Source organism: Paraburkholderia sp. J41, from assembly GCF_905220235.1.
Lineage (GTDB): Bacteria > Pseudomonadota > Gammaproteobacteria > Burkholderiales > Burkholderiaceae > Paraburkholderia.
In genome coordinates, this window is the sequence record NZ_CAJMZE010000001.1 from 113,583 (window position 1) to 169,550 (window position 55,968).

General features: G+C 66.5%; 52 protein-coding genes and 1 tRNA gene (2 of these 53 running past the window's edge). 18 read left to right on the forward strand and 35 right to left on the reverse strand.

Features of this window, described 5'->3' with window-relative positions; all coding sequences use genetic code 11:
• On the forward strand, positions 1–93 hold the end of the coding sequence (locus U5805_RS00510) for a hypothetical protein (RefSeq protein ID WP_322101467.1). Its footprint begins 393 nt before the window's first position; 93 of the gene's 486 nt are visible here — the last part of the coding sequence; its start codon lies off the left edge, out of view; its stop codon occupies positions 91–93.
• A gap of 92 nt (positions 94–185) precedes the next feature.
• Here U5805_RS00510 and U5805_RS00515 read toward each other — a convergent pair whose 3' ends face one another.
• Entirely contained in the window at positions 186–1,142 is a 957-nt protein-coding gene (locus tag U5805_RS00515) for an AEC family transporter (protein WP_322101468.1), read from the reverse strand.
• A 142-nt stretch (positions 1,143–1,284) separates the two neighbouring features.
• Between U5805_RS00515 and U5805_RS00520 the strand changes: the two genes are divergently transcribed.
• Positions 1,285–2,160: a LysR family transcriptional regulator gene (locus U5805_RS00520; protein WP_322101469.1), complete on the forward strand. Its 876-nt coding sequence runs from the start codon at positions 1,285–1,287 to the stop codon at positions 2,158–2,160.
• A 33-nt stretch (positions 2,161–2,193) separates the two neighbouring features.
• Here the strand turns inward: U5805_RS00520 and U5805_RS00525 are convergent, their stop codons facing one another.
• On the reverse strand, positions 2,194–3,057 hold the full coding sequence (locus tag U5805_RS00525; RefSeq protein WP_322101470.1) for a LysR family transcriptional regulator: 864 nt from the start codon (positions 3,055–3,057) through the stop codon (positions 2,194–2,196).
• A gap of 193 nt (positions 3,058–3,250) precedes the next feature.
• On the opposite strand from U5805_RS00525, the gene U5805_RS00530 reads away from it, so the two are divergent.
• The 5 genes from U5805_RS00530 to dinB all read left to right on the forward strand — a co-directional run bounded on the left by U5805_RS00530 (position 3,251) and on the right by dinB (position 7,030).
• On the forward strand, positions 3,251–3,532 hold the full coding sequence (locus tag U5805_RS00530) for a type II toxin-antitoxin system RelE/ParE family toxin (protein ID WP_322101471.1): 282 nt from the start codon (positions 3,251–3,253) through the stop codon (positions 3,530–3,532).
• A 17-nt stretch (positions 3,533–3,549) separates the two neighbouring features.
• A complete protein-coding gene (locus tag U5805_RS00535; RefSeq protein ID WP_322101472.1) occupies positions 3,550–3,846 on the forward strand; it encodes a HigA family addiction module antitoxin in 297 nt (98 codons plus the stop codon).
• Positions 3,847–4,180: 334 nt separating this feature from the next.
• A complete protein-coding gene (locus U5805_RS00540; RefSeq protein WP_322101473.1) occupies positions 4,181–5,563 on the forward strand; it encodes a DHA2 family efflux MFS transporter permease subunit in 1,383 nt (460 codons plus the stop codon).
• Positions 5,564–5,658: 95 nt separating this feature from the next.
• Complete coding sequence (locus U5805_RS00545) at positions 5,659–5,811, forward strand: hypothetical protein (RefSeq protein ID WP_322101474.1); 153 nt, start codon at positions 5,659–5,661, stop codon at positions 5,809–5,811.
• A gap of 55 nt (positions 5,812–5,866) precedes the next feature.
• The gene (gene dinB / locus U5805_RS00550; protein ID WP_322101475.1) at positions 5,867–7,030 is read left to right on the forward strand and encodes a DNA polymerase IV; all 1,164 of its coding nucleotides are present in this window, start codon (positions 5,867–5,869) and stop codon (positions 7,028–7,030) included.
• Positions 7,031–7,250: 220 nt separating this feature from the next.
• Here the strand turns inward: dinB and U5805_RS00555 are convergent, their stop codons facing one another.
• From U5805_RS00555 to U5805_RS00570, 4 genes are all read right to left on the reverse strand, one after another.
• Positions 7,251–7,562, reverse strand: a complete 312-nt coding sequence (locus tag U5805_RS00555; RefSeq protein ID WP_322101728.1) for a DUF3325 domain-containing protein — start codon at positions 7,560–7,562, stop codon at positions 7,251–7,253.
• Positions 7,562–9,190, reverse strand: coding sequence for a PepSY-associated TM helix domain-containing protein (locus U5805_RS00560; protein WP_322101476.1), 1,629 nt, complete (start codon positions 9,188–9,190; stop codon positions 7,562–7,564). The genes U5805_RS00555 and U5805_RS00560 overlap by 1 nt, the downstream gene beginning before the upstream one ends.
• Entirely contained in the window at positions 9,187–9,543 is a 357-nt protein-coding gene (locus U5805_RS00565; RefSeq protein WP_322101477.1) for a DUF3649 domain-containing protein, read from the reverse strand. The genes U5805_RS00560 and U5805_RS00565 overlap by 4 nt, the downstream gene beginning before the upstream one ends.
• A 511-nt stretch (positions 9,544–10,054) precedes the next feature.
• Complete coding sequence (locus tag U5805_RS00570) at positions 10,055–10,906, reverse strand: alpha/beta hydrolase (protein WP_322101478.1); 852 nt, start codon at positions 10,904–10,906, stop codon at positions 10,055–10,057.
• Positions 10,907–11,105: 199 nt separating this feature from the next.
• Here U5805_RS00570 and U5805_RS00575 point away from each other — a divergent pair, with 199 nt between their 5' ends.
• Both U5805_RS00575 and U5805_RS00580 read left to right on the forward strand, forming a co-directional pair.
• Positions 11,106–11,738, forward strand: coding sequence for a CGNR zinc finger domain-containing protein (locus U5805_RS00575; RefSeq protein WP_322101479.1), 633 nt, complete (start codon positions 11,106–11,108; stop codon positions 11,736–11,738).
• 67 nt (positions 11,739–11,805) lie between these two features.
• Positions 11,806–12,021, forward strand: a complete 216-nt coding sequence (locus U5805_RS00580; RefSeq protein ID WP_322101480.1) for a hypothetical protein — start codon at positions 11,806–11,808, stop codon at positions 12,019–12,021.
• Positions 12,022–12,087: 66 nt separating this feature from the next.
• Here the strand turns inward: U5805_RS00580 and U5805_RS00585 are convergent, their stop codons facing one another.
• The 3 genes from U5805_RS00585 to U5805_RS00595 all read right to left on the reverse strand — a co-directional run bounded on the left by U5805_RS00585 (position 12,088) and on the right by U5805_RS00595 (position 14,181).
• Positions 12,088–12,756 carry a glutathione S-transferase family protein gene (locus tag U5805_RS00585; RefSeq protein ID WP_322101481.1) on the reverse strand — a complete coding sequence of 223 codons (669 nt, stop codon included), beginning with the start codon at positions 12,754–12,756 and terminating at the stop codon, positions 12,088–12,090.
• A gap of 200 nt (positions 12,757–12,956) precedes the next feature.
• Positions 12,957–13,041 (reverse strand) — tRNA-Leu (locus tag U5805_RS00590).
• A gap of 159 nt (positions 13,042–13,200) precedes the next feature.
• On the reverse strand, positions 13,201–14,181 hold the full coding sequence (locus U5805_RS00595; RefSeq protein WP_322101482.1) for a LysR family transcriptional regulator: 981 nt from the start codon (positions 14,179–14,181) through the stop codon (positions 13,201–13,203).
• Positions 14,182–14,282: 101 nt separating this feature from the next.
• Between U5805_RS00595 and U5805_RS00600 the strand changes: the two genes are divergently transcribed.
• Positions 14,283–15,704 (forward strand): aldehyde dehydrogenase family protein, encoded by a 1,422-nt coding sequence (locus tag U5805_RS00600; protein ID WP_322101483.1) that lies wholly within the window; start codon positions 14,283–14,285, stop codon positions 15,702–15,704.
• Positions 15,705–15,838: 134 nt separating this feature from the next.
• On the opposite strand, the gene U5805_RS00605 is transcribed toward U5805_RS00600, so the two are convergent.
• Together U5805_RS00605 and bla are read right to left on the reverse strand one after the other, a co-directional pair.
• The gene (locus U5805_RS00605) at positions 15,839–17,566 is read right to left on the reverse strand and encodes a methyl-accepting chemotaxis protein (RefSeq protein ID WP_322101484.1); all 1,728 of its coding nucleotides are present in this window, start codon (positions 17,564–17,566) and stop codon (positions 15,839–15,841) included.
• A gap of 291 nt (positions 17,567–17,857) precedes the next feature.
• Positions 17,858–18,709, reverse strand: coding sequence for a class A beta-lactamase (gene bla / locus U5805_RS00610; RefSeq protein ID WP_415914518.1), 852 nt, complete (start codon positions 18,707–18,709; stop codon positions 17,858–17,860).
• A 127-nt stretch (positions 18,710–18,836) separates the two neighbouring features.
• Here bla and U5805_RS00615 point away from each other — a divergent pair, with 127 nt between their 5' ends.
• Entirely contained in the window at positions 18,837–19,718 is an 882-nt protein-coding gene (locus tag U5805_RS00615) for a LysR family transcriptional regulator (protein ID WP_322101486.1), read from the forward strand.
• 263 nt (positions 19,719–19,981) lie between these two features.
• On the opposite strand, the gene ptsP is transcribed toward U5805_RS00615, so the two are convergent.
• The 10 genes from ptsP to U5805_RS00665 form a co-directional block, all read right to left on the reverse strand.
• Positions 19,982–22,090 (reverse strand): phosphoenolpyruvate--protein phosphotransferase, encoded by a 2,109-nt coding sequence (gene ptsP / locus U5805_RS00620; RefSeq protein WP_322101487.1) that lies wholly within the window; start codon positions 22,088–22,090, stop codon positions 19,982–19,984.
• A 68-nt stretch (positions 22,091–22,158) separates the two neighbouring features.
• Positions 22,159–22,536: a PTS glucitol/sorbitol transporter subunit IIA gene (locus tag U5805_RS00625; RefSeq protein ID WP_322101488.1), complete on the reverse strand. Its 378-nt coding sequence runs from the start codon at positions 22,534–22,536 to the stop codon at positions 22,159–22,161.
• 56 nt (positions 22,537–22,592) lie between these two features.
• A complete protein-coding gene (locus U5805_RS00630) occupies positions 22,593–23,693 on the reverse strand; it encodes a PTS glucitol/sorbitol transporter subunit IIB (RefSeq protein ID WP_322101489.1) in 1,101 nt (366 codons plus the stop codon).
• 141 nt (positions 23,694–23,834) lie between these two features.
• Positions 23,835–24,380, reverse strand: a complete 546-nt coding sequence (locus tag U5805_RS00635; RefSeq protein ID WP_322101490.1) for a PTS glucitol/sorbitol transporter subunit IIC — start codon at positions 24,378–24,380, stop codon at positions 23,835–23,837.
• A gap of 151 nt (positions 24,381–24,531) precedes the next feature.
• The gene (locus tag U5805_RS00640; RefSeq protein ID WP_322101491.1) at positions 24,532–24,960 is read right to left on the reverse strand and encodes a transcriptional regulator GutM; all 429 of its coding nucleotides are present in this window, start codon (positions 24,958–24,960) and stop codon (positions 24,532–24,534) included.
• 195 nt (positions 24,961–25,155) lie between these two features.
• Positions 25,156–26,610 carry an acetoin dehydrogenase dihydrolipoyllysine-residue acetyltransferase subunit gene (locus tag U5805_RS00645; RefSeq protein WP_322101492.1) on the reverse strand — a complete coding sequence of 485 codons (1,455 nt, stop codon included), beginning with the start codon at positions 26,608–26,610 and terminating at the stop codon, positions 25,156–25,158.
• 1 nt (position 26,611) lies between these two features.
• A complete protein-coding gene (locus tag U5805_RS00650) occupies positions 26,612–27,619 on the reverse strand; it encodes an alpha-ketoacid dehydrogenase subunit beta (RefSeq protein WP_322101493.1) in 1,008 nt (335 codons plus the stop codon).
• Positions 27,612–28,649, reverse strand: a complete 1,038-nt coding sequence (locus U5805_RS00655; protein WP_322101494.1) for a thiamine pyrophosphate-dependent dehydrogenase E1 component subunit alpha — start codon at positions 28,647–28,649, stop codon at positions 27,612–27,614. Before U5805_RS00655 ends, U5805_RS00650 begins: the two co-directional genes overlap by 8 nt.
• Before the next feature lie 22 nt (positions 28,650–28,671).
• Complete coding sequence (locus U5805_RS00660; protein ID WP_322101495.1) at positions 28,672–30,003, reverse strand: homoserine dehydrogenase; 1,332 nt, start codon at positions 30,001–30,003, stop codon at positions 28,672–28,674.
• Positions 30,004–30,293: 290 nt separating this feature from the next.
• The gene (locus U5805_RS00665; RefSeq protein WP_322101496.1) at positions 30,294–31,277 is read right to left on the reverse strand and encodes a sugar-binding transcriptional regulator; all 984 of its coding nucleotides are present in this window, start codon (positions 31,275–31,277) and stop codon (positions 30,294–30,296) included.
• 84 nt (positions 31,278–31,361) lie between these two features.
• Between U5805_RS00665 and U5805_RS00670 the strand changes: the two genes are divergently transcribed.
• Positions 31,362–32,207: a hypothetical protein gene (locus tag U5805_RS00670; protein WP_322101497.1), complete on the forward strand. Its 846-nt coding sequence runs from the start codon at positions 31,362–31,364 to the stop codon at positions 32,205–32,207.
• 25 nt (positions 32,208–32,232) lie between these two features.
• Positions 32,233–32,832 (forward strand): hypothetical protein, encoded by a 600-nt coding sequence (locus U5805_RS00675; RefSeq protein WP_322101498.1) that lies wholly within the window; start codon positions 32,233–32,235, stop codon positions 32,830–32,832.
• Between the two features lie 270 nt (positions 32,833–33,102).
• On the opposite strand, the gene U5805_RS00680 is transcribed toward U5805_RS00675, so the two are convergent.
• The 5 genes from U5805_RS00680 to U5805_RS00700 all read right to left on the reverse strand — a co-directional run bounded on the left by U5805_RS00680 (position 33,103) and on the right by U5805_RS00700 (position 36,664).
• Complete coding sequence (locus tag U5805_RS00680) at positions 33,103–33,390, reverse strand: putative quinol monooxygenase (RefSeq protein WP_322101499.1); 288 nt, start codon at positions 33,388–33,390, stop codon at positions 33,103–33,105.
• Between the two features lie 358 nt (positions 33,391–33,748).
• On the reverse strand, positions 33,749–34,648 hold the full coding sequence (locus U5805_RS00685; RefSeq protein WP_322101500.1) for a LysR family transcriptional regulator: 900 nt from the start codon (positions 34,646–34,648) through the stop codon (positions 33,749–33,751).
• An 89-nt stretch (positions 34,649–34,737) separates the two neighbouring features.
• Entirely contained in the window at positions 34,738–35,511 is a 774-nt protein-coding gene (locus U5805_RS00690; protein WP_322101501.1) for a M48 family metalloprotease, read from the reverse strand.
• 257 nt (positions 35,512–35,768) lie between these two features.
• Positions 35,769–36,203, reverse strand: coding sequence for a PRC-barrel domain-containing protein (locus U5805_RS00695; RefSeq protein ID WP_322101502.1), 435 nt, complete (start codon positions 36,201–36,203; stop codon positions 35,769–35,771).
• Positions 36,204–36,250: 47 nt separating this feature from the next.
• Positions 36,251–36,664: a hypothetical protein gene (locus U5805_RS00700; RefSeq protein WP_322101503.1), complete on the reverse strand. Its 414-nt coding sequence runs from the start codon at positions 36,662–36,664 to the stop codon at positions 36,251–36,253.
• 5 nt (positions 36,665–36,669) lie between these two features.
• Here U5805_RS00700 and U5805_RS00705 point away from each other — a divergent pair, with 5 nt between their 5' ends.
• Complete coding sequence (locus tag U5805_RS00705) at positions 36,670–37,890, forward strand: polysaccharide pyruvyl transferase family protein (RefSeq protein ID WP_322101504.1); 1,221 nt, start codon at positions 36,670–36,672, stop codon at positions 37,888–37,890.
• A 24-nt stretch (positions 37,891–37,914) separates the two neighbouring features.
• On the opposite strand, the gene U5805_RS00710 is transcribed toward U5805_RS00705, so the two are convergent.
• The 5 genes from U5805_RS00710 to mdlC all read right to left on the reverse strand — a co-directional run bounded on the left by U5805_RS00710 (position 37,915) and on the right by mdlC (position 44,750).
• Positions 37,915–39,051, reverse strand: coding sequence for a porin (locus U5805_RS00710; RefSeq protein WP_322101505.1), 1,137 nt, complete (start codon positions 39,049–39,051; stop codon positions 37,915–37,917).
• Positions 39,052–39,194: 143 nt separating this feature from the next.
• Positions 39,195–40,586, reverse strand: a complete 1,392-nt coding sequence (locus U5805_RS00715) for an MFS transporter (protein ID WP_322101506.1) — start codon at positions 40,584–40,586, stop codon at positions 39,195–39,197.
• Between the two features lie 89 nt (positions 40,587–40,675).
• Entirely contained in the window at positions 40,676–41,599 is a 924-nt protein-coding gene (locus U5805_RS00720) for a 2-dehydropantoate 2-reductase (RefSeq protein WP_322101507.1), read from the reverse strand.
• A 9-nt stretch (positions 41,600–41,608) separates the two neighbouring features.
• Positions 41,609–43,060, reverse strand: a complete 1,452-nt coding sequence (locus tag U5805_RS00725) for an aldehyde dehydrogenase (protein WP_322101508.1) — start codon at positions 43,058–43,060, stop codon at positions 41,609–41,611.
• 31 nt (positions 43,061–43,091) lie between these two features.
• Positions 43,092–44,750, reverse strand: a complete 1,659-nt coding sequence (mdlC, locus tag U5805_RS00730) for a benzoylformate decarboxylase (protein ID WP_322101509.1) — start codon at positions 44,748–44,750, stop codon at positions 43,092–43,094.
• 106 nt (positions 44,751–44,856) lie between these two features.
• Between mdlC and U5805_RS00735 the strand changes: the two genes are divergently transcribed.
• Complete coding sequence (locus tag U5805_RS00735) at positions 44,857–45,765, forward strand: LysR family transcriptional regulator (RefSeq protein ID WP_322101510.1); 909 nt, start codon at positions 44,857–44,859, stop codon at positions 45,763–45,765.
• Positions 45,766–45,893: 128 nt separating this feature from the next.
• On the opposite strand, the gene U5805_RS00740 is transcribed toward U5805_RS00735, so the two are convergent.
• The 3 genes from U5805_RS00740 to U5805_RS00750 all read right to left on the reverse strand — a co-directional run bounded on the left by U5805_RS00740 (position 45,894) and on the right by U5805_RS00750 (position 51,259).
• A complete protein-coding gene (locus U5805_RS00740; protein WP_322101511.1) occupies positions 45,894–46,373 on the reverse strand; it encodes an H-NS histone family protein in 480 nt (159 codons plus the stop codon).
• A 158-nt stretch (positions 46,374–46,531) separates the two neighbouring features.
• The gene (locus U5805_RS00745) at positions 46,532–49,999 is read right to left on the reverse strand and encodes an ATP-binding protein (protein ID WP_322101512.1); all 3,468 of its coding nucleotides are present in this window, start codon (positions 49,997–49,999) and stop codon (positions 46,532–46,534) included.
• Between the two features lie 3 nt (positions 50,000–50,002).
• Entirely contained in the window at positions 50,003–51,259 is a 1,257-nt protein-coding gene (locus tag U5805_RS00750; protein ID WP_322101513.1) for a DNA repair exonuclease, read from the reverse strand.
• A gap of 254 nt (positions 51,260–51,513) precedes the next feature.
• Between U5805_RS00750 and U5805_RS00755 the strand changes: the two genes are divergently transcribed.
• The 3 genes from U5805_RS00755 to U5805_RS31740 all read left to right on the forward strand — a co-directional run bounded on the left by U5805_RS00755 (position 51,514) and on the right by U5805_RS31740 (position 54,377).
• A complete protein-coding gene (locus U5805_RS00755) occupies positions 51,514–52,479 on the forward strand; it encodes a LysR family transcriptional regulator (RefSeq protein WP_322101514.1) in 966 nt (321 codons plus the stop codon).
• Positions 52,476–53,153, forward strand: a complete 678-nt coding sequence (locus U5805_RS00760) for a helix-turn-helix domain-containing protein (RefSeq protein WP_322101515.1) — start codon at positions 52,476–52,478, stop codon at positions 53,151–53,153. The genes U5805_RS00755 and U5805_RS00760 overlap by 4 nt, the downstream gene beginning before the upstream one ends.
• A 1,077-nt stretch (positions 53,154–54,230) precedes the next feature.
• Positions 54,231–54,377: a hypothetical protein gene (locus tag U5805_RS31740; RefSeq protein WP_415914519.1), complete on the forward strand. Its 147-nt coding sequence runs from the start codon at positions 54,231–54,233 to the stop codon at positions 54,375–54,377.
• Positions 54,378–55,149: 772 nt separating this feature from the next.
• Here U5805_RS31740 and U5805_RS00765 read toward each other — a convergent pair.
• Positions 55,150–55,968, reverse strand: the 3' portion of a protein-coding gene (locus U5805_RS00765) for a ParB/RepB/Spo0J family partition protein (RefSeq protein ID WP_322101516.1). 177 nt of this gene lie beyond the right edge of the window; 819 of the gene's 996 nt are visible here — the last part of the coding sequence; its start codon lies beyond the right edge, outside the window; its stop codon occupies positions 55,150–55,152.

The window sequence follows — 55,968 nt, forward strand, 5'->3', positions numbered from 1 at the left end:
GACGAAGTGGTGATGCAAGGCTCGCAGGGCTGGTTCCGGTTGAGAAACGGCACGCTGACGAAGCTGCAATCGTCGAAGCTGATCTATCACTGACGGCGCCAGCGGCGAGCCTTGCCGACGAATGCCCGCGCCGACGCGGGTTCCGCACCTTCCGCCGAGCCGCGCGGAAAAAACGCAGGGAGCGCTCAGCCCGTTCCGGGCAACAAGGTCATCACGACCGAAAGCGAGAGAATCGCGCCCAGCGTCGAAAAGAGAATCACGCGCGAGGTAATGCTCGCTTCGCGCCGGTAATACTCGGCCAGCATGAACGGGCCGGTGCCGGTGGGCAGCGCCGCCAGCAGGACCGCCACGTCGACGAGCGCGCCCGGCAGCGCGAACACGCGCGTCGCGAGCCACCAGGCGATCAGCGGCTGCGCGATCAGCTTGACGAGCGTGAGCAGCACCGCGTCGCGCAGCACGGCGGCGCCCGCCTGTTCGCCTTCGGGCTTCTTCTTCGCGAGAAAAAGGCCGAGGCTCACGAGCGCGCACGGGCTGGCCGCCCCGCCCAGCAGCTTGAGGAAAGTTTCGATGCTTTGCGGCACCGTGACGTGCGCCGCCGAAGCGAGCGCGCCCGCGAGCGGCGAAACGATCAGCGGATTGCGCGCGAGCGCGAGCAACACTTTCGCGGCGAGCTTGTGCGGCGCGCGTTCGACCTGCAAGCCGACTTCGATCAGCACGATGGCGACCGCGAACAGCACGCACGCCACGAGAATGGTGGCGATGGTCGTGGGCGTGAGCGACGACTGGCCGAACAGCAGCAGGCAAAGCGGAAAACCGATGTAGCCCGTGTTGGGATACGAAGCGGCGATGGCGTCGATGCTCGCGTCGGCGAGCTTGCGGCGCGCGATCAGGCGGCCCGCGAGCGTCACGAGAAACGGCACGGCGCCCGCAAGCGAGAACACGGCGATAAAGCCCGGCTGGTCGAGCTGCTGCCAGGTGGAGTGCGCCATGATGTTGAACAGCAGCGCGGGCAAGCCCAGCCAAACGACGAATTTATTGAGTTCCGACGCCGCCGTGGGCCCCAGCACGCCGCGCTTCGCGCAGACGAAGCCCGCGAGGATGAGCCCGAAGATCGGCAGAAGGATCGAGAAAGTGGAAAGCATGGAAAGGCGGCAAACGGCGCGTAACGAGCCAGACGCAAACCGCGCACTATAGCGAAGCCGATCAATACACTCCAATGCTATTATCGGCGAGCAACCATACCTTTTTTGCATTGATTAGCGCCACGCGGCGCTTGCTTCGTTCATGCTCGACATCAAGCCCCTGCGCTACTTCGTCGTGCTTGCGCAAACGCGCCATTTCGGCCGGGCGGCGCAAGCGCTGCATCTCTCGCAGCCGCCGCTGAGCCGCCAGATCGCGGCGCTGGAGGAATCGCTGGGCGTGCGTCTGTTCGAGCGCAATTCGCGCCACGTCGAACTCACGGCCGCGGGCCGCCAGTTTTACGCCGACGCGCGCGCGCTGCTCGCCTCCGCCAGCGCCGCCGCGCACAACGCCGTGGCGGCGGAATACGGCAGCCTCGGCAAGCTCACGATCGGCTTCACGATGTGCGCGGCCTACGGCGTCGTGCCGCGCTTCGCGACCGCGTTCGGCGGCGCGTTTCCCGAAGTCGCGCTCACGCTGCGCGAAGTGGTTTCCGAAGACCTTGCGCCCAGAGTGCGCGCGGGCGAGATCGACGCGGCCATTCTCATTCCGGGGCCGGCGGAGCTTGGGCTGGAGCGCCGCACGGTCACGTCCGAACCGCTGTGCGTGGCGCTGCATCGCGGCCACGCTCTCGCCCGCGCGCGCCGTATCGACGTGAAGCGGCTCGCCGACGAACCCTTCGTGGTGGCGATTCCCGAGGTGGCGCCCGCGCTGCGCAACGCCATCGTCGATCATTGCCTCGCGGCGGGCTTCTTTCCCGCGATCCGCTTCGAGGTGCAGCTTCAGCAGACCATCCTGAGCCTCGTGAACGAAGGCGCGGGCGTCGCGCTCGTGCCGCGTTCGATGACGCGGGCGGCGTTCGATCAGGTCGTCTACCGCCCGCTCAAGGACGCGCCGCATATCGACCAGGTGCTGGTCTGGCGCGCGGGCAATCCCAATCCCTGCCTGCGGCAATTTCTGGATCTGACGCTGAACGTCTGACACTGAACGCGGCGTGACGGGAGTCGGCAACGCTCACTCGCCGATCCACGAGCCGCGCAGATCGCTGTCGTGCAGCAGTTGCAAGAGCGTTTGCGCGGGCCGCGAAAGCCGCTTGGCCGCGAGCGCGATAAATTCCACATCGGGCAGCACAGGCAGGCTCGACACGTTCAGCGGCGGCGCGAGCCCGCGCGCGGCGAGATACTGCGGCCGCACGGTAATGCCGAGCCCGCCGCGCGCCGCCGCCACGCAGCCCACATGGCTGCTGCTCGTACACACGAGTTGCCAGCGGAAATCGGTTTGCGCGAGCGCGTCCAGCACCACGGCGCGCGTCACGCTTGGCTCGGCGACGAGCAGCAGCGGCAGCGGCTGTTCGAGGTCGACCATCGTGCCGGTGCGCGCGAGCCATTCGAGGCGGCCCGTGAACAAGGGCGTGCCGCGTTTGTCGCCGAGCCGCCGCTTGCCCACCATGAGGTCGATGGCGCCCGCGTCGAGGAGTTCGTAGAGCCGCCCGGTCATGCCGATGGTGATTTCCAGCTCCACGTCGGGGTGCGCGTTGCGAAACGCCGCCAGCACGGCGGGCAGCGGCCCGAGCGCGATGTCGTCGGAGGAACCGAGACGCACGCGCCCGCGCAGGCGCGGCCCGCGAAACTGCGATTCCGCGCGGTGGATCGCCTGGAGAATCGCGCCCGCGTGCGCGAGCATCGCCTCGCCGTCGGGCGTGATGGCGAGCGAATGCGTATCGCGCACGAACAGGCGGCGGCCAACGGCTTCTTCGAGACGGCGCACGTGATCGCTGACGCTCGACTGCGTGAGGCCGAGCTGGCGCGACGCCTCCGTGAAACTGTGGCAAGCCGCGACCGTCGTGAACGTTTTGAGCCAGATGGGGTTGATTGCCATGTTATGCGTTTTTCATTTATTTTCAGGATGTTAAACGCATTCTCATAGCGTCTGCCGAGGCACTGTTTCGCCTTTCGTTCGAAGCAGAAAAAACAATGAGTTACAGCGTTCTGCAAATAAGAGGCCACCTCGTGAACAGCCGCTGGGGTGCTATTGCTTGACAATACTACTGTTGCGCAATACTATCTAGACCATGATCTCGAACTTCAAATGCCCAGACACCGCAGCAATGTTTGCAGGCAAGCGCGTAGCGCGGTTCGCCAACATCGAAAAGGTCGCGATGCGCAAGCTTGCGATGCTCCACCGCGCTGCGAACCTGGATGATTTGCGCATCCCGCCGAACAACCGCCTGGAGGCACTCAAGCGCGACCGGGCCGGACAGTACAGCATCCGTATCAACGACCAGTGGCGCGTATGTTTCCGGTTCGAAAGCGGCAATGCATTTGATGTGGAGATCGTCGACTACCACTCCTAACGAAACGGAGGGCCATCATGGCACGCGAAGTACTTTATCCGACGCCCGGCGAGATCCTTCAGGAGGAGTTTCTTGCCCCGATGGGCATAACCGCTTACCGGCTGGCCAAGGATATCGGGGTCCAGCAAAGCCGCATCGGCGAGATCATCGCCGGCACGCGCGCTGTCACGGTCGCGACGGGTTTGCGTCTGTCGCGCTACTTCGGCACCAGCGACGAGTTCTGGACCGGATTGCAACTCGACTATGACACCGCAATGGCCAAGGACCAACTGGCCGAGGAGCTGGACAAGATCCCGCACGCCGAAGTTGCCTGAGAAGCCAGGCGCACCCACTGAAGCCGCCCCCGCGAAAGCTAGGCGGCTTTTTCTTTTGGGCGTTTCCGGTCCGGGTCGGGGTGCTCGCCGCCACCTGCGCCAACTGCGCCAACTCTGGTTATTGGCCCGTTGCGACCGGAAAAGCAGCCAGACTCAGGCCATGCCGCCAAGGCTGCGCGGCAACGACGGTTATCGGCAACGGCGATGACAGTGAGTGCCCTTAGTGGGGTTCCCGATGGACAGCCGCGACAATATCATGACGCTATTCGAACTATTGCGCCGCCGGCCCGACCTCACGTCATCGCTCATCACGCGGCGCGCCTAGACGTTGCAGATGACCAGAGATTCGAGCCAGACGGCGTTGCTGTGGATCGTCGCCACAGGTTTTTTCATGCAGGCGCTGGACACGACGATCGTCAACACCGCCCTGCCCTCCATCGCCCACAGCCTTGGCGTAAAACCGCTCGTGATGCAGCCCGTGATCGTCGCGTACACGCTTACGATGGCCATGCTCACGCCCGCCTCGGGGTGGCTCGCCGACCGTTTCGGCACGCGCCGCGTCTACTTCGCCGCCATTCTCGTGTTCGTGCTCGGCTCGCTGTGCTGCGCAAGCTCGCACACGCTCGCGCAACTCGTGGTCGCGCGCGTGCTGCAAGGCGTGGGCGGCTCGATGCTGCTGCCGATCGGCCGCCTCGCCGTGCTGCGCTCGATCCAGGGCGAGGAATACGTCTCCGCGCTCGCGCTGATATCGGTCGCGGGCCAGGTCGGACCGATCGTCGGCCCGACGCTCGGCGGCTGGTTCGTCGAAGCGATCTCGTGGCACTGGATCTTCCTCATCAACGTGCCGATCGGCGCGGCGGGTCTGATCGCCGTGCAGCGCTATCTGCCGCGCGCCACGGGCACCGCGGCGCCGCCGTTCGACGTGGCCGGCTGCGCGCTGCTTTCGCTGTGCATGATCGCGCTCTCGCTCGCCTTCGACGCGCCCGTTCAGACGCACCGCGGCGCGTGGTCGGCGGGATTGTTCGCGCTCGGCACCGCGGCGGCGCTCGCCTACGTGCCGTATGCGCGGCGGCGGCGCGATCCGCTGTTCCGTCTCGCGCTGTTCGGCGAGCCCAACTTCAGCGTCGGCCTGATCGGCAATCTCGTGTGCCGCGTGGGTTCGAGCGCCGTGCCGTTTCTCGTGCCGCTCCTGATGCAGCTCGAACTCGGCTATTCGCCGCTGCGCTCGGGCCTCATGATGCTGCCCGCCGCCCTCGCGGGCGCCGTCGCCAAGCGCTGGATCGCGCCGCTGATCCGCCGCTACGGCTACGAACTGTTCCTGCTCGTCAATACGCTGATCGTGGGCGCTTCCATCGTCGCGTTCGCGCTGATTTCGCGCGGCACGCCCGTCGCGGTCGAGGTCGTCGTGCTCGCCGTGTTCGGCGCGGCCAACTCGATGCAGTTCGCGGCGATGAACAGCGTCACGCTCAAGGGCCTGTCGCACGAGGACGCGGGCAGCGGCAACAGCCTCTTTTCGATGGTGCAGATGCTCGCGATGGGCCTGGGCGTGACCATCGGCGGAGCGCTCGTGAGTCTCGTCGCGGCGCAGTGGGGGTCGGTCGCGCTCGGTTTTCGCGTGAGCTTCGCCGCCGTGGGCGCGATCACGCTGGTCTCCGCGCTGGTGTTCCGGCGTCTCGAAACGTCGCGGCCCGTGGCGGCCGCGCCCGCGCACACCTGAAGCGGCGGCGCGCTCGCCGCCCGCCGCCGGCGCTCTCGCGCGTTCCGGGGCGATCCCGTAGTGATTCGTCGATCGGGGCATCGTCGCGAATCTTCGTGGCGGTCATCGCTGCGGTCGTCGTTGCGGTCGTCGCTGCGGTCATCGTCGCGGTCATCGTTGCTGTCATCGTTTTCAGGCAGGCGAAACCGATGCGAAATGCCCACGCCGCGCGCTTTCCGCTGCCGCCGGCGCAGCGGGAGATGCCATAATCCACTGTATGGAAATACAGTATGCGCCGCCTCGCCGGGCGGCCGCCCCCGCACCGTGACCGGCGAACGCCCGCGCCGCATCGCGCATCTCGACATGGACGCCTTTTACGCGTCCGTCGAACTGTTGCGCTATCCGGAATTGCGCGGCCGGCCCGTCGTGATCGGCGGCGGGCGCAACGCCGCGCCCGAAATGCTCGCGGACGGCACGCGCCGCTTCGCGCGCCTGCGCGACTACGTGGGGCGCGGCGTGGTCACCACGTCGACTTACGAGGCGCGCGCGTTCGGCGTGTTTTCGGCGATGGGGATGATGAAAGCGGCGCAGCTCGCGCCCGACGCCGTGCTGCTGCCCACGGACTTCGACTCGTACCGGCGCTACTCGCGGCTTTTCAAGGACGCCGTGCTTGCCTTCACGGACCAGATCGAGGACCGCGGCATCGACGAAATCTACATCGACCTGACCGATGTCGAAGGCGAATCCCGTGAACTCGGCGAGCGCATCAAGCTCGCCGTCAATCAGGCGACGGGACTCACCTGCTCGATCGCCATCGCGCCCAACAAGCTGCTCGCAAAGATCGGCTCGGAACTCGACAAGCCGAACGGCCTCACCATTCTCACGAGCGCCGACGTGCAAGCGCGCATCTGGCCGCTGGCCGCGAAGAAAGTGAACGGCATCGGGCCGCGCGCGAGCGAGCGGCTCGCGGGTCTCGGCATCGACACCATCGGCGACGTGGCGGCGGCGGACCTCGGGCTGTTGCAGGAGCATTTCGGCCAGAAGTACGCCGCGTGGCTCGCGCGCATCTCGCACGGTCACGACGAGCGCGCGGTGGTGGTGTCGTCCGAGCCGAAGTCGATGAGCCGCGAAACCACCTTCGAGCGCGACATGCACGTGCGCCGCGACCGCGAAACGCTCACGCCCGCGCTCTCGCGGCTATGCGAGCGCGTGGCGCAGGATCTCGAACGCAAGGGGTATTGCGCGCGCACGGTCGGCATCAAGATCAAGTTCGCGGACTTCAAGATCGTCACGCGCGATCTCTCGCTGCCGCATGCGGTGACGAGCGCGCAGGAAATCCGGCGCGCGGCGGGAGAATGTTTGAAGCGGATCGACCTCGACCGGCGCATCCGGCTGATCGGCGTGCGCGCGAGTTCGCTGGCGCGGCCCCAGGAAGGCGAGTTCGCGCGGCTGCATGCGCAGGCGGAATTGCCGTTCGATGAGGCATGAGTGCGCGCCTCTCGTCGCGGCCGCGGCGGGAAATGCCCAAGCCGCCGGCCGCGCGGCAACCGTTGGAGGATGTGCGGCGCGATGTGCGGCGCGCCCGGCAAGCGCGTGCCTATCGCTCGAAGCGAGCATGAAACGGCATGGAGCGGCATAAAGCAATGTGAAGCGGCTCGTATCCGGCAACGCGGCGCAGACGTTCAGCGGTGACGTTCAGCGCAAACGTTCAGCGGTGACGTTCACCCTCCACGCGCCGCCGCGCGCCGCTCGCACGCCGCTCGTACGCAATCAGCAAACCGTAGATCACGCCGGCCGCGAGACTCGTGCTGCCGCTGTACCACACGAGCCCGAGCGCCCAGCCGCGCGCGGCCATGGCAAGCCACAGCGCGACGAGCAAGCCGGTCCAGCCCGCACCGCGCAGCACGCGCGCACGCGTTCGCTCAAGCGGCGCGCCGAACAGCATCGGCTGATGGCGCTCCACCGCCATCGCCAGACACGCGAAGGCCAACACGCAAAGCACGAACGCAAGCATCGACATCACGCGTCCTCCTGCTGACGCAGCGCGCCGGCGCGCGGCTTTCGCGCCGTCTTGCCGTCGAGCTTCGCACGCGGACGATGCCGCGCCGTGCGCACCGCGAGCGCCGCATGCAGCGCGGCAAACGCCCACATCATCAGATCGAAGCCCGCGTACACCCAGTCGCCCACGGCCACGCTGTGCCAGAACGGCCGCTGCGTCGTGAGCGCGTTGAGCACGGGCAGCAACGCGAGCAGCGCCGCCGCGCACCCGAGCAGTTCGATCCACGCGCGCTTCGCGGGCCGCGCGAGCGCATAGCAGAACGTCGCGGCCCAGACGGCGAAGAACACGTTGATCTCGGCATCGGCGCGATCGCCAAGCGTGACGGGCAACAGCCGGTTCGCCCAGAGATACGCGGTCATGGCAATCGACAAGCCGGCAATGCTCGCGATATTGAGCCGCTCGACGAGCCGGAAGCCGAAGTACGGCCGCGCCGGATCGGGCAGCTTCTGGCGGCGCTTGACGGTCCACATCACGAGGCCGGTGCCGACCATCGCCGTACCAGCGAGACTCACGAGGAAATAGAGCCAGCGCAGTTGCAGGTCGCTGAAACGCCCGAGATGCAGCGCGTAGAGCACGCCGCGCGTTTCGGCCGCGCCGCCCACGTGGTCGTTCACGTCGAGCAGCTTGCCGCTCACGCCGTCGAACAGCAGATACTGCGGGCTCATCGAAACGCGCGCCGCCTCGCCGCGCGACACGGCCACGCGTGCGCTGGCGTCGCCGGGATTGGTGATCGTCACGCGCAGCACGTTGGCGCGGCCCCAACGCGCCTGCGCCTCGCGCACCATCGGCGCCACGCTCGCAAGCGGCGCCTTCACGCCCGCGGGCTTGCCCGGCTGAATGAACGCGCTCAGTTGCGTCGTCAGTTGCTGGCGCAGCGCGGGCGTGTCGAGCGCGGTTTGCGCGCCCCACGGCATGTACATCGTCATCAGCGTGACAAGACCCGTGTACGTGATCATCAGGTGAAACGGCAGGCCGAACACCGAAAGCGCGTTATGCGCGTCGAGCCACGAACGCTGCCCCTTGCCCCAGCGGAACGTAAAGAAGTCGACGAAAATTTTCTTGTGCGTGATCACGCCGCTCACGATCGCCACGAGCATGAACATCGCGCAAAACCCCGCGGCCCAGCGGCCCCACATCGCGGGCACATACCAGAACTGAAAGTGGAAGCGATAGAAAAAATCGCCGCCGAGCGTGTCGCGCGCGCTCACTTTCTTGCCGGTGGCGGGGTCGAAGGTCGCTTCGTCGAAAAAGCGCTTGTCGGCCGAGCCAGGCGGAATGCGCCAGAATGCGCCCGCGACGTTGGCGCGATCGGTCGGCAACTGAATGCCCCATTGCGGGCTGCCCGCGGCGAGCGTGCCGAGCGTGTCGGTCACGCGCTGCGCCACGGCGGCCGGGTCCGGAGCGACCTGCTGATGCGCGAGTTCGGGCCGCATCCACTGCGAAATCTCTTCCTTGAAATAGCTGACCGTGCCGGTGAGGAACATCGCATAAAGCATCCAGCCGACGAGCAAGCCCGCCCACGTGTGCAGATCGGACATGCTCTGGCGTACGCCGCGCGCTTTCGGTTCGGTGTTGGCGTTGCGCGTCATCGGGCTTTGCCTTGGTGCGGCTGGGTTTGCGTTGCCGACGCGGGCGCCGATGCCGCGTTCCCCGCCGATGCGCAAGACGCCCACCACGCCGCCAGCGCGAGCGGCAGCGCGGCCACGGCGAGTCCGAGCCACGCGCGCGTGGCGCTGCGGGCGATAAACACCCAGATCACGGCGGCCGTGTAGATCACGAAGCTCGCCAGCATGCCGGCGATCACGCCTTGCGGCGCGCTCATCGGCAAGGCGAGCGATGCCACGCTGGCGAGCGCGCCCAGTGCGTAGCCGCCCGCGATGGCCGCGACGATGCGCGACGCGAGCGGCCCGTGCCGGCGGGTGCGTGCGAAAACCGTGCTCATGCCGCGCGGCCCCTGCAAACCGGCAAGCGCGGCGACGGCGGCGATGGCGGCGGGCGCGTCGGCGAATTGAGTTCCATGACAGTGATTCCTGCGTTCGTTCGGTCGAGTCGAAACACCAGCACGCGCGGCTGGGACGTGACGATCGCGGGGAGGTGTCGTGCGCGGGCCCGGCGCCGTATGCGGGCGGCGGGTGCGCCGACATTTCGCGGCGTGCCCGATGCGTTGCCGGGCCGCCGTCGTTATGAGCCTTGCATTGTAATGCGTCCGGCGCGGCCCGCGCGACGAGACGCGCAGCCGTCGCGGCGCGCGCCGCCGTTTGCCGGGCTTTGCCGCGCCGCTTATCCGTGCGCGAACCGATACGCGAACCGATGCGCGAACGGCCACGCGCCGCGACGGATCATGCCGTCACGGCGCAACGCCGGAGCCGCTGCGGCGTCATGAAATCTCATGCGAGCGATAAGGACGACCGTTATCGAGCCGGCGTCTCAAACGCTCGGCTCCTATCATTCCACTACGCAAGAAATTCGCCGATCGCCTGCGCGATCTCGCCCGCGTGCGTTTCCAGCGCGAAGTGTCCGGTGTCGAAAAAGCGCACGTCGGCTTCGGGCAGATCACGCTTGAACGCCTCGGCGCCCGCGGGCAGGAAGAACGGATCGTTCTTGCCCCACACCGCAAGAAAGCGCGGCCGGTGCGCGCGGAAATACGCCTGAAACGCGGGATACAGCGCGACGTTGCTGCGATAGTCGCGAAACAGATCGAGCTGGATATCGTGCGCGCCGGGGCGGCCCATGTAGTAGTCGTCGAGCGCCCAGCCGTCGGGCGAAACCGCCGCTGCGTCGGGCACGCCGTGCGTGTATTGCCAGATCGTCGCCTCGCGCGCGAGCATGGCGCGCAGCGCGTCGCGGTTGGCCGGCGTCGCGTCCTGCCAGTACGCGCGAATGGGGTTCCAGCCGTCGCTCAAGCCTTCTTCGTAAGCGTTGCCGTTCTGCGAAATAATCGCCGCGACGCGCTCGGGGTGATTCAGCGCGAGCCGCAAGCCCGTGGGCGCGCCGTAGTCGAACACGTACATCGCAAAGCGATCGAAGCCGATCACCTCGGTAAAGCGGCCCATCACCTTCGCCATGTTCTCGAACGTATACGCAAATTCGCTGCGATCCGGCAGATCCGACTGGCCGAAGCCCGGCAGATCGGGCGCGACGATATGGAAACGGTCGGCGAGCCGCGGAATCAGATCGCGAAACATATGACCCGAACTGGGAAAGCCGTGCAGCAGCAACAGCTTTGGCGCGCCGGCGCGGCCGGCTTCGCGATAGAACACGTTGAACCCGTCGACGTCGGCGCGACGGTAGGTGATGGCGGTCATGGTGGCGGCTCCCTGGACGATAGCAAATGAGCGATGACGTTCCATCCGGCGGATGGATCGAGCGCATCGAATCGAGCGGTTTGATCGGCATGTGTAACCATCAAATCGACGAATGAAGGTTACAAGCGGCGCATGTAACTTGTCAACAACGTTTTTGACGGTTACGATTTAACCATCGACGCCACTTCCCCGCTTTCTCATGGAATTTCGCCCGCAACCCGCGATGTTCGTCGCCGACTCGGCCGGACTCGACTTCCTGAACTCGATCGCCACGCCCGCCGACGAGCCTTTCGACTGGATCGCCAATGGCGAAGGCTTGCTCGACTGGCTGGGCCAGGCGGGCATGGCGTCCGGCGAGACGCTTGCGGCGTTGCGCGCGCGGTTCCCGGCCGCCGAATTCGACGCCGTTGCCGCGCAAGCGCGCGAATTGCGCGAGTGGTTTCGCGAATTCGTGCGCCGACGCAAGGGCCGGCCGCTCGCCGCGAGCGACATGCGCGAACTCGTGCCGCTCAACGCGCTGCTGGCGCGCGACGAGCGCTACGGGGAAATCGTGAAGCGCGTGGAAAGCGCCGGCGAAGGCGCGGCGTTGACTTACCGCGTGGCGCGGCGCTGGCGCGCGCCCGAGGCGCTGTTGATGCCGATTGCCGAGGCGCTGGCCAAACTCGTCTGCGAAGAGGACTTCACGCACGTGAAGGCGTGCGAAGGACACCGCTGCACGATGCTGTTCGCCGATCACACACGCGGCCACGCGCGCCGCTGGTGCAGCATGGCGGTTTGCGGCAACCGCGCGAAAGTGGCCGCGCATCGTCAGCGCCTGAAGGAGCGCGGCTAAGCGGCGCGCGCTCGTTCAGGCGCGGCGCTTGCGCTCGAAGGAAGCTTTCCGCAACGGGAGACGAACGATGAGCCAGAACGAGCAAAAGCACGACGACGCGCAAAACGAGCAGCAAAACGAAAAGCCCGCCGAGCTGCCGGAGGAGCTCAAACACCCGCAGCCGCCGAAGCACAGCGACGACTCGCGCAGCGCCATGCCCGAGCGCGAGGACAAGGACCGCAAGCAGGCGCCTTCCGATCGTCCGGGCAAGCAACCCGGCGAGGGCGAAACGCCGGTCGGTTGAGTGCGCCGATATTTCGATTGAGCGTGCCGAGCGCGCGTGCTGTTCGAGCGTGTCGCGCGTGCTCGATCAATCGCGCGCCGGCGCGCCCAGTGGAAACAGCGAGCGGTACGGGCGCGCCTCTTCCACGGCGCGCGCGAACGACGGCCGCGCGAGCAGACGCTCGCGATACGCGCGCAACGCCGCATGGTTTTCGCCGATGCGATGTACCCAATCGGCGTAGAACAACGCGGGCGCGGCGGCGCAATCGGCAAGCGTGAATGCCGCGCCGTGCGCCCAAGTTTTGTCGGCGAAATGGGCTTCGAGCCACGCGTAGGCAAGTTCGAGCTTTTCGGCGGCATAGGCGAGACCGTCCGCGCGTTTCGCGGCGTCGCCCGATAGCGCGCCGTCCACCGCGCGCTGCATCGGCGTCATCACGTGCAGGTCGAAGAAGCGGTCGAGAAAACGCACGTCGAGCGTGCCGAGCGGATTCGCGGGGTCGTCGGGCAAAAGCCGCACCGGCCCCGGATGCGCGAATTGCAGATATTCGATGATGATGCTGCTTTCGGCGAGCGAACGGTCGCCGTCCACGAGCACGGGAAACTTGCGCATCGGCCAGTGACGCAACATCTCCGCGAAGTGCTGCGGCGTTTCCGGCGCGAGGCCGCGAAACGCGAAAGGCGTGCCGTTCTCGTAAAGCGCGACGAGCACTTTCTGCGTGTACGAAGAAAACGGATGACCGTAGAGAATGAGGGACATGAGCGCGCTCCGGGCGGGCGTTGACCTTAACGTCGATCTGAACGTCGACGATCGGCGTCGCTACCATGCACCGTGCGTGCGGGAAAGGCAAGCGGTCTCACGAGCCGGTAAAACGCAGCCGCGCAAGCCAATAAAAAACCCGCGCAGCCTATACGGCTCTCGCGGGTTTTATCTTCGGCAATGCTTGCCGGAATCAGCTTTGGTGCCGACGGCGAGACTCGAACTCGCACAGCTTTCGCCACTACCCCCTCAAGATAGCGTGTCTACCAATTTCACCACGTCGGCACTGCAAGCAAGCGGGACGCACGTCGCCCCGCGTTGCGGATAACTGGATCAGCCAGGGCTCGGGTCGATACGGGTTTATCCGTTTCGCCACCCAGGCACGAAGGACCGGAATTCTATCGGGACTTTTCGTATTTTTGAAGCCCCTTGCGCGAAAAATTTTCAGCGCTGCTTTCGCGACAATGCACGCGCCGAGGTGCGCGTCGCTTTTTTCGCCACGGCGCCACGCTTGACCGGCGCGCCCTTGCGGCGCGAATCGGCGTATTCGCGAATCGTCTCGATCAGCGCGCGCAAACCCGCCGGCACATGGCGGCGGCCCGGGTAGTAAAGACACAGCCCGTCGAGCGGCGGCGTCCAGTCTTCGAGCACGCGTACGAGGGTGCCCGCTTGCAGGTCCGCGTTCACGTTCCATTCGGTGAGGTAGGTGAGGCCCAACCCCGCGCGCGCCGCTTCGAGCATGAGATTGGGTTCGTCGAGCGTGAGCGCGCCTTCGCCGTCGATGCGCACGGCTTGCCCGCGCCGCTCGAATTCCCATTGATAGATCGCGCCGCTCGGCATGCGGCTGCGGATGCAGCGGTGCGCTTTCAGATCGGCGGGCGTGCGCGGTTTGGGGTAGCGCGAAAAATAGTCCGGACTCCCAACGACCGCGAAACGCTGCCGGTCGCCGAACGGAACCGCGATCATGTCCTGCGGCACGATTTCCGCGAGTCGAATGCCCGCGTCGAACCCTTCCACGACGATGTCGATCAGACGCCCTTCGGTCACGAGATCGAGTTGCATCTGCGGATAACGCCGGAGAAACGCGATCAGCACCGGCATCACCTGGCGCGCCGCGCCCACCGAAGTGTTGATGCGCAGCGTGCCCGAAGGCGTTTCGGCCAAACTGCCGGCCTGCTCCAGCGCGTCGCGAATGGTCGCGAGCGCGGGCGCGACGTTGGCCACGAATTGCGCGCCCGCTTCCGTGAGCGAGACGCTGCGCGTGGTGCGATGAAAAAGCCGCACGCCGACGCGCGCTTCGAGCGCCGCCACCGAATGACTGAGCGCCGAAGTGGAAACGCTCAACTCGTCGGCGGCGGCGCGAAAGCTGCGCCGCCGCGCCACGGCCAGCACCGCTTCCAGCTCCAGCAGGCCCGAAGTTTTCATTGTTCGAAATCGTTCAACAGGACATCCCGCATTGTACGGCTAGTCAACGCAATCGCCGGCGTCTATCGTGCGGACACCGGTTCACGTTTTGCGGAGCAGCCATGCACATCATCGACACGGTCTATATCGACGGCGCCTTCGTCACGCCGCACGGCGACGAATGGTTCGATCTCTTCAATCCCGCCACGGAAGCCGTGATCGGCCGCGTGCGGCTTGCCGGCGCCGACGACGCGAACGCCGCCGTCGCCGCCGCCGCACGCGCTTTTCCGGCGTTTTCGCGCCTCGGCAAACGTGCGCGCATCGACATGCTCATGCGCCTTCACGACGCCGTGGCCGCGCGCGAGGACGCGCTTTTCGAAGCGATCGTCGAGGAATACGGCGCGCCGGTTTCCCGCGGTCGCTGGATGGCGCAGCACGCGGCCAGCGTGCTGCGCGACGCGGCGAACGTGCTCGAAGGCTACGCGTTCACGCGCCGCGCGGGCACGGCCGAAGTGACCATGCAGCCGCTGGGCGTGGCGGGCCTCATCACGCCGTGGAACAGCAACGCGGGCTTTATCTGCGGCAAGCTTGCGGCGGCGATCGCCGCCGGTTGCACGGCCGTCGTCAAGCCGAGCGAGATGAGCGCGCTGCAAACGCGCATCGTAACCGAGGCGCTGCACGAAGCCGGCTTGCCGCCGGGCGTGTTCAACATCGTCACGGGCCGCGGCGAAACCGTGGGCGCGCGCATCGCCGCGCATCCCGGCGTGGCGAAGCTCTCGTTCACCGGTTCCACCGCCGTCGGCAAGACGATCCTGCGCACGGCCGCGGAAACGCTCAAGCGCGTGACGCTCGAACTCGGCGGCAAGTCGCCCGTCGTGGTGCTCGACGACGCGAACTTCGACACCGCCGTGCCGCTCGCCTTGCAGGCGGGTTTCATGAACAGCGGCCAGGCATGCATCGCGGGCACGCGCCTGCTCGTGCCGCACGCGCGTCTGGCCGAATTCGAGGCGCGCGTGGTGGAAGCCGTCGCGCAGATCCACGCGGGCGATCCGCGCGACGCGCGCACCAGCGTCGGGCCGATGGTGAGTCGCAAGCAATGGGAACGCGTGCAAGGCTACATTCGCGCGGGCATCGACGAAGGCGCGCGCGTGCTCGCGGGCGGTTTGCATCGTCCCGAAGGCGTCGAAAAAGGCTGGTTCGTGCGCCCGACCGTGTTCAGCGACGTGACGAACGACATGACCATCGCGCGCGAGGAAATCTTCGGGCCGGTGCTGTCGATCATCGCGTATCGCGACACCGACCATGCCGTCGAGATCGCCAACGACACGCACTACGGTCTGCAAGCGTACGTGCTTTCCGCCAGCACCGACCGCGCACGCGAAGTGGCCGCGCGCATCGAAGCCGGGCGCGTGCTCGTCAACACGCTCGCGCATGAGCCGGCCGCGCCGTTCGGCGGCTTCAAGCAGTCGGGCATCGGGCGCGAATACGGCAGGTTCGGGCTCGAAGCGTTTCTCGAACCGAAGTCGACGCTCGGCGTGCTGTAGCCCGCGCTGCGCGGCATGTTGCGGCGCGTTTTGCGGGCGCGTGTTGCGGCGCGCGGAAACGGCAACGCCCCGGCGGGGCGAACCCGCGGGGGCGTTGCCGTTTCAGGCAATGCAACGGCGCAGCGCCGCCGCGCCTAGAACGTTTCCCAATCCTGATCCGACGTCGCGACAGCGGGCTCGCGGCGTTCGGGCTTCGGCGCCGCGACGGCGCCCGCGCGTTGGGGCGCGGGCCGCGCGGGCGCCGGCTTGCGCGCCGCCGTGGCGGCGGCCGGCGCGGCGAAGGCGGGCGCCGCCGTTTTCGCCGCCGCCGTGCCGATGTTGAACACCGAAACCAGTTCGCGCAACGCGGCCGCCTGCGACGACATGGACTGTGCCGCCGCCGAAGCCTGCTCGACGAGCGCCGCATTTTGCTGCGTGACTTCGTCCATCTGCGTGACGGCCGTGTTGACCTGCTCGATGCCGGTGCGCTGTTCGCCCGACGCCGCCGAAATCTCGTTCATCAAGTCGGCCACGCGTTTCACCGACTGCACGATCTCGCTCATCGTCCGGCCCGCATCGTCCACGAGTGCCGTGCCGTTGTTCACGCGCTCGACCGACACGGTGATGAGATCCTTGATCTCCTTGGCCGCGCTCGCGCTGCGCTGCGCGAGCGTGCGCACTTCGCCCGCCACCACCGCGAAGCCGCGGCCCTGCTCGCCCGCGCGCGCCGCTTCCACGGCCGCGTTGAGCGCCAGAATGTTGGTCTGGAACGCAATTCCTTCGATCACCGAAATGATCTGCGCCACCTGCTCCGAGCTGTGCGAGATGTCGCGCATCGTGTCCACCACGCGGCCCACCACGTCGCCGCCGCGCGTGGCCGTTTGCGACGCCTGGCCCGCGAGCGTGTTGCCTTGCGTGGCGTTGTCGGCGTTCTGCTTCACGGTGGCCGTGAGCTGCTCCATGCTCGCCGCCGTTTCCTCGAGCGAAGCGGCCTGCTCCTCGGTGCGCTGGCTCAGATCGGTGTTGCCCGCGGCAATTTCGGCGGCGGCCGTTGCAATGCCTTCGCTGCTCGTGCGCACGCGGCCCACGAGATCGACGAGACGCTCGTTCATGTGGCGCAGCGCCAGCAGCAACTGGCCCGCTTCGTCGCGGCCTTGCGCTTCGATGCGCGCCGTGAGGTCGCCGCGCGCGACGGTTTCGGCCACTTCCACGGCAAGCGCCATCGGACGCGTGATCGAGCGCGTGATGAAGAACGCGAGCGTCGCGCCGATGCCGATGGCGATCACCGTGAGCGACGCGATCCACGCGAACGCGGTGCCATATGCGGCCTTCGCGTCGGCGACCTGCGCCGCCGAGCCGCTGTGATTGAGCGCGATGTCCTGGTCGATCAGGTCGAGCGCGACTTCGAACGATTTCGCCGACGCCGTCGTGACGCCCACGCGCTGATCCGCGGAATTGACGTCGGGCGAATTGGCGAGCGCTTCCACCTTTCTGTCGTCGTCGAGATAGTGTTGCCACGCCACGCCGAGATCGTCGAAAAGCTTGCGCTCCTCGGGCGACGAAACGAGCTTCGAATAGCTGTCGAGCGCCGCGGCGAACTGCTTCGCGTCCTGTTCGTGCCGATCGTGCAGCGCGCCCTGGTCCGCGCCGTTGCCCACGATGATCATGCGCAGGGACGCGAGGCGCACGTCGTCGGCGAGATTGCGCATCTTGCCCAGCGCCTCCACGCTCGGCAGCCAGTTTTCGCCGATCTGCGTGGTGCCGCCGAAAATGCGCGACGCCTCGATGAGTCCGATGCCGCCAACGGCGCCCAGCAACAGCAGCACGATCGCGAACGCCGCGCCAAGACGCGGGCCAATTTTGAGTCGGGTAAGAAGGGACATGAACACGCCGCAGTAAAAGGTCGACTGTATTTCGACCATCGCGCGGAAAAATTGAGGCACCGCGGAAAGAATTACACGCTGTAAGCGGGTTGGCGGAAAAGCGGCGTGAATGAGCGCTGCCGAAGAAAAACGCCGGAAGCAACGAGTGCGAAGAACGAACGATCGGTTCGCAAGCGGTCCGGCAGCGTCGCGGCGCGGCGGCGGCTCGCTTTGCGCGCTCCGTTGGCGTCACGCGTCACGCGTCCTTCGTCGCGCAATCCCATCGTTCGTCTTGATGCGAAAAAACGCGGGTTACAGGCTCGCGACCAGCGCGCCCACCTGGGCGATGGCGGCGTCGCGTTCGGCGGGCGTTGCGCGCGTCGCGCGGGTGAGATACACGGTCACGAGCAACGGCGCGCGTTGCGGCGGCCAGAGGATGGCGATGTCGTTCGCGGTGCCGTTGTCGCCGGTGCCGGTCTTGTCGCCCACGCGCCAGTCCTTCGGCAAGCTCGCGCGCAAACGCGCGTCGCCGGTCTGGTTCGCGACGAGCCACGCGATCAACTGTTCGCGCGACGCCGTGGAAAGACGCTCGCCCAGCAGCAGCTCGCGCAGGTCCGCGACCATCGCGGCGGGCGTGGTCGTGTCGCGCGGGTCGCCTTCGCGCGCTTCGTTGAGCGTGGTTTCGTTGCGGTCGAGACGCGTATGCGGGTCGCCGAGCGAGCGCGCGAACGCAGTCACCGCGCCCGGCCCGCCGATGCTTTCGAGCAGCAGGTTCGCGGCGGTGTTGTCGCTGCGCGTGAGCGCGGCCTCGCACAACCCGGCCACGGTCATGCCCTCGCCGCCCGCGCGCGGACCGCTCAAGGGCGAGTACGGGACCACCTGCGCCTTCGCATAAACGATCCGGCGCGCGAGGCTCTCCTCGCCGCGATCCTTGCGCGCGAGCACCGCCGAAGCGAGCAGCACCTTGAACGTGCTGCACATCGGAAAGCGCGTATCGAGCCGCCAGCCCTGCACGCGCCCGTTTGCCGTGTCGAGGATCGCCACGCCAAGGCGGCCGCCCGTCCGCGCTTCGATCTGCGCGAGCTGCTTTTCCAGCGCCGCGCCTTGCGCGCTTTCCAGGGCGAATGCCTGAGCCGCAACGCCAGCTATCGCACCGCCCAGCATCGTCATGGTGAATCTACGCCGTGTGATCATGAAGTCTCCTTATGGAGCGCCTACTATCGCGCCGTCGTGTTATCCGCGCAAACGATGTTAAATTGCGCCATCCCCCAGAAAAACTTTCGGCTCGATCATGCGTCCGTATCTGCCCCTCAATGCGTTGCGCGCGTTCGAATCGTCGGCGCGGCATTTGAGCTTCACGCGCGCGGCCGTCGAACTCAACGTGACCCAGGCGGCCGTGAGCCAGCAGGTGCGCGCGCTGGAAGAACGGCTGGGCGCGACGCTGTTCAAGCGCCTGCCGCGCGGCCTCGCGATCACCGACGAAGGGCTCGCGCTGCGCCCCGTTCTGAGCGACGCGTTCGACCGCATCGAAGCCGTGCTGCGTCAATTCGAAGGCGGTCACTTTCACGAGGTGCTGAGCGTGGGCGCCGTGGGCACGTTTGCCGTGGGCTGGCTGATGCCGCGCCTGAAGTCGTTTCGCGAGGCGCATCCGTTCGTCGAGCTGCGCATCATGACGAACAACAATCTTGTCGATCTCGCGGCGGAAGGGCTCGATTTCGCAATCCGTTTCGGCGACGGCACCTGGCCCGGTTCGCGCGCCTCGAAGCTGTTCGACGCGCCGCTGTCGGCGCTGTGCGCGCCCGAGATCGCGCAGCGTCTGCATACGCCCGCCGATCTCGCGAACGAGGCGCTGCTGCGTTCCTATCGCGCCGACGACTGGGCGCTCTGGTTCGAAGCCGCGCAGTTGCCGCCGCGTCCCGTGCGCGGGCCGGTGTTCGATTCGTCGCGATTGATGGCCGAAGCCGCCATGCAAGGCGCGGGCGTGGCGCTCGCGCCCGCTTCGATGTTCGAGCGAGACCTGGCGGCGGCGCGGCTCGTGCGCCCGTTCGATATCGACGTGCAAGCGGGCAGCTACTGGCTGACGTGGCAAAAGGCAAAAGCCGCGACGCCCGCCATGCGCGCGTTCGGGCAGTGGCTCGTGAAGGAAGCGCAGGCCGCCGATCCGCAGTTTTGAACCGGGCGCGTGAATCGCGGGCGCTTGTGCCGCTTGCGGCTCTTGCGGCTCTTGCGGCTCTTGCGGCTCTTGCGGCTCTTGCGGCTCTTGCGGCTCTTGCGGTTCTTGCGGTTCTTGTGGCTTTACGCGGCTACGCGGCTTTACGCGGCTACGCGGCTTTACGGGGTCTTACGCGGCTTTACGGGGTCTTACGCGGCTTTACGGGGTCTTACGCGGCGTGAACCCCGGCCGCTTCGGCAAGCGCCGTTCGTTGCAATGCGCCGCTATTCGTCGCTGCACACGCGCTCGGGCAGCGCCGGCGCGGCGGGCGCCGGCTCGATTTCCGTCACGCACTTTTTGGCGCGCAGGATGGCCTGCGGACTCATGCTCAGTTCGTCGACGCCCAGATTCACCAGCGCCGGAATCAGCTCCGGCCGCGAAGCCGCCTCGCCGCACACGCCCACGCCGATCCCCGCGCGCCGCGCCGCGCCGCACACCATGCGGATCGCTTGCAGCACCGCCGGGTGATCGGTGCGATAAAGCGAAGCGAGATTCGGGTTCATGCGGTCCACGGCCATGATGTACTGCGTGAGATCGTTCGTGCCGATGGAAAAAAACGCCACCTCGCGCGCGAGCGCGTCCGCCGTGAGCACGGCGGCCGGCGTTTCGACCATGATGCCGAGTTGCGGCAGCGCGTGCGGAACGTTCGCCGCCGCGAGTTCGGTCGCGACGCGCGCCATGATCGCCTTCACGCGGCGCACTTCGTCCACGTCGTCGACCATCGGCAGCATCACGCGAAGATTGCCGTGTACCGCCGCGCGCAGCAGCGCACGCAACTGCGGCTCGAAAATCGCGGGGCTGTCGAGGCACATGCGAATGCCGCGCCAGCCGAGAAACGGATTCTCTTCTTTCGGAAAACGCACGCCGGGCAGCGGCTTGTCCGCGCCCGCGTCGAGCGTGCGAATGATGACGGGCCAAGGCGCGAACGCGCTCGCGAGTTCGGCGTACACGGCATATTGCTCGTCCTCGCCGGGCACGCACTGGCGGTCCATGAACAGCAGTTCCGTGCGAAAGAGGCCCACGCCCATCGCGCCCGCGCAGCGCGCCGGTTCGATTTCGCCCACGCTGCCTAGGTTCGCGGCCACCAGAATCGGGCGGCCGTCGCGCGTGCGCGGCTCGACGTCGCGATACGCGAGCAGCGCGGCGTCCGCTTCGCGTTGCGCTTCGCTGCGCCTTCTCATCGCCGCTTCGAGTTCGGGCGCGGGGTCGAGCCAGACTTCGCCGCTGCCGCCGTCGATGGCCGCGCGCGTGGCGGCGCGCAATGCGTCGTGATGCGCGTCGTGATGCGCGTCGAGGCCGAGCACGGCCGGAATGCCGTGCGAGCGCGCGATGATCGCGACGTGCGAGGTCGCGCTGCCCGAGGTGCAAACGATGCCCGCCACGTGGCGCAAGTCGGCGCGCGCCAGATCGGGCGCGCTCAGTTCCTCCGCGATCACGATGCTCGGGCCGGGCAAGCCGGAAAGCGACGGCACGGGTTTGCCGAGCAGCGCGGCGGCCACGGCGCGCGTGAGGCCGCGAATGTCGTCGGCGCGGCTCTTGAGATATTCGTCGGGCAACGTGGCGAACGCCACCGCGAGATCGAGCCCGCACTTGAGCGTGGCCGCTTCGGCGCTCCAGCGCGACGCCACGAGCGTCCGGATCGCGCCCGCGAAGTCGTCGCTGCGCGCGACGTCGGCGATCGCGGCGAAGATTTCGTCGTCGGTTTCGTCGTCGCATTGCGCGCCTTCGCGCGGCGCGAGCATCGCGCGCAACGTGTCTTCGAGCGCGGCGCCGAAGCGCGCGAGTTCGCTGTCCACTTCGTGCGGCGCGACGAACTGCCGATCCGCGACGATCTCCTCGCGAAAATACGCGAACACCGCGCCGAACGCCACGCCTTCGCTCGCGGCCACGCCTTTCAGCGCGCGTCGTTCGGCGGGATTCGCTTGTGCGCTTGTTTGTGCGTTTGTTTGTGCGTTTGCTTGTGCGATTGCTTCTGCGCTTGCCTGTGCGCTAGCTTCTGCGCTTGCTTGTGCATTCGCTTCTGCATCGGCGCGCGCATCCGTTCGTGCATCGGCCGGTTCAACCGCGGGCGCGCTCACGTTCGCATCGGCGAGAAATTCGGCGAGCTTGCCCACGGCTTCGCGCTCGTCCTCGCCTTCGGCGCGCAGCACGATCCGCTCGTCCTGCTTCACGCCGAGCAGCATCAGCTTGACCGCGCTTTTCGCGTCCGCCCACGACTCGCCGCGCCCGATCTTCAGCGAGCACGAAAAGCCCTTGGCAAGCTTGGCGAACTGCGTCGCGGGGCGCGCATGCAACCCTTCGCGTACCTTGACGATGACCGGCGTTTCCAGCATGGCATTGCCTCGCGTATTTCAGTAAGGATGACGAACTATCCGCCCGCGCTGCGCGCTCGACGTCGGCATCATGCGTCGACGATCTCGATCACCGTGCCGTTTTTCATGCCGCTGAAAAGCCGGTCGCGATCGATTTGCGAAGCGCAGATTTCGCCGGGGCGTTCCGCCGTTTGCGAGCCGTTGAAGTTGATGACGACGTGCCCGAGTTCGCTCACCTTGTTCCATGCGGTCGGACCCACGGCGGTCACGACCGCAGCCGCCTCGCCGATGCGCAATAGCGCGCCGATGCGCGGCACGTCGCTGCTCGCCGCCTCCACGCGGTGCAGCACCGAGACTTCCGCGAGTTCGGGCGGCGCGCCGTCCGAGTAGAGGATCAGCACGCCGCCTTCGAGCAGCGCCTCGACTTCTTCTCCGATCGACGAAATCACGGTCTTGTAGTAGTTCATGACGGCTTTTCCACTCCAGGCTGATGGTCGGAACTCAGGCGGAATCCACGCGCCAATTACAGCGCGAAGCTCACCACCCACGCGATGAGCACCGAAACCGGACCCATGATCTGGCGGCTGATGAGCACGGCGGGCACGCCGATACGAATCGTCTCCGGCTTCGCCTCGCCGAGCGCCATGCCGACCGGCACGAAATCGCAACCCACTTGCGTGTCGTAGGCGAACAGCGCGGGCAGCGCCATATGCGGCGGAATCGTGCCGTTGCCGATGGCCGGCCCGATGATCGCGGCGCCGATCACCTGCGCGATCACGGCGCCGGGACCGAGCACGGGCGAGAGGAACGGCAGGCCGCAGATCGCCGAAAGAATCACGAGCCCGATGATGTTACCCGCAAGCGGCGAAAGCACGTGCGCGAGGCCCAAACCGATGCCCGTGGAATTGATCACGCCGATCAGCATCGTCACGAACGCCATGAACGGCAGCACGTTGCGAATCACCGTGTCGATCGACTTGCGCCCGCTGTTGAAGAGGATGTTGACGACGCCGCCCATGCCGCGCCCGATCGCCGTGATCCAGCCGACGATGCCGCCCGAATGCGCGCCTTCGGTTTCGCCGCGCGCCGTGGCCGCGGCCGCGAGCGCGGCGGACGCCCGCGCGGGCGTGCTGAAGCTGCCGGTGGCCGCCGTGGCCGCGCGCGCGCCGCTCTCGCCGGTCATGGCCGCCGCGCCGCCGCTCGCGTTGCTCTCGCCGCTCTCGCCGTGCTCGCCGCCTGCGCCGTCCTCGAGCGCGTGCAGGCTGTCGAGGCCGACGCCCGAAACGTAGATGTCCTCGGTAATGAACTGCGCGAGCGGGCCCGACTGGCCGACCGGGCTGAGGTTGATCGTGGGAATGCGTTTGCGCGGATAAACGCCGCAGCGCGCCGTGCCGCCGCAATCGATCACCACCGCCGCGATCTCGGATTCGAGCGGCGGATTGTGAAAGCCGTCGATGACGGTGGCGCCAGTCAGCTCGGCGAGCCGGTGCGCGACCTTCGGAATGTCGCCGCCCGTCACCGCAACGATCTTGTTGCGCTCGACGGTGGGCGCGATCACGAGCGGGCCGCCCCAGCCGTTCGCACCCTTCTGAACGCGAACGGCTCGATAAGTACGCGTGTCCATGTCTGTCTCCTCGACCGTTTTGCCGGTCTCTCTCTGTCGATGTCTCGTGCCGCTGTGTTGCTGTGTCGCCGCTGTGTCGCCGCTGTGTCGCCGCTGTGTCGCCGCTGTGTCGCCGCTGTGTCGTTGCGTCGTTGCCGGAAGTCAGAGCTTGATGCCTTCGCGCTTCGCGATCAGGCGCGTGATGGCTTCCGTCACCACGCCCTTGATGAGATTCACGACCAGTCCCACGCCCAGGTAAAAAAGCGCGAGTTTCGGCAGCGAGAACGGCGCCGCGTTGGTTTCGGCGAGCTTCGTGATGCCCGCCGCCACGCCGAGCCAGACGAACAGTTCGCCCGGATTGCAGTGCGGGAAGAGACCCGTGATCGGGTGGCAGAGCGACACGGCCGAGTCGTAGAACGCGGGCTTGTGGCGCTCCTCGAGAAACACGCCGAAGGTGTAGGCCATCGGGTTGGTCAGGAAGAACATGGCGAGCAGCGGCAACAGCGTGTAGCGCGTGATGATGTTCTTCGAGAAGAAGCGGGCGAGGCCCTGAATGCGCTGCTCGCCCACGAGCGCGATGATCGTGTAGACGGCCGTGAGCAGCACGATCAGCGTGGGGAGAATGCCGGTGACGAAACCGACGAAAGTCTTGCCGCCGGCATTGAAGATGCCGATGAACGCCTCGGCCGCGTGCGTGAGGAACTCCATGCTGCTCTCCTGATGAGGACTGCCGTGTAGATAGGCGCCGAAAGCCGCGCCGCGTGATCCATCGGTGCAACCGTGCTGCGTCCTGCATCCAACATGACGACGATGCTTACGACATTCGCAACATTCGCAACATTCGCGACGTTCGCGGCGCTTACAGGGCGGGCGGCGGCGCGGCGCGCGCGCGCTCGCTGGCCGTGCGGCAGGCGATCTCGAAGGCGTTGGCGAGCGCGCGTTTGGCGCCGGGCGCGAGCCTCGCGGCGGCAAGGCGCCGCGCGAAGTCGCCGGCCGGGCCGTTGCGCAGTTCGGCGCGCGGCTTGAAGCGCGCGAACACGGAGAGGCCGGACATGCTGAGCGCCTCGCGCACCATGGCGCCTTCGTCGGCAGAGTCGATCACGACGATGGCAACCGCGCCCGGCCCCAAACGCCGCTTGAAGGTGCCCACGCCCAGATAGCCGCTATGCCATTGCTGCGCGGTGCGCCGCACGGTGTCGCGGTAATAGCGCATTTGCACCCAGGCCGCGGCGATCTGCATGGCCCACATTGCGGCGAGCAACAACAGTCCTAGTCGAACCAGTTCCATGGCCTGTCTCCTGTTCCTGGCGGGCGACCCGCGAGCCAGCGCTTCAGCGCTCACCTTACTCGAGTCCCAGCCGCACGGCACGCGCGGCGCGCATGAGCCCCGCGCCGCTCCCGCCGGCCGTTATCTATTCGAACTTTAGTCGCTTCTATTAATGCATTTGCCCACCCGATCCCATCGGGGAAAACGCCATTGCACTCACCGCCGCAACGGCTCGCCGACGATCAGCGCCACGTCCGCCGCCGCTTCCAGTTGGGGCATGTGCCCCACGTCCGCGAAACGATGCTGCGCCACGCGGCCCGGCAAGCCGTCGGCGTGGGCGATCGGCATGATGCGGTCTTGCGCGCCCCATACCACGCGCACCGGCATGGCGAGCGCCGCGAGCACGGCGCGCAGGTCGAGCGTCTGGCGGCCGTCCGGGAAAAAGGTTTCGGCGATGGCGGCCAGCGTCGCGCGCTTCGTTTCGCTCGACACCTGCTGCTGCGCACTGGCGACAAAACCTTCGTCGATATGGTCCGGCCGCGCGACGAGTTCCCCGAGCCAGCGTGCGAGCGTCGTCCGGTCGGCGGCCTGCGTCAAGCCGTGGAGCACCGCCCAGTCGCAGCGCGCGCCAAGGCCGGCAGGCGCCGCCAGCGTAAGCGACTGCACGTTCGCGCGCTGCGACGCGGCCAGCGCGATGGCCAGCGCGCCGCCGAACGAATGCCCGACGAGGTGGCAGGCATGCACGCGTTCTTCGTCCAGCACGGCCGCGAGCGCCGCCACGGTGCGGTCGAGCGACAGCGCGTCGTCGGCCGGGCTCTTGCCGTGGCCCGGCAAGTCGATCGCCAGCACGCCCAGATCGCGCGCGAAGCCGCCCGCGCGCAACGCGCGGTAGAGCGGCCGCCAGCTATTGGCCTCGGCGGCGAAACCGTGCAGGCAAACGAGCGTCGCCGCCTCGCCGCGTTGCAGCCAGATGCGGTTGAGCGCGCTCCTTGCTGCTTGCAGCGGCGCGGGCGCTACGGGTTGCAGGGCCGCGAGCACGTCCGCACAACCGATGCGGCCGTGCGGTCCGGAACCGCGCACGCCGTCGAGCGCCATGCCGCGCTCGCGCGCCACGCGCCGCGCGGCGGGCGTCGCGCGCAGCCCGGCCGGTTGCGCGCCGGCGGGCGCGCTCCCGTGGGCGGCTTCGCGCGCGGCGGGCGCGTTGTCGGGTGCGTTTTGGCGTACTTCGCCGTCTGCGTAATCGTGTGCTTCGTGTGCTTCGTGTGCTTCGTGCGCCTCGTGCGCTTCGTGCGCCTCGTGCGCTTCATACGCCTCATGTACCGCATACGCTTCGGCGGCTTCGCGCGCAACCGCCGCCCGTTCGACGCGCGCTCGTTCGCCACCGGCATCCTCGGCACGCGCCGCCGCGCCCGCCGGCTCCCGCAGCGCCTCGCCGCTCGCGTAAATCCACGCGATCACCGTGCCCACCGGCACCGTCTCGCCCACGCCCGCCGCGATCTGCCGCACGACGCCCGTGGCGGGCGCTTCCACTTCCATCGTCGCCTTGCTGGTTTCGATGTCGAACAGCGGCGCGCCCTGCCTGACCGAATCGCCGTCCTGTGCGTGCCACGCCGTGATCGCGCCCTCGGTCATGTCCATGTCCACGCGCGGCAGAATCACCTCGGTCGGCATCTCAAATCCTCCCGCGCACGAGCCGCCGCACGGCCTCTACGATATCGTCCACCTGCGGCACCGCCGCCTTTTCGAGCTGCGGGTTGTACGGCAGCGGGCAGTCCGCGCCGCCCAGCCGCACGATGGGCGCATCGAGATAATCGAACGCCTCGCCCTCGCTCACGATCGCCGAAATCTCTGCGCCGATGCCAAGCTGCTGCACGCCTTCGTACACGCACACGAGCCGCGCGGTCTTGCGCACGCTGCGCACGATGGCGTCGCGGTCGATCGGGCGCAGGCTGCGCAGGTCGATCACCTCCACGTCGATGCCTTCGGCCGCCAGCGTTTGCGCCGCTTCGAGCGAGCGCACGCTCATCATCGAAGTCGCGACGAGCGTGGCGTCGCGTCCCTCGCGCCGCACCACCGCCTTGCCGAGCGGTTCGACGTAATAGCCTTCGGGTACGATTCCCTTGCTCTTGTAGAGCAGCTTGTGCTCGAAAATCATCACCGGATCGGGGTCTTCGAGCGCCGCCAGCAGCAAGCCTTTCGCGTCGTGCGGCGTGCTCGGCTGCACCACTTTCAGGCCGGGCACGTGGGCGAACCACGCTTCGAGGCTCTGGCTGTGCTGCGCCGCCGCGCCCGTGCCCGAGCCCGCCGGAAAGCGCATCACCACCGGCACCGACACGCCGCCGCCCAGCATGTAGCGCATCTTTGCGGCCTGGTTGACGATCTGCTCCATCGCGAGCGTCGCGAAATCGGAGAACTGGAATTCGTAGATCGGGCGCGAGCCCGTCAACGCCGCGCCCACGGCAATGCCCGCGCCCGCGAGTTCGGAGATCGGCGTATCCATCACGCGGTCGCCGCCGAAGCGCTGGTAAAGATCGCCCGTCACCTGGAACGCGCCGCCATACACGCCGATGTCCTCGCCCATCAGGAACACGCGCTCGTCGCGTTCGAGCGCGATGGCGAGCGCTTCGTTGATCGCCTGCGCGTAGGTGAGTTCGCGCGGCTCGGCAGTCGTGTCACTCATGGGCGCCTTCCTGGGTTTCGGTGTAGACGTCGCGCGTGAGTTCGCTCACTTGCGGCGCGGGGCTTTCCTGCGCGAACGCGAGACCTTGTTCGATTTCCTGCTCCACGGCGGCGCGCGTCGCTTCGATGCCCGCGCGGTCGATCAGGCCGGCTTCGAGCAACTCGCGCTCGAAAATGCCGATGGGGTCGCGCGCGCCCCACGCCTCGATTTCCTCGCGCGTGCGATAGCGGTTGCGGTCGCTTCTCGAATGGCCGCGAATGCGGTAGGTCTCGCACTCGATCAGCGTCGGGCCCTGGCCGCCGCGCGCGCGCGCGATGGCGGCTTCGGCGGCGGCGAGCACGTCGCCGAGACGATTGCCGTCCACGGTCACACCGGGCATGGCGTAGGCCGCGGCGCGCTGCGCGATGTGGCCCACGGCCGTCGAGCGTTCCACCGACATCGACATGCCGTAGCGGTTGTTCTCGCACACGAAAATCACGGGCAGCTTCCAGATGGCCGCGAAATTGAGCGACTCGTGGAACGCGCCTTCGTTGTTCGCGCCGTCGCCGAAAAAGCACACCACCACGGCGTCGCGCTTCTGCTTCCTGACGGAAAGCGCCGCGCCCACGGCGATCGGCAGTCCGCCGCCGACTATGCCGTTCGCGCCCAGGTTGCCGCGGCTCACGTCGGCGATGTGCATGGAGCCGCCGCGCCCGCGGCAATAGCCGGTTTCCTTGCCGAAGAATTCGGCGAACATGCGCCTCGGGTCCGCGCCCTTGCCGATGCAGTGGCCGTGGCCGCGGTGCGTCGAGGTGATGTAGTCGGCGTCGGTGAGCAGCATCGTCATGCCGATGGCCGACGCCTCCTGCCCGATCGACAGATGCATCGTGCCGTGAATCAGCCCGCGCATGTAGGCCTGTTCCGCGCTCTCCTCGAAGCGGCGCACGAGATACATCTTGCGCAGCGCCTCGCGCAGCGCCGCCCCCGGCACGCGCGCATAGACGGCGCGCGCGGCGCTCGCGGGTTCGATCTTGTCTGCCAGGTCCGCCATGGTTCGCTCCTCGCTGCGGTGGTCAGGCCGCGGCGCGGCGCGCGCCCAGCACCATCTCGTCCTGGCGGCGGCGCAACTGCACGATGGGCGCGTTCGCATCCACGGCGCAGTTCTGCTGCGTGAGCAGTTCGCCGCGCCCGACCGGCTGCTTCACCACGCCGCCTTCGAGCAGGCCGCAGGGCAGCGCGCCTTGCGCGAGCGCGTCCGCCACGCTCATCGCCCACGCGCGGTAGGTGTATTCGCCGATCGCGTCGAGCTTCTCGCCGGGCTTGAGATCGCGTTTGGCCACGGCGCAGACTTCCGCCACGGGCACGGGCAGCGGCCGCATGTCGGCCTTGCCGTAGAGCACGGCGCGCGCGCACGAAAGCGGCACTTCGAGGCTCGTCAAGTGATACGGACGATAGAAGGTGTAGTACGGGCCGGGGCCGAGCTTGAGGTCGTGCATGCGCTCGCGCAAACGCGGGTGCGCGAGCTCCGCCACGACGAACACGCCCGGCGCCACGCCCTTGCCGATCGAATAATCGACCACGCCCTTGCGGCTCAGCACGCCGCCTTCCGCGACCGGGCACAGCACGCGATGCAACTGGTCGAGCGTCGCGGCCGGGCCGTGCATGCCGGGCACGTCGGGCACGAGACCGGTGGCGTTGCCGATCGCGCACATCTCCACGGCGGTTTTCGAGCCGTCCACGAACTCCACGAGCATGCGCGGGTTCATGTTGCGCGACTTCGCCTCGGCTGCGTAGTCGTCCGGCGTGGCGTCCACGTTGAGCGGATTGTTCTTGCCCTTGCCCGCCGCGACGATCGGATAGCCGAGCGCGCTCACGAACTCGATCAGCTCCAGCGTCGAACTCGGCTCGTCGCCGGCGCCCAGCGTGTACACCACGCCCAGACGCTCCGCCTCGCGCCGCAGGAACGCGCCGATCGTCACGTCGGCCTCCACGTTCATCATCACGAGATGCTTGCCGTGCTCCATCGCGAGCAGGCCGATCTGCGCGCCCACGGCGGGCTTGCCGGTGGCGTCGATCACCACGTCGATGCGCTCGTGCGTGCAAATGGCCGCCGCGTCCTGCGTAACGGCGATCTGCCCGGCCTCGATCGCCTGCGAAATGGCCGCGCCGCTTTGCGCCACGCGATACCCCTCGTCGGCCTGACGCGCCACGCGCACCGCGTCGCACGCGGCCTCCACGCGCAAGTCGGCGATGGCGCCGATTTCGAGGCCGTGCATCTGCCGCACCTGGGTGACGATGTCGGTGCCCATTTCGCCCGAGCCGATCAGGCCGATGCGGATAGGCTTGCCCGACCGCGCGCGAGCCTCGAGGTCGGCCGCGAGGCCGCTGGGAGTGATGTTCAGCATCGGCGATATCTCCTGAGATGAAGGGCGCGCGGGCGTCGACGAATGGCTTCGAACCGGTGCCGCGCCGCGATGAATCATGCACATTTGTTTTTTACAATAGCGCTTTGTTCAATCAAGGACAAGCGCGGCGGGCGCGAAAGACGCGTTCCCAGGGAAAGTTCGGAGATCGGCAAAAACGGGGCGCGAAGCGGCGCGAACGCGTGAAAAAGACGCGTTTTGTCGGACGAATGCGGGGAAGGGAGAAGCGCGCCGCGCCGGGAAAAGCCGCCGCGCGCCTTAAAAGTGTGCGGCTAAGCGACGAGCTTGAGCACGTCGACGGCGGCGTACTGGTCGGTGATGAGCGTGGTGGGCTTGAGCACGCGCAGGCTCGCGAGAATGGCGCGCACCTTGCTCGCGCCGCCCGCCGCGAGCACGCGCTGCGGCACCTGCTTGAGAATGTCGAGCGGCACCGACATCACGCGCTCGTTGATCGGGTGATCGACGAGACGGCCTTCGGCGTCGAGAAAGTTGAACAGCATGTCGCCCACGGCGCCCGCCTTGATAAGCGATTCGCGGTCTTCGTCGCTGATGAGGCGCGAGCGGTGCGACGTGGCGTCCACGCCCATGCCGGCCGCGCTCGTCACGACGGCGTCCAGCGTGCGCGCCATCTCGAACAGGTCGTTCAGGCCGCAGCGCTCGATCAGCGTGGCGCGCGTTTGCGGGCTGTCCACCACGAGCGGCGCCGTCATCAGATAGCAGTCGGCTTGATAGAGCGTGGCGAAGCGCCACGCGAATTCGGCGGGATTGAAGTGGCGCGCCTTCATGATGCCCCCGAGCATGGACACCACCGAAACGTTGTCCACGGGCCGCTCGCTCATGTACGAAAGCGAGCTGATGAGCGTGCGGCCCCAACCCACGCCGATCTTCATGTTCGAGCGCACCATCGACGAAACGTATTCGCCCGCCGCCGCGCTCACCGGCCCGGTGGCGTCCGCGCCGCGCGCCGAAAGCGGCACGACGATGGCCTCCTGAATGCCGAAGCGCTCCTCGAGCAGGCGCTCGAGTTCGACGCATTCCGCGAGCCGGTCGCCGATCACGATCTTCACTTCGTTGCGCTCGCGCGCCGCGGCCAGCAGCCGCACGACGGTCACGCGCCCCACCCCGAGCCGCTGCGCGATTTCCTGCTGCGTCATCTCTTCGACGAAGTACATCCACGCGGCGCGCAAACGCAGCCGGCGCGCGGGATTCTGTTCGTCCAGGTCGTCGTCGCGCGGCTTGCTGGTTGCTCTCGGCACCCTGGTTTCCCCCGGTTCTCAGTGAGGTTTGAAAGTGAACAATTGTGCTATCTTAACTGCAAATGTTGCACGTTCGAGGTTGCCATGGAAGCCAAATCCTTGATCCCTCTCCGTATCGCGCCGGATCTGAATCAGGTGCGGCTCGCGCTGGTGGACTGCGCGCGGCAACTGCGCTACACGGCGCGCAACGTGCCCGGATCGGAGTCGGCGGCGGCCAGCGTGCCCACGCCGCACGGCAGCTTTCCGAGGCCGTTGCCGCAATTTCTCGGCTCGGTCGGCCAGATCGCCGACACCCTCATCGAAACCGCCGAAAACTACGCGGGCCAGGCCATTCCGCCGTTGCAGGATCACTGGAAGCTGCCGGTTCACGTCGACGTCGATCTCGAACGCCTGCTGCTCGATCACGGCGAAGGCAAGCGCGTGCGCAGCTACGCGTCGATCTATTACGCAGCGGCCAAGCGCTTCATCCTGGACGCCGGCGCGCGCGACGTGCTGATCTTCGAGCATCGCATCAACGACGCGCTGGCCGAGTTCTGCGAGCGGCACGAGAAACCGCCCGCGCCGCCGCACGCGGTGGTGAGCGGCCCCGACGAAACGCTGCGCGACGCGACGCGCACTTTCGCCGCGCTCACGCTCGCGCTCGTGGAAAAGCACCCGATCCGCAGCGCGCGCTTCGACGAATTGCCCGACGTGATCGCGCCCTGGTGGCTCATCGCGGAACCCAACGCGTACGTGTTTGTGCTGCTCGGCGTGATCGGTTGCGCGAAGGCCGTGTGCCCCGAAGCGCTGCCCGCCGACGCCGACGGCACGCTGCATCTCGCGGGCGATATCGTCGGCAGCCGCGAGTCGCGCCTGCGCGGCCTGCTCGGCGCGCCCAACGCGCAGGACGCCTTGCAGGAAGAATTCGCGCGCATCGTCAAATACCTTTGAATCGCGCATCGAGCGAGGAACCGACATGCTTCAGGAATACGCGAGTGCGCGCAGCCGCGCGCCCAATGCCTGGCAGGCCACAACGCGGCTTTCGTCGTTCAAGGCTTTGCTCGCCGACGCGTGCCGCGACGTTTGCGCGGCGCAGGGCGTCTCGCTCGAAACGAGCGATCGCGCCGTCACGCGCGCGTTTTTCGCGTGGACGCAGGTGCTCGAAAGCGCCGAATCGCACCGGCATCGCAACGCGCGCGACTATTATCAGTTTCTGTGCGGCGCGCTGCTTGCCGAACTGCTGCGCCACCATGCCGTGCATACGCTGCCGAGCGTGGAGAGCGGCGCGGCGCGGCGTTCCGGTCCAACCGGCGACGCCATCGCGCAATGGTGGCCCGAAGGCTACGCGCTCACGCACTTTTGCGTCGACCTCGTGCGCAAGGTCATCGCGCAGGAATGCGGGGAGATCGTCGCGGCCGGCGCGAAGCTCGGCAATATCAAGGTGTGGCAGTCGTTGCGCGAAAATCTGCTTGAGGAGCCGTCGATCGCGATTGCCTATTTCGACGACTTCATGGGCGTCGCGCCCAACTGGCGCAATCCGTGTTTCGTGGGCGAACGCGCGGCGGCGCGGCATTGATCGACGCGCCACGCCGGTTCCCGCGTCATCGGCTCCATGAACGCGCACCGTTGCACCGTCACGACCGCGACTGCGACCGCCTCCGGCGAGTCGTGAATTCGGTGCGCACACACCGTTTCTGACAACGTTTGCACCGATCGCAAGGCCTCGCCGGCAATGGCCGGCGCCTTGCCGTTTTTGCGGCGTGTTCTCGGGCCTTAGCCCACGCTGAGCGGCGCCTTCGTCACGCTCGCGAACACCGGCGATTGCGCGTTCCGACCCGCACGCGGGTCACGCCACCGGGTCGAGATTCACCACGTCGAGCGTCGCGCGCGTTTTCAGCACGGCCCCGAGCTTTTGAAGCGCCTCGCCCGTGCCGTGCGCGCGCACTGCGGCTTCGTCGCGCCAACGCTCGATCATCACGAAGCGGTTCGGATTCGCGCGGTCGCGATGCAGGTCGTATTGCTCGCAGCCCGGCTCCTTGCGCACGGCATGCACGGCTTCTTCGAGCGCTTGCGCGACAGTCGCGGCGTGCTCGGGGGCGGCAACGATGATCGCTACGATGTTCTGGGTGCTCATGGTCGTTTCTCCTGGTTCGAATCGCGTTGTGGAAATCGCGTTGTGGAAATCGCGTTCGCGAGTCTGCCATTAAATACGCGGGCGCGTGTTTTCGGCCGCGCTGCGCCTAGGGGCGCGTTTTTGCTCGCTGCGGGCGTGAGCGCATGTTTTGTCGATGTGCGAGCAGGCGCGCGTGTTTCTTCGTTATGCGCGCGGCCGCGTTTTATCTTCGTTACGCGTGCGGACGCCGCGTTTTCCTCGCGGCACGTAACGAAGCGAAGAGCATGGGCGCGCATTTTCCGTCGCTGCACGCGCGATCGTGCGCGCTTTTTCACGCGCCGGCGCCTTGGATTCAGGCGGCGCCCGCCCCGCCCATCGTCTACGCGAGCCAGCCGTCGATGCGCTCGCGCAGCAGATCCCGCAACGCGTTCACCGTGGGCGAAAGCATGGCGCGATGCGCGCACACGAGATGCAGCGGCGCGCCTTCGCCCTGATACGCATCGAGCGCGGTGACAAGACGCCCGGCCTGAAGATCGGCATGCACGTCGAGCCGCGATTTGTACGCAACGCCGTGCCCCGCCACGGCCCAGCGCCGCACGAGTTCGCTGTCGTCGCTGCTGCGGTTGCCGTGAACGCTCACCACCGTGGCTTCGTCGCCGCGCCAGAAGGTCCAGCGGTCGTGCAGGCGGTCGCTCAGCGCGAAGCGCAGGCAGTTGTGGCGTGCGAGATCGGCGGGCGTTTCGGGGCGGCCGTGGCGCGCGAAATAGGCCGGCGACGCCACCAGCACGCGGCGGTTCGCGGGCGCGAGCGGCAGCGCCACGAGCGTCGAATCCTCGGGCACGCCATAGCGGATCGCCACGGCAATGGGCGCGCGAAACATGTCCGCCACGTGGTCGCCGATGCGCACCTGCAAGGCGACGGCCGGATGCCGCGTCTGGAATTCGTCGAGCCACGACGCCAGCACGTTGCGGCCGAGATCGGAGGGCATCGAAAGCGAAACCGTGCCGCCGATCGTCGAGCGCCCATGCGCCACGGCGGCGTGTCCCGCTTCCACTTGTTCGATGACGTTGCGCGCGTATTCGAGGTAGCGCTCGCCGTCGGGCGTGAGCCGCAAGCTGCGCGTGGAGCGCGCGAGCAGGCGCGTGCCGAGTTCGGTTTCGAGGCGCTTGAGCCCGACGCTGGCCACGGCGGGCGTGAGATCGAGCTGGCGAGCGGCGGCGGAAAGACTGCCGCTATCCGCCGCGCTGATGAAGATGACGAGGTCTTCCAGTCTGATCATGGGCCGCCGCTGCGTTGCGTGATGCGCGTTCGAAAAAGGTAAGCGAACTGTACACGATGGCGGCGGCGGCCGAACCCGGCTTTGCTGGATCAGCCTTCCTTCTTGATGCGGCTTTCGATATGCGCCGCGCGGCTCGGCGAGGACGGATGCGAACTCATCATCGAGCTTTGGCCGCCGTCGATGGTCGCGAGCTTCTGGAACGCCGTGACCAGGCCTTTCTCGTTCATGCCTTTTTTCTTTAGCATATCGAACGAATAATCGTCGGCGGCGCTTTCCTGCGACTGCGAGAACTGCGCGTTGATGAACTTCTCCGTGACGTCGCCGAGTTGCGAGGTGCTGAGCGAAGTCACCATCGAATTGCCCGCCGCGCCCACCGCCGTGCGCGCCGCGCTCACCGCATACGCGGTTTGCATTGCCTTCTTCGTATGACCGAGCGCCACGTGGCCCATTTCATGGCCGATCACGCCGCGCAATTCGTCGTCGTTCATCATGTCCATGAGGCCCGTATAGACGCGCACGCAGCCGTTGCCCATCGCCCACGCGTTGACGTCCTTCGTCACGTAGACCTTGTAGTCGATCTTCTGGCCGTTGAGCGTCATGTCGCCGAAGCCGCTCATCACGCGCGCGAGGCGCTTCCCATAGGCGCTGTTCGAGGCGGCCACGCTCGATTGCGCGTCGCTCGTCTTGCACGCCTCGTTCGAGAGCGTGACGATGTCGCCGTCGGAAAGCGAAGCGGCCTTGAAGAGATTCGAGCCGGCGGAAACGGCCGCGTTGGGATCGAGGTTCTGCAAGCCCCCGCATGCGCCCAAGCCGACGAGGCTCGCGCCGAGCGCGCAGGCAATGGCGGTTTTGATCGGTGACATTCTGATGCTCCTTCGCTGTTGTAGTGAGTCAACGGTTGAGCCGACGAATGTAGCACCGCGTTTTTTGATACTTTGCCGCGATTCGGGTTTTCAGGCCCGCGCACGATTCAGGTCATGTCACACGCCCGCGCACGCGGCGCGAATCGCGCAAGACTGTTGAAGAACGTGACTTTTTCGCGTGTTTTACGGCCTTAAAAAAAAACAGGCCATGCGCAAACGAGATCGCATGGCCCGGCTTTGTACCGCAACTTCGCGCGTTATTGCTTCTCGACCTTCTTCGGCTTGGGCGGCGACTGGATCTTCGCGTACTGAAACGCGGGCGTGGCCTTGAGCGCGTCCTTGGTCGCGCCCGGCAAATAGAGGTTGCCCTGGCGCACGTCGAGCGATGCGATGGGCACGGCCACGTCGTGCGAGCCCACGCCGAGGAAGCCGCCCGCCGAAACGATCGCGGCCGAAACCGAGCCGTCCGGCGCGACGATCAGATCGCGCACCGTGCCGATCTTCGCGTTGTCGTCGTTATACACGGCCTTGCCGAGCACGCTCTTTTTCACGCTCCAGCCTTCGAGCAGCGCCTGCGACTGTTCGACGCTCACGCTGAGCGGTTGCGCGCCCGCGATCTGGGCGTGCGCCGAAGCGCTGCCGAGCACGGCGGCAGCGGCCGCGACGGTCAACAGGGTGGTGCGAAATTGCATGATGTTGGGCTCCTTGTTTGCGAGTGGTTGAACGACGGACGCCCATGTTAGCCGGGATGGCGCAAACGTGCGTTCTGGCTGCCTCGACGTTCCGGCAGCGCTTCGTCCGGCGCGGCGGATCGGCGCGATATCGGCATGAAAGCAGCGTGGGAACCGTGCGGATGATTCGGATGCCTCAGCAAATCGGCGGCGAACCGGCGTGCAAACAGATTGGCAATCGCACGCCTACCTTTGCGACGCATGCGAAAAGCGGGCACGCGAGGGCGCGTAGAGGCTGCGCTTCGCAACGCAGTATCCGGCAGCGGCCATCGCCGCTCGCGCTCGTGGCCGGGAACGTGACCCGCGAAATGCACACAAAAACCCGTTTGCGCCGCGATTCCTTCATCACAAGCGCCGAAGCAACGGCGCGGCGCATCGTGCGGTATCGTGAACGATAACGCCTCGCGCACGAACTTCTCCAACCGCCATGCCGCTCACGCCCGCCGTGATTTTCGGCGCATTCGACCGTCACAATTTCGGCGATCTGTTGATCGCGCGGGTCGTCGCGCGTCAGTTGCCTCGCCGCGAGTTGCTGTTTGCGGGTCTCGCGGCGCGCGACCTGCGCAACGAAGGCGGCTTCGCCACGCACGCGCTGGCGCAGATCGCGCGGTTCGCCCGCGGCCGCGAGATCGACGTGATCCACGCGGGCGGCGAAGTGCTCGGATGCAACGCGTGGGAAGCCGCCGTGATGATCGCGCCGCCGCCGCGCGTGCAGGCCACGATCGACGAGGAAACCGCCTGGCGGCGCGATCCGCGCGCATGGGCGCGGGCACGGTTCGGCATGGAATCGGCTGCGCCTTACGTGCTCGCGAAGACAGCGCTGCCGGGCGTGCGCGTGCGGCAGCTCGTCGTCAACGCCGCCGGCGGCGCGGACCTGGACGCGCGCGAGGCCGTCTTGCGCGCGGACGCACTGGCCGCCCTGCGAAGCGCCGACTGGCTCAGCGTGCGCGATCGCCGCACGCAGGCGCAGCTCGAAGCGCACGGCATGCGCGCGCGCCTCACGCCCGACCCGGCCGCAATGACCGCCGTGCTTTTCGATGCCGCGATCCAGCGCCACGCCGCGCGAATGCCAGTGCGAGCGATACGCGAAGCCTTCACGCACGGCTATGCCGCCGTGCAATTCAGCGCCGATTTCGGCGACGACGCCACGCTCGACCGCCTCGCGCACGAACTCGAACGCATTGCGAACGCGCACGGCGTCGGCATCGCGCTGTTTCGCGCGGGCGCAGCGCCCTGGCACGACTCGCTCGACGTGTACCGGCGTCTGGCGGCGCGGCTGCCCGCGCAAGCCGTGCGCGTGTTCGAATCGCTGAACCTGTGGGATATCTGTGCATTGATCGCCCATGCCCGCGTGTTCTGCGGCAGCAGTTTGCACGGACGCATCGTGGCGACGGCTCATGCGATCGCGCGAGTCAACATCGCACGAAACCATTCGTTCGGAATGCCAGGCATTGGCTCGCACAAGCACGTGGCCTATGTATCGACATGGGAAGCGCAAGACGTACCGCAGATCGTAACCGTCGACTCGCTCGCCGATGCCGCCGCCGAAGCGCTGCGCGTCGATCGTCAAACGCTGCGCATCCAGGCGGCGAGTCTCGCGCAACGCTGCCGGCGCGAATTCGAAGCGCTGCGCGCCGCGCTCGACTGAACGGCTCGAACGCGGCGCGCGACCTTAGAAGCTGTGGCGAATGCCCGCCATCAACCCGAGTTGTCCCGCGCCGGGCGCCGGCGTCGTGCCGCCGCCGCCCTGGCTCACCGTGTACGCCGCCTTCGCGCTGTTCCAGAGATACGCGCCTTGCAGATAAACGGCCGAGCGCTTCGAAAGCAGATAGGTGGCGCGCAACGCCGCGATTGTGCCGCGCGTGTCGTCCTGGCTGTCGACGATGTGATACACGCCGCCGTCCACCAGCACCGTGGGCGTGACCGGATACGACGCCGTGAGATAGAACTGGTCCGAATGCACGTTGGGCGTGGCGGCCAGCACCGTGTCCACGCGCCGGCCCAGCCAGCCGCCGCCGAGCCGCAGCGCGCCGACATGCCCGTAGCCGTTGAGCTGCATGCGCACGTCGGTGTCGCCGGGGTTCGTGAGCGCGAAGGTCGGCGTGCCGTCGTAGAGGTTCGCTGCCGCGCCCGCGCCGCCGCGCTGCTGGTCGTAGGCCGCCGCGACGCCGTAGCCGTCGCGGTCATAACGCAGCATGGCCGACCATTCGCGGCACGACTGCGAGCTGCCCGGCACCGGGCCCGAGCACGTGCCCTGCCCCGGCGAGTTGCCCGTGCCCGCCGCATCGCGCCCGAACGACCATGTTGCGCCCAGCGTGAAGCCCGCGTAGCTGCCCTTGTAGACGATGGTGCTGTCGCTGCGCGAACTCGGCAGATATTGGTCGAACGATGCCGTGCCGCCGTAGATGTCGGGGCCGAGCAGATCGGCGTCGGCGATGGCCCAGTACGTCATCGTGTATTGACGGCCGAAGGTCAGGTTGCCGTAGGGCGTGCTGAAACCCACCCACGCCTGGCGCCCGAACAGGCGGCCGCCCTGGTTGAGCGTGCCGCCGCGCATGTTGAAGCCGCTTTCGAGCGCGAAGATCGCCGCCCAACCGCCGCCCAGCCCTTCGGTGCCGCGCACGCCCCAACGCGACGGCAGTTCGCCGGTGATGCCCGGCATGCGCACGACGGCGTCGCCCGCCGCATTCGCATGCGACACGTATTCGATGCCCGTATCGACGATGCCGTACAACGTCACGCTGCTTTGCGCGAATGCCGGTGCGCCGAGCGCGGCGCAGGCCAACCCTGCTGCGATCCGAAGTTTCATGATGTCCAACGTCTCCTGATGTAATGTTATTTAGTTAGCAGTCTTGATCGAATGGATTTCGGGCAAGCGCCGCCATGCGCCGCGGCCCCAAGGCCGCGTCAGTCGTGCGCCAGGAACGGAAAGAACAGGAAGCCGGCGCGCTTTTAGCGCGGCGCCGCGCGCTTCGGAATATGACGGACCACGAGCGCCAGCGCGAGCAGCACGACCGCCATGGCCGCGCCCAGCATCGTCAGATAGCCCGCCGCGCCGCCTGCCGTGATGATCGCCGCGCCCGCGAACGCGCTCAGGATCGCGCCCACGCGGCCGAAGGCCAACGCCGAAGCGGTGCCGGTCGCGCGCACGCCGGTGGGGTACACATAGGCGCAAAGCGCGTACATGGTCGATTGCACGGCGTTGACGAAGAGTCCATGCAGCGCGAGGCCCGTGATGAGCCAGCCCGTGTGCGAGGCGGCGCTCACGCCCAGCAGCATCCACGCGCTCGCCGCGCCGCCCGCGCAACAAAGCAGCAGCGGCCCGCGCGAGCCGAAGCGCGCGATGGCCAGCGCGCACGCCAATGCGCCGATCACGCCGCCAAGGTTGTAGGCGCTCAAGCCGTAGCCCGCGAGCGCCACGCTCAAGCCTTCGCTCGTGAGCATGGTCGGCAGCCAGCTAAACGCGCTGTAAACCGCGAGCAGACACATGAAGAACGCGCACCAGATGGCCGTGGTGTCGCGCGCGCGGCCGTCGCGAAAGAGCGCCGTGAAGCCCACGTGTTTTTCCGCGCTTTGTTCGCGCACGTCGGTGAACTGCGCGCCTGGCGCAACGTCGCGCCCCATGCGGGCGAGCAGACGCACGAGTTCGGGCCAGCGCTGCGGCCGGCGCGCCAGAAAGCGCGGCGACTCGGGCAGCGCGATGAGCAGCACGAGCGCGAGGGCGAGCGGCAGCACGCCGCCCACGAAGAAGAGGCCGCGCCAGCCGTATGCGGGCAGCACCTGCGCCGCGAACAGGCCCGCCACCATGCCGCCGAGCGGCACGCATACGATCGTGGCCGTCACCGCGAAGGTGCGAAAGCGCGCGGGCGTGAATTCGGCGGTCATCGTCGTCGAGCTGGGCAGCGCGCCGCCGATGCCGAGGCCCGCCACGAAACGCAGTGCCGCGATGGCCGCCACGTTCGGCGCGAGCCCGATCGCGCACGTCGCCGCGCCGAACACGAGCACGCTGCCGACCACGGCCCAGCGCCTGCCGAAGCGGTCCGCGAACAAGCCCGCGAACGCGCTGCCGATGCCCATGCCGATCAGCCCCGCCGCCACCACGGGCGCAAACGCATTACGCGTGATGCCCCATTCCTTGATGAGCACGGGAATCGCAAAGCCGATGAGCTGGCTGTCGAAGCCGTCGACGACGATAGAGAGCGCGGCGAGCACCACGGCGAACTTCTGCAACGTGGCATAAGGCCCGTCGTCGAGCGTGCGCCCGATGTCGACGGTGCCGCCTTGCAACGCGCCCGCTTCCTGCGGCGCGGCGCCCGAGGCGGACGCGGGTGTGGCGTAGTTCATGAATGTCTCCTATGCCGCGCGTTCGTACGCGCGGTCGTTCGTGTGTGAGCGTGGCGAGCGCGCTCGCCGCCGGTTTCAGCGCTGCATTTTCATTCGGACTGCCTGGCATCCACGAGACGCACGAGCGTCCACAGCGTTTGCGTGCGCGGGATTTCAATCTGCTTGCGGCGCGCGGCCTCCACCACGGCGCCGTTGATCGCCTCGATTTCGGTGCGGCGTCCGGCGAGCACGTCTTGCAGCATGGAAGGCCGGTGCGCGCGATGATGCGCGAGCGCGTGACGCACGTTGGCCGCCACGTGCGCCTCGTCCACGGCGATGCCGTGCGCGCGCGCCACGGCCGCGACTTCCGCGACGATGGCCAGCGCAAGGGCTTCGCCCTCGGCCACATGGGTCAGTTCGCCCACCGTGCATGACGTCACCGCGCACAAGCTGTTGAGCGCCGCGTTGAACGCCACCTTCTCCCAGATCGCGACCCAGACGTCGGCGTCGGCGGCACAGGCGAGGCCCGCCTCGTCGAGCGCCGCTATCGCTCGGGCCAGCGCCGGCGTCGGCGTGCCGTTCGCGCTCATCATGCGAATCGTGCCCGCACCGTGCGAGTTCACGCGGCCCGGCTGGTGCTTGTCGGCGGGCCACGTCGTCACGCCGATCATCACGCGGGAAGCGTCCGCGAACTTCGCGAGCCGCTCCGCATTGCCAAGGCCGTTTTGCAGCGAAAGCAGCGCCGTTTGCGGCCCCAGTGCGCCGCGCGCGGCATTCAGCGCGGCTTCGGTATGCATCGTTTTCGTGAACACGATCAGCAGATCGGCGGCTTCGCGCGCGGCTTCGGGGCGCATCGCCGCGAGGTTCGCGACGATGCGTTCGCCCGCGTCCGTGCTCAACCGTAAGCCATCCTGATTAATGGCGCGCAGGTGAGCGTCGTCGACATCGAGCAGCACCACGCGGTGGCCCGCTTCGGCGAGCAGCCCGCCGAACAGCGAGCCCATCGCGCCCGCGCCGAGTATGGCAATGTGCATGACGCGCCCTCAGAACGGATAGTGGCGCGGCGCCGTTTGCAGCGTGATCCAGCGCAGTTCCGTGAATTCCGCAATGCCCGCCTTGCCGCCGAAGCGCCCAAAGCCGCTTTCCTTCACGCCGCCGAACGGCATCTGCGCTTCGTCGTGAACGGTCGGCCCGTTGATGTGGCAAATGCCCGACTCGATGCGTTGCGCCACGTTCCATGCGCGCGCCGTATCGCGGCTGAACACGGCCGACGAAAGACCGTAGGCGTTGTCGTTCGCGCAGGCAATGGCCGCGTCCTCGCCGCGCACGCGCACGATGCCCTTCACGGGGCCGAACGATTCGTCGTGGTAGATGCGCATTTCGGGCGTCACATGGTCGAGCAGCGTGGCGGGCATCAGCGTGCTGTGCGCCTTGCCGCCGCACACGAGGGTCGCGCCTTTCGCGAGCGCGTCGTCGATCAGCGCGTTGCAGCGTTCGACCGTGCTCATGTCCACGACCGAGCCGAGCACGACCGGGCCTTCGCGCGGGTCGCCGAGCGGCAACGCTCGCGCGCGTGCGCCGAGCCGTTCGACGAACGCGTCGGCAATGCTTTCGTCGACGATGATGCGCTCCGTCGACATGCAAATCTGCCCGGAATTCGCGAACGCGCCGAATGCGGCCGCGTGCGCCGCCGCTTCGACATCGGCATCGTCGAGCACGACAAGCGGCGCCTTGCCGCCCAGTTCGAGCACGGCGGGCTTCAAATGGCGCGCGCAGGTTTCGGCGATGATGCGGCCCACGCGCGTCGAGCCGGTGAAGTTCACGCGTCGCACTTTCGCGTGCGCGATCATGGCTTCGACGATCGCCGCGGCGTCGGCGGGCGCGTTCGTCACGAAGTTCACGGCGCCGCGCGGCAAGCCCGCTTCCTGCAACGCTTCGACGATCAGGCCGTGCGTTGCCGGACAAATCTCCGAGCCTTTGAGCACGACCGTGTTGCCGCACGCAAGCGGCAGCGCGATGGCGCGCACCGCGAGGATCACAGGCGCGTTCCACGGCGCGAGACCGAGCACCACGCCTGCCGGCTGGCGCACGCCCATGGCGATGCTGCCCGGCACGTCGGAGGGAATCAGCTCGCCGCCGATCTGCGTGGTGAGTGCGGCCGCCTCGATCAAGCCGGCCGCCGCGAGATGCACGTTGAAGCCGGCCCAGATGCCCGACGCGCCGGTTTCGGCGGCCATCGCGGCGGCGAACGCATCGGCTTTCGCTTCGAGCGCGTGCGCGGCTTTCGTGAGCAGCGCGCGGCGCTCGCCCGGTCCGAGCGCGGACCAGACGGGGAACGCGGCCGCGGCGGCGTCGACCGCGGCAATGGCGTCGTCGACGGTGGCGGCCGGCGCGCGGCTCGCCACGCTGCCGTCGAGCGGATTGCGGCGCTCGAAGCTCGCGCCGTTGCGCGCGGACATGCGTTCACCGTTGATCAGCATCGCTACGAGTTGCATGGCTTGTCTCCTTTCATTTGGGTTCGCGTGCTTACGCGACGATCGTTTCGATCAGCAGCGGTCCCGCCGGTTTCGTCGTCGCGAGTGCATTGTGCAAGGCTTCGCGCAACTTCGCCGCCTCGCTCACGCGCAGGCCGGGGCAGCCCATGCCCGCCGCGATCGCCACGAAGTCGAGACCGGGCAAGTCCGTGCCCTGCACCGGGTCCGCCGGCCCGAAGCCGAACACGGGTGCGAAGTCCTGCAACGCGGCGTAGCGCGCATTGTTCAGGATAACGAAGGTTATCGGCAGCGCGAGCTGCACCGCGCTCCAGATCGCCTGGATCGAGTACATGCTCGAACCGTCGCCGATCAGCGCGATCACGCGTTCCCCCGGCTTCGCGAGCGCCACGCCCACGGCGGCCGGCATGCCGTAGCCGAGACCGCCGCTGTCCATCGTGAAGAACGTGCCGGCGCGCTCGAACGGCAGATACGTCTGCATCACCGGGCGCGAGCTGGGCGCTTCCTCCACCACCGGCGTGGCCGCGTCGCGAACTTCAGCGAGCGTCTGGAGCGCGAACGCCACCGACATGCGCTCGCCCGCTTCGGGCGGCGTCGCGCGCGGCGGCACGGCGCGCGGCGCGGGCATCGCGCGTTCACCCGCACGCGGCGGCGCGGCGCGTTCGAGCAGGTCGAGCACGCCCAGCCGCACGTTGCCTGCCACGGCAAGACCTTGCGGCGTCCACGCGGCCGTGCCGGGATCGTCGACGAGTTGATACAGCGCGGCGCCAGGCGGCACGTGCGGGCCGCGTCCTTCGACGTGATAGGTGAACGCGGGCGCGCCGATCGCGAACACGAGATCGTGGCCGTCGAGCAATTCGACGATGCGTTCGCGCATGGCGGGCAAAAATCCGGCGAACAGCGGATGCTTTTCGGGGAAGCTACAGCGGCCCGTCATGGGCGCCACGAACACGCGCGCACGGTGACGCTCCGCGAGCCGCACCACGTCCTGCACCGCGCCCGCGCGATCCACGCCGCCGCCCACGACGAACACCGGGCGCGCACACGCATCGAGCGCCGCGCCGATGCTGGCGAGCGCCGCGGGTTCGGGGCGCGTCGTGTGCGCGAGCGTGCGGTCGGGCACGCGCTCGCCGGGCTGGTCCCAGTCGTCGACGGGAATCGACACGAACACGGGGCCGCGCGGCTCCTGCATCGCGATCGCCCAGGCACGCGCGATGGCGAGCGGCACGTCCTGCGCGCGCGCCGGTTCGATGCTCCACTTCACATACGGCTTCGGCAGTTCGGTGGCCTGCGTGGCCGCGAGAAACGGATCGAACGGCAAGATCGAACGCGCCTGCTGGCCCGCCGTGATCACGAGCGGCGTGCGGTTGCGAAACGCCGTGAAGATGTTGCCCATTGCGTTGCCCACGCCCGCCGCCGAATGCAGGTTGACGAGCGCGGCGCGCCCCGTGGCTTGCGCGTAGCCGTCGGCCATGCCCACCACCACGGCTTCCTGCAAGCCCAGCACGTAGCGAAAATCGGCGGGGAAATCGCGGAACATCGGCAATTCGGTCGAACCGGGATTGGCGAAAATCGAGGTCATGCCCACGCGGCGCGCGAAGTCGATCACCGCGTCGCGCACGGTCCACTCGGCCGCCGCCGGGGTCTGCGTCGGCGGTTGCTGCTGATTCTGCTCAGGCGCGCTGCCAGTCATTTCAGGCCTCCTGTCCAAAAAGCGCGTCGTTCGATGAAATCGCATTATCGCGATGCTCTGGGTAACCGAAAATTGCCGAATTCGCCAAAAGGCATTACCTTTAGGCATGACCTACAACCTCCAGCAACTCCAGGCGTTCGCCACGATCGTCTCGGCGGGCAGCCTCGGCCGCGCGGCCGAAACGCTGCACGTCACGCAGCCCGCGTTGAGCCGCGCGATTCGCCGCCTCGAAGAACAGGTGGGCGCGCCGCTTTTCGAGCGTCATTCGCGCGGCATGCATCTCACGGCGGTGGGCGAAGCGCTGCTGCCGCACGCGATCCTTTTGCAGCGCGAAGCCGAACAGGCGCGCGAGGAAATCGACGCAATGCGCGGGCTGGCGCGCGGCACGATACGCGTGGGCGCGGTGGGCAGCATTGCGAGCCTCGTGCTGCCGCTCGCCGTGAGCGGCGTGCTGCGGCGCTGGCCGAAGCTGCGTGTCGAGATTATCGAAGGCGTGTGGGATCGGCTCGCGGATGCGCTCGTGAAGCGCGAAATCGACCTCGCACTCAGCATGGCCGTGCCCGACACCGATGAAATTGCCGCCATCGGCGATTGCCGTTGGGAGGATTACAGCTATGTGGTCGCGGCGCTCGATCACCCGCTGCGCAACCGGAACACGTTGACACTCGCCGATACGATCGACGAGCAATGGGCCATTCCGCCGCGCGGCACGGCGCCGTTCGAACATATGGAGCAGGCGTTCGCGGCGCAGGGGCTGGGCCTGCCGAACGTCGTGGTGGAAACGCGTTCGATCACGGTGCTCAAGAGTCTGGTCGCGCGTTCGGGCTTCCTGAGCTGGATGGCTTCGACGATGTATCTCACCGAAAGCAAGGCCGGCGTGTTCGACACGCTCGACATGCCGGGCGTGGAAGGACGGCGCACGCTCACGGCGTTCCGGCGGCGTCACGGCATCTTGCCGAGTCCGGCCGTGAAGCTGCTCGAACAGTTGCGCACGTTGACTTCGGCGCCGCTGTAGCGCGACATCGCGCGCGAAATCCGCGCACGGTCTATCGCGAGGAAGGTGCCGCGGCCGCGACTGGCATCGCCTTACATCGTTACGGAGTGCCAGGCGTTGCGGTGTTTATGCCCACTGCACTTTCGAACTCATCGGGCGGCGGATTGACGAACGGCCTTTTTCGCCGAAGTGGACTTTGCGCGTTTCACCGCCGTGGTTTTCTTCGCGGATTTTTTTGCCGCGGCCTTGCGCGCCGCCGGCTTCACGGCTGCCCGCACGGCGCCATTCGCCGCGCCGCCGTCGATCAGGAATCTCGACCGGTTCCTGACATCGCGAATCCAGAGCGGCGCCAGGCCGCGGCCAGTCCAGGTGGCGCCCGTTTTCGGGTCTGCGTATTTGGGCGCGACCGTGCGTTTCACCGCGTGTTTCGTGGCCGCTTTTGCGCTCGCGCCCGGCTTGCGGCCGCGCCTTTTGCCGAGAAAACGCTCGATATCGGCCACGCTCAAACCGTGCTTCGTCATCAGATCGCGAATCTTCGCGAGGCCCGCCGACGTCTGCCTCTGGACAATCGATTCGGCCTGCTTTTGCAGCTTCGAAATCTTTAACTGAATTGCATCCACAGTGACCATTCACGCCTCCTCATTCGCCATTTTTTTACGGACACCCTTCAGCACTTTCATTCGAAATGACAAACGTCGAATGCAATTATCAGAGCGCCGCAAAAGACGCTTTTATTATGATGCCAGGATTCACGATAATGCAAATTCGAATAGTCGGTTTTGCCCAATTACGCCGGCGCCGCGACGCGCTGCAATTCCACCACATTGACCGCCGCGCCGAAAACCTCGCGTATCGCGGGCAAAAGATGATCGTGGTGAGTGAGAAATAACACCTGGGTTTTCGCCGATAGATCGCGCAACGCTTCGAATCCGGCTTTCGCGCGCTCATCGTCGAAATTGATAAACAGATCGTCGGCGACGAATGGCAACGCCGCTTTGCTCGCCAATTGCAATTCGAGCGCGGCGATGCGCAGCGCGAGAAAAAGCTGGTCGCGCGTGCCTTCGCTCATGCCGCTCACCTCCACCGACTGGCCGGTGTTGCGGCGCGCGTGCAACGCGGGCGGCGTGCGTTCGGTATCCACCAGAAGCCGCGAGAATTCGCCGAGCGTGAGTCCGTTGAATATTTCGGCCGCGCGGCGCAGCATCGGCCCTTGTTTTTGATCGCGATAGCGGTCGGTGGCCCATTTGAGCAGCCGGCTCGCCGTGGCCGCTTCGAGATATTCCTCGGCGGCGTCGCTCATCGCGCTCAGCGCTTCCTGGCGCTTCGCCTCCGCGAGCGCCGCGCCCGCCTGCCCGTTGATCGCGTCGAACGCTTGCACGGCCGTGACTTGCGCTTGCAGATTCGTGCTCAATTGATGGCCGATTGCTTCGAGTTCCTGCCCGAGCGTTGCGAGCCGCGCGGGCACCTCGGCGATAGGCTGCTCCGCGACTTCGGCGGCAATCGCCGACTGCGCGAGGCCGTCGCCGTCGCGCACGAGCGCATCCTGTGCCGCGGCAATCGCATCCACGAGCGCACGGCGTTCGTTCGAACGCGCCGCAACGGGCAGCGCGGCTTCGATGGTGGCCGCGCCCGCGAGCTTCAAGATGGGCTCGATGCGCGCCTGCGCGCTCGCGAACGCGGCCGCCGCGTCGGCCATGCGCGTGCGCGCGAGCTTGACGTCGGCTTCGGCCTGGGCGAGCGCCTTCGCGGTTTCCCTGGCGCGCGCAAGCCGCGCGGCGAGTGTTCGCGCAATGTCGAACGCGTCGGCGGCGGCGTTCTGCATCGCGAGCGTTTGCGCAAGGCGGCGCGCTTCGGCTTCGAGCGTCGCCATTTCCGCGCGTATCGTGCGGATGCGATTGCGCGGCGCCTCGGCATCGGCAAACGCGGCGGCAACGGCATTCGCGAGTTCGACCGCGCTTTCGGCGGCCGCAAGCGTCGCGGCGCGCGCATCGAGATTCGCCTGCGCGAGCGCATCGCGCCATTGCGACTGCCACGTTTCGTAAGCGGATTGCGCGGCGGCCAGCTTCGCTTGCGCGCCCTCGTGCTCGCGCCGCGCGTCGTGCAATTGCGCTTCGAGACCTTCGCGTTGCCCCGCCGCTTTTCGCGCCGAATCCACGAACGTCTCCGCAGCGTGGATGAGCGCGGGCAAGCTGTCTTGCGCGGCGATGCCGGCCACGCTCGCAAGCGCCTCGCCCAGCGCCGCGTGCGCCGCGATGCGCGCGGCGCGGCTGGCTTCGCATTCGCTCGCGCGCCGCTCGCAGTCCGCTTGCGCGGCAAGCGCGGTCTCGCGATGCGCGAGCCACGCACTCATGTCGGCAAGCGGCATGCCGGGCACGTTCGCGTGTTCCGCCAGTTGCCGCCATCTCGCGTGGCATGCATCAAGCTCGTCGGCCCGTTCGATTGTTACGGTGTGCTTACGATCGGCGTTCGCACGCGCGGCTTCGAGTTGTTCGCGCAGCTTCTGCAAGGCCATCGCCGCTTGCGACGTGCCGAGTTGCGCATCCACGAGTTCATCGGCAAGACGCATGGCGTCGTCGATAACCGGCGCGCCTTGGGCGAGCGTCACGCGCGCGGTCTTCACGTCGTCCCATGCCTCGTTGCGACGCGCGCGCGCCTGCTGCACGTCCGCGTTCGTCACGACTTTGTTACCTTGGGCGAAGTGCTTTTCCTGCAACGCGAGTTGCTCGACTTCCGCCGCCGCCGTCGCGTGAGCGTCCCGCGCGTGGGCGAGCGCGTTCGCGCGTTCGCTTTCTTCCTTTTGCAGCGCGGCAAGCCGCGCGGGCGAAGGCACGTCGAGCGCGCGCAACGCTTGCACCGGCTTGCGCCAGGGGCCGAGCGCCGCGAGCGCGGCTTCGAGCGTGCGCCGCGCCTGCGCGAGTTCGCACTCCAGCGCGCTCTCCTTCGCGGCATGGTTGCGGAAATCGCGGGCATTTTCGAGCGCCGCACGCAACGCCGGCGAGACCTCGACATCGCGCAGCGCCGCCCGTTGCATATTCAATTGCGCGAGCTTGCGCGCCTGCTCGTCGCACGCCTCGCGCGCCGTGGTCAGCGCCTGCTCGCGCACGCCGTGTTCGCGCAGCACATAGGTGAGCGTTTTCAGCGCCAGCGCGCCGGGCAATGCCGCGCGCAAGGCAGCTTCCTCGCGCGGCCAGCCGAGTTGCGCGGCGGCGGCGAACGCCGTGTCGAGATGGGTTTGAATCTCCGTTTCGCGCACCAGCAATTCGCGCGGATGATTCACGCACGCGCCGCGCAACGCATCGAGCGCATCGATTTCGGCGGCAAGGTCGAGTGCCTCGCGATCGGGCGCGAACGCGTCGCGCGCGCGCTCTTTGTCGCGCACTTCGGCTTCGCGCGCTTCGTGCAGCTTATGCTCGGCGGCCATGTCGGACTGCGCCTGCGCGAGATCCGCGTAAGCCGTGGGCGGCAAATCGACCACCGCGCCCAGCGCGTCCAACGCTTCCTGCTTGCGCGACAAATCCGCGAGATACGGGGCGAGCCGGCGCATGCGTTCGAGCTTCACGCGCTGCGATTCGAGCGCGCGCTGTTGCCCGCGCAACGCACCGATCGCCTGTTCGACCGCTTCGACGGCTTCCCTTTTTTCGACCCAGTCGCGCGTGCGCACTTGCGCCGCTTTCATTTCGCTCACGGCCTGCGTGAACGCTGCTTCCGCTTGTGCATAGACACTGCCGGAACGGCGCGGCGCCCATAATTCGGCCGCACGCGCTTCCAGTTCCTCGCGCACCGGCCCCAGACTGCCGACGCCCGCCGCGGATTCGAACAGCACCTGACCGAGTTTGTCGGACGCATCGAGAATGCTGCGGCCGCCCTCCACGAGACGCGCGTGATCGAGTCCGAACATCTGCTCGAAAAATTCCTTGCTCGCGCCGTCGAGCAAGGCCGCGAGAAAATCGTCGGGCAATTTGTCGTCGTTGGGCGTGCGCAGCGAATTGCGGCCGCGCGCGCGATGAAACGCCCGCACGTCGCCGCTATTTTCGAGCACGCCGCCAATGCGCAATTCGGGCGTGCCGTGCAGAAAGTCGAGCGGCGTTTGCAAACGCATGCCGAACAGCAATTCGGAAACGGCGGTACGCACCGTGGATTTGCCCGCTTCGTTCGGCCCGACGATCACATGGAAATCGAACGAAGCGCGCGGAAACGACAGGCTTGCGTCGGTGAACTTGCCGTATTTGATGAGATCGAGTTGCTTCAGGCGCACCGCTCATTCTCCCGTGGAAAGACGCGCCAGCAGCGCGGGACCGACCTGCTCGACCAGCGCGGCGAGCTGGCCTTCGCGCGCGAAGTCGAGCAGCGGCGCTTCTTCCTTCACTTCGCTGCGCACCTTGCCGACGAACGGACGCAAATCGCGTTCGAGCAGCGCAAGGAATTCCGGGTCCTGCGCGGCCGCTTCGAGTATCTGCCTGAGATCGGCGAGCGCTTCGAGCGGCTCGTTCTGCGCGAACGCGGCATGAGTGTCGGCGGCGGTCGTTTCGACCTTAACCTTTTCGAGCCACAGCTTGTCGTTGCCGATCACGCCGATCTGATTGAGCACTTCCGCGCGCAATTGCGTCGCGCGCCCGAAGAACAAACCGTGCGCGGGCGTTTTGCCCGTCACGCTCACGCGCACCGCGCGCGGCACGTGCGCATCGACAACGAGCAACGCTTCGAGCGCCGCGCCGATCTTGCGGGAAAGATCCGCGATGCTCAGGCAATCGCTCGCATCCACGCGCACCGCTTCCCAGCGCAACACATCGAGATAAAGCCGCTCCACTTCCGTGCGGTTGCCGTCGACGCTCACGAGCACCGCGCCGCGCCGCCCGGTTTCGCGTATGTGCCGCCCTTGCAGATTGCCGGGAAACACGATCGTCGATTGCTCGGACCATTGCTGGAACTCATGTACGTGACCGAGCGCCCAATAGTCGTAACCCTTTGCATGCAGTTCCGCACGCGTACACGGCGCGTAAGTCGGATGCGCGGTGTAGCCCTCGAGCGCCGTATGCAGCACGCCGATGTTGTAGTAGCCGGGCACGGGCTGCGGATAACTCACCGCGAGATTGTCGATCACGGCTTTGTCCTTGAAGCTCTGGCCGTGCAGCGCAACGTTCAGTTCGTCGATACGATGGGTTTCCGGCTTGCGATGATTGAACACGGTCACGTTGTCGGGCAGCGTGAGCTTCTTCGTCATTTCGCTTTCGGCGTCGTGATTGCCCCAGAGCGCGAACACGCGAATGCCGGCCTTGCGCAAACGTCCCATCTGCTGGCCAAAGAAAATGCCGGTGTTATGGTCTTTCCAGTCGCCGTCGTAAAGATCGCCGGCGATAACGACGAACGCGACCTCTTCTTCGATCGCGCGATCGACGAGCAGACGCAGCGCCTCGCGCGTGGCATTGCGCAATTGCGCGGCGGGCGCATCGGGATACGCGCTCAAACCGTGGAGCGGGCTGTCGAGGTGAATGTCTGCCGCGTGGATGAACTTCACGAGGTGTCCTGTTTAGATGGCGGATGCCGACCGCCGATGCGATCGCGCGTGCAATTTTAATCGACGCGCGCAGCGGCGCCCGCGATCGAGCACTTTGACATAGGGCTAACCCGCACAGTAGAATTATTCATCGCCCGCTGAATAAATACGGCGACACCTCTCCCGGCGCCCTCGCGCGCCTCACCCGCAGTACGCCTTTCTCCCGCGCGCAATCACGGCAAGACGCGGCGCATTGCTTTCAGCGAACCAAACCGATGGACAAGCTGGCCAGCATGAAGATGTTTGTAAGGGTCGCGCACGCGGGCGGCTTCGCCAAGGCTGCGACACGCGCGTCGCTGAGCACGGCGGCGGTGTCGCGCGCGATCATGGATCTCGAATCGAATCTGCAAACGCGGCTGTTCAACCGCACCACGCGGCAGATTTCGTTGACGGACGCGGGGCGCCGCTATCTCGTCCATTGCGAGCGCATTCTCAATCAAGTCGAATTCGCCGATGCCGAAGCCAAAGGCGCGACCGCGCAACCGGCCGGGCGTTTGCGGATTCACGCGACGGCGAGCTTCGGGCAGCATTACCTCACGCCGCTGCTCGCGCAATATACGTCGCAATTCGAGGACGTTTCCGTCGATCTCGTGCTGTCGCAGCGCACGCCCGACCTGCTCGACGAGAAGTTCGACGTGGCGATCGTCGTCGCGCAAAATCTCAAGGATTCGTCGCTTGTTTCGCAGCGCGTGGGACAAACGCGCTCGGTGCTGTGCGCTTCGCCGCGTTATCTCGCGCAACGCGGCGCGCCGCGCACGCTCGCCGATCTGGAACAGCACGTCTGCCTCCAACTCAATTTGCACGATATGCCCGCGGCGCAATGGCTGTTCGACGATGCCGATGCCGAATCATTTCGGACACCGAAGCAAGCGCCGCTCACCGTGAATGTGCCCGAAGCGCTCGCGCAAGCGGTTCAAGCGGGCATGGGAATCGGCATGCTGCCGATCCCGACCGCGCTTCAGGGCATTCGAGACGGCAACCTGGTGCCGGTGCTGCCCGGCGTGCGACCGCTGCCGTACAACGTGTACGCGCTGTACGCTTCGCGCCAATATCTCGACGCCAAGATCAAAACGCTGGTCGAATTCCTGCGCGACGCCGTGCCGCAAAAAATCGCAGAGCACGAGCAGGCGCTCGACGCGGCGCTTGCGCGCCGCAATCGCGTGATGGTTTGCGTCGAATGAGCCGCGCGTTGGCTCGCATGAAAGCGCCGGCGGCGCAATCGCCCGTCAAGCGCACGCGCGGGCGGCCGGCGCAGGGGGCGTGCGTCGACCGCGAAACGCTGTTGCGCAACGCCCGCAAGACGTTTGCGAAACACGGTTATGACGCGACGAGCGTGCGCGAGATCGCGCGCGCCTCGGGCGTCGATGCCGCGCTGATCGCGCATCACTTCGGCTCGAAGGATTCGCTGTGGGACGCCGTGGTCGCGCAGATCGGCGAGCAGACGGCGCCCATGATCGCAGCGACGGCGGCGTTGCGCAGTTCGCCGCTCGATGCGCGCGCCCGGGTGGAACGCGCGATTGCAATCTATATCGACAAAGTTTTTAGCGAGCCGGACATCGGGATGTTCTTTGCGACGGCGGCGACAGAGGAAGGCGCGCGGCTCGATTTACTGGTGGAGCGTATGGTTCGGCCGTATCACGACGTGCTCGTGCCGCTGCTCGCCGATGCGGGAAAGCAAAAGGTCTTGCGTGTGCTCGATGCCGAGGTGCTGTTTTTTATGCTGCTCAACGGGATTAGCAAGACCGTGGCGTATGGGCATTTGTTACGCGTGTTTTCCATGTTGCCCGAGCAGGAACGGAAATATAAGCGGGTGGTGCTGGGGACGGCGTTGGTGATGTTGGGTTCGGACTTGTAGTTGGCTTGGGGATTTAAGTATTACAAAACACGTAATGATTGGAACGAGTGGAGTGGGTGAGGAAGTTTTGGCTGGTTTTGGGGCTTTGTTGATGTGGTTCGGGGTCGGAGAGAAAGTTAGGGCGTGGAACAGTTTTTGGGATAGACGGCGCGGCTCGGTGTAAGTGGCTGTTAAAGAACAGTTTTTTTGGCAGAACGACGGTGCTCGGGTTGTTTCACGGGGTTTTATCTGGCAAATTTTTGGCTGCTGGGCGGAAGTTGAGACTTTGCCTCGTGGTGATAATAGGAGCCGCCTGCTTTGAGCGCGGCGCGAGTACATTACCTGTCAGTTAGTTGCATTAAATCTTTAAATCTCGATACCAGAATCCCTGCAATTTGGTGTTTAAGGCATACGAACCGTTTTGACAGAAAACATATGCCCTTCCAAACGAATACATCGCCGGTATAGCCTCCGGGCATTCCCCACGGAACTGATGCAGCAATTCGTCAGCGGTTCGATGACGACCGAAGCCATCCGTGCTGTGACACTGGCATTGATGAAGGCGCAGATAAAGTGTGCGTTGTTGCTGCGAGACGAATCGCCAACCCGGCTACATCCGGTACAGTCGAACCGGCCTGCATGACGAACCAACGCAACGGTAAGATGCCGGGGCCGTTTAGCCGAAGAGGGTTTTAATGGCAACGGGGCGCTGCGCTAGTGCGAGCGCAGCTTTGAACCGCTGTCGATTCCATATATGACGACGCTCCACGGGGCTCGACCGTAGGATTGTCGCGATGTACGCCGTGAGGGTAAGACCTGCGCGAAATTTGGGCTTCGGCCAGCAGCACAGCCCAGAGGTGTCGCCCGGTTTCTTCTGTTCCATAAACGACGAGGCGGTGTGTCACGGCGTGGGACCCGACCGCTCGGAACCACGTTTGGCGGTGCTCCTCGACGCGGCGCGTGTGAAATCCGCGTTGTCGTACCAACCGGGCGATCTGTCTGGCCTTGGGCGTGCCGTCTGATCGCACGCGCGATATCTTGGGCTGAGACCCAGAGATGCGGAGCGGGCAAAGCTCTTGATGAAGGGCTTTGACGACGTTGAAATCAAGCGGCGTGGCCATTCTGATTACCGTCACCGATGATCTGGTGGGTATACTCAAAGCGCCACCAGGAGTATTTCCGGCGACTACGCGGCAAACCTGCGTAGTTCAACCAATCAGCAACAGTGTCGATTACGCGAGCTGAGAAGGCCGCGTGTCGCGGCTACCGCTAGCCGATCAACCTGTACCGCCACGAGCGGGGACGTCGCGTAGGCCGAGCTGCGTGCTTTTCCAAGGGCACCGGGGACAGAAACTTCCCGCGGTTTGCACCACGTGGCGCAGCGCCTAAGTGGCGTCATTCTATTCTTCGCATTTCACGAGGCGTACGCGAGATAATCGACACAACGAATGCCGTTGAAAATATCAACTCACGGCGACGCGATTATCCAGACTCCGAGCCACGTCCTAACCAACGGTACCGCAACCAAGCCGGTCTGCTGGCGCTGCGCAACGTCACCTTCGCGCCGTCTGAGCTGTTCTGCTCGCGACCGGAAGACGGCAATGAATCAGTTCGCTATGTTTACGCAGACCGATTCGTGCGGCAGTCAGCATAAGATTTAACCCGTGTTGAACACGAGAACTCTGGCATCTCCAGTGCTCCTGATGAAAGCCCTCACGATTGCGCTATGGATACCCGTGTTGCCCTCAACGCGCTCCATTGCTACCGCGTCAGTGTGTCGACTCGACACACTGACGCCCGCTAATCGCCCCACGCTTGCCGACCCATCACAGCTCATGCTGCACCCAAGTCCGCCGCTGTGTGTCAACTCGACACACTCGTACACCGCCGCTTGCTTTCTTCTAACGCCGCCGCTCATCCCAGCGCCTCAACCTTAAACCCCGTGTGTCGACTCGACACACAACAAAAAAGCCCGCTTGCGCGGGCTTCAAAACAACATCACCAATAACAGACGATATCAGCCAGGCTTAACATTAAATAACTGGCTGATAAGTTCGCGAATCTGCGTCTCCTGTGCGTCCGACAGCACACCGGTCTTCAGCTTGACCGTGAAGCTATTCGTATCTTTCGTAATGCTCCCAGCGTGACTCTTGCCCGAGAAAATCTTCTCGATACTACGCTCCGAAACGCTCTCGGCCGCCTGTCCCCGGCTAGCCTGCGCAGCAATCGCCGTCGCCAATTTTCCCTGGTCGAGCGAACGCGAAACCACGGCAGGCCACAGATCCCGCGCCGCAACCATTCCTGCGCTACCGTGCTTCTTGATCACCGACACAACCTCGTCAGCGGCCGATCCGCCCAGCAATCGCGGATTCAAATCGAGATCGCGCTTGATGAAGTCCGGTAGGTTTTCAAACGCCAGGAACCGATACAAGCCTTTACGCGACATACCCAGCGCCTCGGCCATACGCTTGCGATTAGGAAACTCGTGCTCCGCCCGCCTCAGCGACTGGCCAATCTCGTAATCGGTCAAATCCTCGCGTCCGACATTCTCGACCAACGCAAGCACCGCCATATCCTGATCGGAACATTCGATCACGGACGCGCGAATGTCCTGCGCCTTGATCAGCACATGTGCGCGCAAACGGCGCTCACCTGCAATCAATTGATAACCGTTCTCGGCGCGCCGCACAACGACGGGTTCGACCAGTCCGACTTCCCGAATGGATTCGGCAAGCGATGCAAGTCCATCATCGCTAAACACTTTGCGCGGCTGCCAAGGATTCGGTTGAATGGCGCTAACCGGCAGCATCAGTTTGTCGCTCGTGCTTTCCAGTTC

What these genes read in the sequence shown, in the direction of transcription:
- U5805_RS00580 (WP_322101480.1), top strand. Translation starts at nt 11,806, where the DNA reads ATGAGCCAGAACGAGCAAAAGCACGACGACGCGCAAAACGAGCAGCAA.
- U5805_RS00735 (WP_322101510.1), top strand. Translation starts at nt 44,857, where the DNA reads ATGACCTACAACCTCCAGCAACTCCAGGCGTTCGCCACGATCGTCTCG.
- U5805_RS00725 (WP_322101508.1), bottom strand. Translation starts at nt 43,060, where the DNA reads ATGCAACTCGTAGCGATGCTGATCAACGGTGAACGCATGTCCGCGCGC.
- U5805_RS00630 (WP_322101489.1), bottom strand. Translation starts at nt 23,693, where the DNA reads ATGGACACGCGTACTTATCGAGCCGTTCGCGTTCAGAAGGGTGCGAAC.
- U5805_RS00660 (WP_322101495.1), bottom strand. Translation starts at nt 30,003, where the DNA reads ATGCTGAACATCACTCCCAGCGGCCTCGCGGCCGACCTCGAGGCTCGC.
- U5805_RS00560 (WP_322101476.1), bottom strand. Translation starts at nt 9,190, where the DNA reads ATGACGCGCAACGCCAACACCGAACCGAAAGCGCGCGGCGTACGCCAG.
- U5805_RS00595 (WP_322101482.1), bottom strand. Translation starts at nt 14,181, where the DNA reads ATGAAAACTTCGGGCCTGCTGGAGCTGGAAGCGGTGCTGGCCGTGGCG.
- U5805_RS00755 (WP_322101514.1), top strand. Translation starts at nt 51,514, where the DNA reads ATGGACAAGCTGGCCAGCATGAAGATGTTTGTAAGGGTCGCGCACGCG.
- ptsP (WP_322101487.1), bottom strand. Translation starts at nt 22,090, where the DNA reads ATGCTGGAAACGCCGGTCATCGTCAAGGTACGCGAAGGGTTGCATGCG.
- U5805_RS00710 (WP_322101505.1), bottom strand. Translation starts at nt 39,051, where the DNA reads ATGAAACTTCGGATCGCAGCAGGGTTGGCCTGCGCCGCGCTCGGCGCA.
- U5805_RS00515 (WP_322101468.1), bottom strand. Translation starts at nt 1,142, where the DNA reads ATGCTTTCCACTTTCTCGATCCTTCTGCCGATCTTCGGGCTCATCCTC.
- mdlC (WP_322101509.1), bottom strand. Translation starts at nt 44,750, where the DNA reads ATGACTGGCAGCGCGCCTGAGCAGAATCAGCAGCAACCGCCGACGCAG.
- U5805_RS00715 (WP_322101506.1), bottom strand. Translation starts at nt 40,586, where the DNA reads ATGAACTACGCCACACCCGCGTCCGCCTCGGGCGCCGCGCCGCAGGAA.
- U5805_RS00565 (WP_322101477.1), bottom strand. Translation starts at nt 9,543, where the DNA reads ATGAGCACGGTTTTCGCACGCACCCGCCGGCACGGGCCGCTCGCGTCG.
- U5805_RS00585 (WP_322101481.1), bottom strand. Translation starts at nt 12,756, where the DNA reads ATGTCCCTCATTCTCTACGGTCATCCGTTTTCTTCGTACACGCAGAAA.
- U5805_RS00615 (WP_322101486.1), top strand. Translation starts at nt 18,837, where the DNA reads ATGCGTCCGTATCTGCCCCTCAATGCGTTGCGCGCGTTCGAATCGTCG.
- U5805_RS00685 (WP_322101500.1), bottom strand. Translation starts at nt 34,648, where the DNA reads ATGATCAGACTGGAAGACCTCGTCATCTTCATCAGCGCGGCGGATAGC.
- U5805_RS00720 (WP_322101507.1), bottom strand. Translation starts at nt 41,599, where the DNA reads ATGCACATTGCCATACTCGGCGCGGGCGCGATGGGCTCGCTGTTCGGC.
- U5805_RS00530 (WP_322101471.1), top strand. Translation starts at nt 3,251, where the DNA reads ATGATCTCGAACTTCAAATGCCCAGACACCGCAGCAATGTTTGCAGGC.
- U5805_RS00600 (WP_322101483.1), top strand. Translation starts at nt 14,283, where the DNA reads ATGCACATCATCGACACGGTCTATATCGACGGCGCCTTCGTCACGCCG.
- U5805_RS00740 (WP_322101511.1), bottom strand. Translation starts at nt 46,373, where the DNA reads ATGGTCACTGTGGATGCAATTCAGTTAAAGATTTCGAAGCTGCAAAAG.
- U5805_RS00575 (WP_322101479.1), top strand. Translation starts at nt 11,106, where the DNA reads ATGGAATTTCGCCCGCAACCCGCGATGTTCGTCGCCGACTCGGCCGGA.
- U5805_RS00670 (WP_322101497.1), top strand. Translation starts at nt 31,362, where the DNA reads ATGGAAGCCAAATCCTTGATCCCTCTCCGTATCGCGCCGGATCTGAAT.
- U5805_RS00635 (WP_322101490.1), bottom strand. Translation starts at nt 24,380, where the DNA reads ATGGAGTTCCTCACGCACGCGGCCGAGGCGTTCATCGGCATCTTCAAT.
- U5805_RS00650 (WP_322101493.1), bottom strand. Translation starts at nt 27,619, where the DNA reads ATGAGTGACACGACTGCCGAGCCGCGCGAACTCACCTACGCGCAGGCG.
- U5805_RS00555 (WP_322101728.1), bottom strand. Translation starts at nt 7,562, where the DNA reads ATGTCGATGCTTGCGTTCGTGCTTTGCGTGTTGGCCTTCGCGTGTCTG.
- U5805_RS00520 (WP_322101469.1), top strand. Translation starts at nt 1,285, where the DNA reads ATGCTCGACATCAAGCCCCTGCGCTACTTCGTCGTGCTTGCGCAAACG.
- bla (WP_415914518.1), bottom strand. Translation starts at nt 18,709, where the DNA reads ATGCTGGGCGGTGCGATAGCTGGCGTTGCGGCTCAGGCATTCGCCCTG.
- U5805_RS00570 (WP_322101478.1), bottom strand. Translation starts at nt 10,906, where the DNA reads ATGACCGCCATCACCTACCGTCGCGCCGACGTCGACGGGTTCAACGTG.
- U5805_RS00695 (WP_322101502.1), bottom strand. Translation starts at nt 36,203, where the DNA reads ATGCAATTTCGCACCACCCTGTTGACCGTCGCGGCCGCTGCCGCCGTG.
- U5805_RS00535 (WP_322101472.1), top strand. Translation starts at nt 3,550, where the DNA reads ATGGCACGCGAAGTACTTTATCCGACGCCCGGCGAGATCCTTCAGGAG.
- U5805_RS00760 (WP_322101515.1), top strand. Translation starts at nt 52,476, where the DNA reads ATGAGCCGCGCGTTGGCTCGCATGAAAGCGCCGGCGGCGCAATCGCCC.
- U5805_RS00705 (WP_322101504.1), top strand. Translation starts at nt 36,670, where the DNA reads ATGCCGCTCACGCCCGCCGTGATTTTCGGCGCATTCGACCGTCACAAT.
- U5805_RS00645 (WP_322101492.1), bottom strand. Translation starts at nt 26,610, where the DNA reads ATGCCGACCGAGGTGATTCTGCCGCGCGTGGACATGGACATGACCGAG.
- U5805_RS00680 (WP_322101499.1), bottom strand. Translation starts at nt 33,390, where the DNA reads ATGAGCACCCAGAACATCGTAGCGATCATCGTTGCCGCCCCCGAGCAC.
- U5805_RS00690 (WP_322101501.1), bottom strand. Translation starts at nt 35,511, where the DNA reads ATGTCACCGATCAAAACCGCCATTGCCTGCGCGCTCGGCGCGAGCCTC.
- U5805_RS00640 (WP_322101491.1), bottom strand. Translation starts at nt 24,960, where the DNA reads ATGGAACTGGTTCGACTAGGACTGTTGTTGCTCGCCGCAATGTGGGCC.
- U5805_RS00605 (WP_322101484.1), bottom strand. Translation starts at nt 17,566, where the DNA reads ATGTCCCTTCTTACCCGACTCAAAATTGGCCCGCGTCTTGGCGCGGCG.
- U5805_RS00540 (WP_322101473.1), top strand. Translation starts at nt 4,181, where the DNA reads ATGACCAGAGATTCGAGCCAGACGGCGTTGCTGTGGATCGTCGCCACA.
- U5805_RS00655 (WP_322101494.1), bottom strand. Translation starts at nt 28,649, where the DNA reads ATGGCGGACCTGGCAGACAAGATCGAACCCGCGAGCGCCGCGCGCGCC.
- U5805_RS00625 (WP_322101488.1), bottom strand. Translation starts at nt 22,536, where the DNA reads ATGAACTACTACAAGACCGTGATTTCGTCGATCGGAGAAGAAGTCGAG.
- U5805_RS00675 (WP_322101498.1), top strand. Translation starts at nt 32,233, where the DNA reads ATGCTTCAGGAATACGCGAGTGCGCGCAGCCGCGCGCCCAATGCCTGG.
- U5805_RS00525 (WP_322101470.1), bottom strand. Translation starts at nt 3,057, where the DNA reads ATGGCAATCAACCCCATCTGGCTCAAAACGTTCACGACGGTCGCGGCT.